The sequence below is a fragment of the Erythrobacter sp. W36 genome, assembly GCF_057364935.1.
Genome location: NZ_CP200281.1, coordinates 2292040 through 2347508, shown reverse-complemented (window position 1 = coordinate 2347508; position 55469 = coordinate 2292040). Strand labels below are relative to the sequence as shown.

Sequence of the window (55469 nt, the reverse complement as noted above, 5' to 3'; positions counted from 1 at the left end):
CGGGCCACCCGCGCCCTCCACCCTTCCACCCGGAGCCTACCGGGAAACTGTCCGGGTGGAAGGGTGGAGGGCGCGGGCGGCCCGGCCCCACAAAAATAGCGCTCTAACAAGCTTTGCGCGCTGCACAAACTTCCCTAAGGCTCTGCCCTATGAGCGAAAAGACAGTATCCTTCGGCTACGAAGAAGTGGCCCCAGAGGAAAAGACCCGCCGCGTCGGCGACGTATTCTCCAATGTCGCGAGCAAGTACGACATCATGAACGATGCAATGTCGGGCGGCATGCACCGTTTGTGGAAGGACCGCTTTGTCAGGCGGGTGAAGCCGCAGGCGGGCGAGACGATCCTCGATATGGCAGGCGGCACGGGCGACATTGCCTTTCGCATGGCGCCCAGCGGCGCAGCAATCACCGTGTGCGACATCAATCAGGATATGCTCGATGTTGGCGTTGAGCGGGCGATGGATCGCGGCCTGAAGGATGATGAGGGCTCGCTGGTCTGGTCTTGCCAAAATGCTGAGGAACTGAACTTCGCCTCCAGCAGTTTTGATGCTTACACAATCGTATTTGGTATTCGCAATGTGACCGATATTCCAAAGGCTCTGCGTGAGGCAAACCGCGTCCTTAGGCCTGGCGGGCGTTTCTTCTGCATGGAGTTTTCGACCACGGAATGGCCGGGCTTCAAAGAGGTCTATGACGTCTACTCGCATAAGGTCATGCCGAAGATGGGTAAGATCATCGCTCAAGATGAAGAGAGCTATCGCTATCTCGCCGAATCCATCCGCCGTTTCCCGAAAATGCCGGAGTTTGAGCAGATGATCCGCGACGCGGGCTTTGCCAACACCAAGGTGGAGCCGATCCTAGGCGGCGCAGTGGCCATTCACTCGGGGTGGAAGATCTAGGGTGACGCAGCCCGCCACGCATCTGTTTCGCCTGCTGAAGTGGGGCATCACACTCGCTCGCCGCCGCGCGCTCGTCGGTATCGAGAATGATCCCAATGCCCCGCCGCCGGTGCGGCGCTTGGTTAAGCTGGCGCGCTGGATATCCTTCACAGGTAAATCTGGTACGCCCGACTATGCAGGAGCCTTTCGCGCGATTGGCCCAGCGGCGATCAAGCTCGGGCAATCTTTGGCCACCCGGCCCGATATTGTCGGCGAGGAAGCGGCGAACAATCTGCTCAGCCTGCAGGACAATCTGCCGCCTGTGCCATTTTCCGAAATCGAAGCTTCGATCGCGGCAAGCTTTGGCGTGCCGCTCGACACTTTGTTTAAAGAGATAGACCCCAATCCTGTGGGCGCAGCGTCTATCGCTCAGGTTCACAAGGGCGTGACCATAGATGGCCGCGAGGTGGCCATCAAAGTCCTGCGGCCCGGCATTCGCGAAAAGTTTGCGCGCGATATTCAGACCTATGAATGGGCAGCAGCGCACCTTGAGGCATTTGGCGGAGAGGCGGAGCGGCTGCGTCCGCGCCTGACGATTGCCAATTTCAAACGTTGGACCAATAGCGAGCTTGATCTTAGGCGCGAGGCGGCCTCTGCATCTGAGCTGGCTGAGGGCATGGCCGGGATCGAGGGATACCGCATTCCGGAGATCGATTGGGACCGCACCAATGGCCGCGTTCTGACGGTGGAGTGGATCAATGCGGTGAAGATCAGCCGGATTGAAGAGCTGAAAGCGCAGGGCCAAGATCTGCCGCATATTGCCGAACGCTTGGTGATATCCTTCCTGACGCAGGCGATCAGCGCAGGTTTCTTCCATGCTGATATGCACCAGGGCAATCTGTTCGTTGAGGAAGACGGCACGATTGTCGCGATTGATTTTGGCATCATGGGCCGGATTGATCGGCGCGCGCGGCAATGGCTCGCAGAGATCCTCTATGGCCTGACAACAGGCAATTATAAGCGCGTGGCCGAGATTCATTTCGAGGCGCAATATGTGCCGAGCTATCACTCGGTTGGCGAGTTTGCGACCGCACTGCGCGCTGTGGGTGAGCCGATGCGCGGCAAGCCTGTGAGCGAGCTGAGCGTGGGACAAATGCTCGACGGGCTGTTTGCGATCACGCGCGATTTCGACATGCAAACGCAGCCGCATCTGCTGCTGCTGCAAAAGACCATGGTGATGGTTGAGGGCATCGCGACCCAGCTCAACCCTCAGATCAATATGTGGGATACATCGGCGCCCTATGTGCGCGGTTGGATCCGCGACGAATTGGGGCCAGAGGCTGCGGTTGCAGAGCGGATCAAGGAAGACACGCAAACCTTCCTGCGCCTGCCCGATCTGATCCGCCGGATAGAAGACCGCTTCCCAGCGAAAGGCGGCGCGCCTGAGCAGCCTCCGCTGCCCGATGTGCCATTGATGACCGACCGCAAACCGCGCGAGGGAGGCAGTGTGCTTGGGTACCTCGTCGCAGGCGCCGCTGGGGCAGGCGCGATGTTCGGCGCGGTGGCGCTGGGTTTGATCGGTTGAATTCTCGCTGATTTTACTCGATTTAACGCCCCATTGATCAAGCTTAATTAACCATTGTATCCCAAGGAACGCGCTTGGGCTTGGCCCAAGGACGCTGTACGTCTAGGTTCTATGACAGCGTTAACGTGATGTGAGGGAGTGAAGCGAGTGTTTGTTTGCTTGCCCGGCCCAAGTGTAAGTCTATGTGTGAGGACGCAAAAATGACCGAAACACGGCCGAAAATCCTGTTGGTCGTGGGCGGCGGAATTGCCGCTTACAAGGCTTGCGAGCTGGTTCGCCTGATCCGCAAAGGCGGCGGCGATGTCACTTGCGTTGTGACCAAAGGCGGTCAGCAATTCGTCACGCCCATGTCGCTCGCGGCGCTCAGCGAAAATCAAGTTTACACCAATCTCTGGGATCTCAAGAACGAGGTCGAGATGGGTCATATCGAGTTGAGCCGCGAGGCCGACCTTGTGGTCGTGTGCCCGGCGACGGCTGATCTTTTGGCCAAAATGTCCTCTGGCATTGCCGATGATCTGGCTACCACTTTGATCCTTGCCACCGACAAGCCAGTGATGGCTGTGCCAGCGATGAATGTGCGCATGTGGGAGCATGAGGCGACCCAGCGCAATATCGAATGGCTGCGCCAGGCTGGCGTCAATGTGCTCGATCCCGATGAAGGGCCAATGGCTTGCGGCGAGTTCGGCTATGGCCGCCTGCCAGAACCGGACGCGATCTGGCGCGAAATTGCCTCTTACTTCGATATCGAAGTTGAAGAGCCCGCCGCGCCTGCGGCAACTCCTGTCGCTGTGCCCGCCAATGATGGGCCGGATGAGGAGTATGAGGTTGAGGCGATTGAGCCGGAGCCAGAATACGAAGAAGAGCCTGAAAGCAAAAGCGGCGGTCTTGGCGGGTTGCTGTCGATGATCATTCCGCGCTCGACCGCGAAACGCACGCATGAAGAGATCGAGACCGAATATGTCGAAGCGGCTGATCTCGATGATGCGGAAGCCGCAGAGCTGGCCGATGAAGGTGAGATCGAAGAAACGCCTGAGTTCAATCCGGACTTTGGCGGGCCTCTGCTCGCCAAGAAGGGCGGAGCTGGCGCTGCGCCGCCGATGGATCCAAGCGCGATCAACCACGAAGTCGACAAGCGCAAAGCTGCGCCTGAGCTGACCGGACAAATGGCATCATTGGAGGACGGCGTTCAGGCCGCGCTGGATGATGCGCTGGGCGGCAGCGGTTTTGATATCGATCCGAACTACCGCCCGCTGGAGGGTCGCCATGTGCTGGTGACCGCCGGACCGACGTGGGAATCGCTCGATCCTGTGCGCTACATCGCCAATCGTTCAAGCGGTAAGCAAGGCTTTGCCATTGCGGCGGCGGCTGCGGCGCTGGGCGCGAAGGTTACTCTGGTGGCTGGCCCTGTCGCATTGCAAACGCCCGCCGGTGTTGACCGGATTGACGTAGAGAGCGCTGCGCAAATGTCTGAGCGGGTGAAAGCGGCTCTTCCGGCGGATGCCGCCGTGATGGTGGCTGCTGTGGCTGATTGGAAGCCGAAGGAATACACCTCTGAGAAGATGAAGAAGCGCGGGTCGGCTCCGCCGGTTCTGATGCTGACTGAAAACCCAGACATTCTCACCAATCTTGCCGCAGGCGCCAACCGCCCAGAACTGGTGGTTGGCTTTGCTGCTGAGACGGAGAACGTGCTCGAAAACGCTAAGAAGAAGCGTAAGCGCAAGGCCGCTGACTGGATCGTGGCAAACGATGTCTCCGGCGATGTGATGGGCGGCAATGAAAACACCGTTCATATCGTCTCAAGCGAAGGGGTGGAGAGCCTCGACAAAATGCCAAAGCGCGCGGTCGCCTTGGCTTTGGTTGAGCGCATCGCAGAGACTTTGACCGCAGAGGCTGCCGAGTGACTTCGCACGTATCGGTAGAGCTCAAACGCCTGCCCCACGGTGAGGGCCTACCCCTGCCAGCATACGCCACAGACGGCGCAGCGGGCATGGACATTGTCGCAGCAGAAGATGTGACGATTGATCCGGGCGCGCGCCATGCCGTTGCGACCGGTCTTGCGGTGGCCATTCCCAAAGGGTTTGAAATTCAGGTGCGCCCGCGCTCTGGCCTCGCGCTGAAGCATGGGATCACTGTTCCCAATACGCCTGGCACAATCGATTCCGATTATCGCGGCGAGCTAAAGGTCATCATGATCAATCACGGCAGCGAGCCCTTTCCCATCGCACGCGGTGACCGGGTGGCTCAGCTGGTGCTGGCCCCGGTTACACAAGGCGCCTGGGTAGAGGTCGAAGAGCTCGATGCGACGGAACGTGGCGCAGGCGGCTTTGGCTCGACCGGCGGCCACGAGAAGCTCTAGCTAGCACACTCCAAACGCAAAAAGGCGGCGCCGTTTCCAGCACCGCCTCTTCAAATCCCGTCCAAGGGAAAAGGGTTGATCAGCCGCCCGATTAGTCGGTGCGGCGGACCTTTTTGCTCTCTGGCTTGATGGTGATGCGCAAAGTCTCGCCCGAATTTCCGGGGAAGTCTGTGAACATCGCATCCACCAGGTTCGGCACCAGATATTGCAATCGGTTCGAGCTGGAGACAGCCTGCGCCTTGCCTTCAAACAGGCGTTCGCCGGTCGCTGTGCTGTCGATCTTCATATCGATGCCGCTGGTGTACACCGTGATGCTGCGCACCTCCGGGCCGCCAAACCATGGGTCATAGAAGCCGAAACCCCACGCACCGCCAAACCGGCTGCGATGGAAGCCGCGGCCGCGGTAAAACCCGCGCTCAGCCAAATCGGCCGTACCATGGGCTGAAATAGGGATCGCCGGCAAAGCCAGCGCCCGTGGTGCGAATTTTCTCGCGGCCATTATCGATGCCGTAGTCGAAACGCACCAGCAGATTGGCGGCTTCAGGCTCGGCTTGCGAATAGCCTAGCCGCTCCATTTCGGCTTCGACGAAATCGGCATATTGCGCGAATTCGAGGCCGCCTGCGAGCTTGGGATCATCCGCGACAACGGCAAAAGTCTGGCCAGTGGGCGCCGGAAGCGCGCTCTGGAAGCGCGAGACATCGGCCTTAAACGGCGTGGCGCAGGCTGCGAGGCTGAGCAGCAGAATTGGCACGCTGGCGCGTCCCAAACGTTTCATCAGCGTGCGACCCGGCGTTTTTGCCGAGGAAGTATCGGAATTGGTCATGGCATTACCTCTTATCACTCACATGGCTTTCAAAGGCTCATGGTTTGCCGCCGCCATTTCCCTTCACTCGCGCCATAAAGTCCGGTGCGAATCCCATCGTTGAGTCGGCAAGCTGTCATCAGCAGGCCTAAGTGTAAAGACGTGGCCTGAATGCATTTTGAACGCGCGATGACTGAATCGCGCGGCTCGCAGCGTGCAGAATGCGATTTGCCGCCTCTGTAGATGCCCTTATCCGCGCACCAGGCCGAGCGCTTCGTAAGCTGCTTTGAGTGTCGGTGCGCTGCGCTCACGCGCTTTCGCTGCGCCTTTGGCCAGGATCGCATCCAGAGCCTCGCGGTCCTGCATCAGCTCTCGGAAACGTGCGGTCACCGGCGCAAAGCTCTCAGTCAGCAGCTCACCGAGGGCTGGCTTGAACGCGCCGAACCCTTGCCCGCCATAGTCGACCAGCACTTGCTCTTTGCTGACGCCTGCCAGCGAGGCAAAGATACTCACCAGGTTCAGCGCCTCTGCGCGGTCTTCGAGCCCCTCAAGCTCGCTAGGCAGCGGCTCTGGATCGGTCTTCGCCTTCTTCACCTTCTTCATAATGGTGTCGGCATCATCGGTCAGATTGATGCGGCTGAGGTCCGATGGATCAGACTTGCTCATCTTGGCCGTACCATCGCGCAGCGACATGATCCGCGCGGCTTCTGGCGGAATATAGGGATCGGGCAGGGTGAAAACTGGCGCGTCTTCAGAGGCGAAATCGGTGTTGAATTTCTGCGCAATGTCGCGCGCGAGCTCCAGATGCTGCTTCTGATCATCGCCAACTGGCACATGGGTCGCTTGATACAGCAAGACGTCCGCGGCCTGCAGGACAGGATAGGTGAACAGGGCAATCGATTGCCCTTCACGGTTCTTGCCCGACTTATCCTTCCACTGGGTCATGCGGTTCAGCCAGCCCATCCGCGCCGTTCCGTTTAGCAGCCATTGCATCTCTGTATGGGCGGGAACCTGCGCTTGGTTAAACAGAACCGAGCGTGATGGATCGACCCCGCAAGCGACCAAAGCCGCCGTCATCTCCAGCGTCGATTGCTTAAGCTGGTCCGGATCATGCGGCAGCGAAATTGCGTGCAGATCGGCCAGAAAGAACAGGCATTCGCCATTCTCACCAATGTCGTCCTGCATCCTCACCCAATTGCGGATCGCCCCCAGGTAATTGCCGAGGTGAAGGTTGCCGGTGGGCTGAATGCCGGAGACGACTTGCATGGAAATAGGCTCTTTCAGTTTAGGTTGATTTGCGGGTGAGCTTAGCGATCCGTTCGCGGTCAAGCGCGCCCAGAGCGAATGCCAGGGTGAAATAGACGATTGCCGCCGCGCCGACCAGCACCGCGAGTGCAAACAGGCGCGCAAAGATACCGGCGGAGTAGTAGTCGCTCAGCATATCGCTGGCAAAATAGAGCGCTGCGCCCATTGCCGCGGCTGCGATGAGTTGCCGCGCGATCCGCCCGACCAGCTGCCAATTGGCGCGGTAATGCCCGCGGATGGCGAGGATCACATAAAGGATGGTGACATTGATCCACGCGCCGGTCGCGCTGGCCAAGGCGACGCCGACAACGCCGTAGGTTTCCAAAAACAGGATGTTGTAAGTGATGAACACGAAGAGCGCGACAAAGGCGGTGTAGACCGGCGTCTTTGTATCGGCGCGGGCGTAAAAGTTCGGGACCAGCACTTTGATCAGCACATAGGCAGGCAGGCCCATCACCAGCGCTGTGAGGACAGCTCCTGTTTGATTGGCGTCTTCAATCGCGAAACGACCGCCTTCGAAAATCATTGTCACAAACGGGACACCGCAAATGGCGAGCGCGACCGTTGCGGGTAGGGTTAGCAGCATCGCAAGTTCGATCGCGTCAGACTGGATTTGCGATGCGCCCTCATGATTGTCGCTGCCAACGAATTTGGACAGGGTCGGCAGGATCGCGGTCGACAGAGCGATGCCAATGATCCCGAGCGGCAATTGATTGAGCCGGTCGGCATAATTCATATAGCTGACCGCGCCGCTTTCCAGCTGATTGAGGAAATAGAGCTGGACCAAAGTGTTGATCTGATACGCGCCGCCGCCAATCGCTGCGGGCAGGGCGATGATCCCGAGCCGTTTCACCTCTGGTGTGAGACGCGGCAGGCGCATTTTCACCTCGAAGCCCTCAACCCTGACCCAGTAATAGAGCCAGGCAAGCTGCATCACGCCCGCCCCTGTGACTGCCCAGGCGATCCCGTAAGCCACCTGCTCAAGGCTGGCCCCGGTCGCCATCCAGCGCTCGCCGATCAACAAAGCGGCGATCAGCACCAGGTTCAAAATGATCGGAAAGCTGGCCCCCGGCGCAAAGCGTGAGACCGAATTGAGCATGCCGGTGAAGAGCGTCACCATGCTGACCAGCACGATATAGGGGAACATGATCCGAGCGAAATCGACCGCTATCGGGAAGGTGGTCTCGTCAACCGGCTTTTCCGCGAGCAACCAGATCACGCCCGGCATGGCGAGCTCAAATATCGCCACCAGCGCAATCAGCACGGGCAGGAATACACTCAGCACATCGGCGCTAAACGAGCGCGCTTCTTCCATGCCGCCTTCGCCGTGCAGTCGCTTGGAAAACATCGGCACAAAGGCGGCCGAGAAGGCTCCCTCGGCAAACAGCCGCAGCGGAACACATTCGGAATGATGAAGGCCTGAAACCAGGCATCGGTGATGTCATTGGCGCCGAGGACACGCGAGAAAATCATCTCGCGCGCCATCCCAGCGACCCGGCTGGCGAGGGTTAGCCCGCCAATGGTTCCGACATTTTTAAGCAGGCTCATGGCTGCACCAGCCCTATCACAGGTCTAGCGGTTTGAAAGCCTGTGAGCCGGGCCAAGCAGAACGCGGCCCTAAGCCTCGCCAGCAGGCGCACCGCCAGCGGCCGCTTCTTCTTGCTGCTTGCGAGCGAGCTGCTGAAGATAGAGGCCGTTGAAATCAATCGGATCCATCAGCAGCGGCGGGAAGCCAGCGTCACGCACGGCATCGGCGACGACGCGGCGAGCGAATGGGAACAGCAGACGCGGTGCTTCGGCAAACAGGAACGCATGGGTCTGATCTTCAGGCAGATTGCGCACACCGATGAGGCCGCAATAGGCCAGCTCTACCAAATAGGCGCTGCCTTGCTCGGTCTTGGCGTCGATGTTCACTTTCAAAGTGATCTCGTGAACATTCTCGTTCACTTGCTCAGCGCCAATGTTGAACTGCACGTCGATCTGCGGTTGATCCTGCCACTGATAGACGTCCGGCGCATTCGGATTTTCGACCGACAAGTCTTTGACATATTGCGTAATCAGGCCCGCTGCGGGCTGATTGTCGGCGCCATTTGCACCGGCTGCTGGATTTTTGAGATCGGTTAGGATGTCGCCTTCTTCGGCCATTTTTAAGCTCTTTCCATCATGGGTAATGTGAAGCCTGCACAGTGCGCAGGGTAATCGGGTGTTCGGTTGGCGGCGCGCCTAGCAGGCGCGAGCCGTGCTCGCAACCGGATGAGATGCACGCAAAAACCTTTAACGGGCACGTGAAAGGTCGTTGTCGATTTGTATTTAGCGCCTATTTAAGGCACTTAAGGTACATAGGAATCGGAGATCGCGTGCCCGCGTGATCCCAAACCAACCGGGTATTACAAACGTGATTGTTGAAATTATCATCCTCGCCATGATCGCCGCATTTTTGGGGCTGCGTCTCTATTCGGTGCTTGGGCGCCGCGCAGAGCATGAAGAGGAATCGGTTCCAAACCGGTTTGATCCGAGCGGCAAACAGCCGCCAGCTGCCCCGCCTAGCGCGGCGGCAGTACCAGTGGCCGCCAATCCTCAGCCAGAGATTACGGGCGTCTTGCCAGCAGTTGAACGCGGCATTCGCGAAATTGCTGCGGCAGACAGCCGGTTTGATCTCACCTCGTTCCTAGAAGGCGGACGGACTGCCTACACCATGGTGCTTGAGGCATTCTGGCAGGGTGACCGTGAGACCCTGCGCGATTTGTGCGATGATGATGTGTACGAAGGCTTTGTCGCCGCTATTGATGAGCGCGAGGCCGCTGGTCACACTCTCGAAAATAAGCTCATCCGCATCGAAGAGACGAAGATTCACTCGGCTCAACTGGATGGCCGGATGGCCCGGATCGCTCTGCTGTTCGTCGCCGATATCGCCGCTGTCACGCGCGATAAGGACGGCAATATGATCGCCGGTTCGCTTGATGATGCGATTGAAAGCCGCGACATCTGGGTGTTCTCACGCAATGTGAGCGACAAAGATCCAAACTGGGTGCTCGACGAGACCGACGAAGGCTAGGCAGCTAGCCCGGCGGGCACTGACCTTAAGGAGAGTACAATGCGCACAGGCCTGGTTCTGGCGATCGCTGTCCTCCTGTCCGGCTGCGTCCGGCTAATCCCAGAAAGCACTGCGCCGAGCGGCCCGGTCGTGACGACACCGCCTCCCCCTGTGACCGCGCCAACCGCTCCGGTTACGCCGCCTGCGCCCACCGGCCCCGCGCCGACCAGCGCGCTGATGGCGGGCGTGAAGGCGGGACCATATGTTTCCGGGCTTGGCTATTCTCAAGCGGATGCTGAGGGCGCGCTTCGCTCTTTTATCGAAAGCTGCCCCAGCCTGCTGCGACGCGAGGACACCACTGGCCTAACCCGGCAAAGCGATTGGGAGCGAGCTTGCGAGGCCGCACCGCGCAATCGCGGCACCGCCGACACTTTCTTTGCGACCTATTTTGAAACCGCGATTATCGGCACGGGCGAGGCTTTTGCGACCGGATATTTCGAGCCTGAAATCCGCGCAAGCCGCACGCGCGCGCCGGGCTTTCAAACGCCGATCTATGCCATGCCGAGCGATCTGAAGCGCGGATGGACGGCGGATATCCCCGAGGCTGAGCGCACTGGGCGGCCCCCGCTGGGACGCACCAATGAAGCGGGCGAGTTCGTGCGCTATTACGAGCGCCGCGAGATTGAAGAAGGCGCGCTTGATGGGAAAGTCCCTGTCATCGCTTGGGCCGCTGATCCGGTTGAGCTCTTCTTTCTGCAGATCCAAGGTTCCGGGCGCCTTCGCACGCCCGAAGGCGAAGTAATCCGTATCGGCTATGCCGGACAGAATGGCCGCGAATATGTCGGTGTTGGCCGGGTCATGCGCGACCGGGGCTTGATCGGCGAGGGGCCGGGCAAATACGCTGGCTCCATGCAAGGCATCATGGCCTATATCCGCGAGAATCCCGAGGAAGGCCGCGAGCTGATGCGCCTCAATAAAAGCTGGATTTTCTTCCGCGAGCTAACCGGTGATGGGCCGCTGGGTTCGCTGGGTATTCCGGTACGGCGGGAAAGCTCTGTGGCGGTTGATCCGCGCTTTGTGCCTTACGGCGCGCCTGTCTGGCTCGACCTCGACCGCGATGTTGCCGATGGCCTGTGGATCGCGCAAGACACTGGCGGGGCCATAAAGGGCCCGAACCGCTTCGACACTTTTTGGGGTGCAGGCGAAGACGCGCGTCAGATCGCCGGCGGCATGAGTGGGCGCGGGCAAGCGCTGATCCTGCTTCCGCGCGGCGTAGTGGAACGCCATACTGGCCAATGAGCATACCGCGCGGCCTCAATGAGCAAGAGGCGGCTGCGTGGGCGCATTTGGCGCAGAGCGTCACCCCGCTAGAGGGGCGTGCGCGCCCTGTGATGCCGCAAGAGCCAGCCGCTGGCGTGCAGACCAAAGCGAAACCCAAAACCGGCTTGAAGACGCCGCAGCCAGTGTCGCCGATGCGCAAACAGTCCAAGAAACTCCCGCGCGCGAGCGCACAGGTAGCCGCTGCGCCGCCGCCCAAACTGGCTCCGTCCAGTCTCGATGGCCATTGGGATCGCAAGCTGAAAACGGGCCGCATTGTGCCCGATTACACACTCGATTTGCACGGTCACACGCTCGACAGTGCCTACGCGCGGCTCTCCAGCGGGCTTGACCAGGCGCGGGCGATGGATGCGCGGGTCGTACTGGTGATTGCCGGGCGCTCGCGCCCCGTGGACCCAGCGGACCGCGGGGAAAAGCGCGGCGCTATCCGGGCCAAACTGCTCGATTGGCTCGCCGCTGGCCCGCATGCTGGCGCGATCTCCGCAGTAAGAGCCGCACACCGCAGCCACGGCGGCGAAGGCGCGCTCTATCTGGTGCTGAAGCGGTCGCGCTAATCAGCCGCGCTCGTCTCCGCTTACCAGCCAAACAACCAGACATTCATCAGCCGACCAGGCAGCGCCATGCTGAAAATGCCTGGGATCATGAGCGCGCCTAGATAGAGGCTCATGATTTCTTTCTTATGGCCTTTCATGTCGCCCCGGCGAGCGGTGGCGATCAGTTTGTAGGATGCCCAGAGAGTCATCGGCACGAAAATATGGATGAAGCTGAACGTACCGCTTGATTGGATGAAGATCGCCGATGTTGCCGTGATCACCATCAGCGCGATCCAGATCTTGCCCAGCAATTTGTGCCACTTGGTCCCTTTGGGTGCGAGCAGCAGATAGCCTCCCAATGGGATCGCAGGCAGCACGGTCGCCACATGCAACATGATCACTAAGTCGCGCGTCGCCGGATGGTCTGGTGCGAAGCCCAGCAAGCCGCGCATCAATGCATAGAATGCGACCAGCGTCATCCCGGTTCCCGCAATCGCTACGATTGCGCGCTGGGTTGGCGTGATATCGAATGCATGTCGCTGTTTCTTTTTGGAGCCGGCATTGGGCTGAGCGGCATTAAGTGTCACAGTGGTCATTGATTTGTATCCCTGTTGCCTTGGTATGACCTGACAATGCCGCGCCCCCATTTGCGGGCAATCACTGCTACGCGAGCGGGTGGGTTCCTTCGCAGGTTGGTCGGATTTGCACATGAAAAACCGCTGAATCGCGGTGCTTTGCCACTTTACGAAGCGCGAATGGGCAGTCAGAACCGGCGGTATGGACAGCGGGGAAAGCAATCAGCGCAATAAGACGGCGCGTAAAATCGTGATCGACCTTTCGATCATGACGGTGATTGGCATAGTCCTGGCATTTGTCGGGCCCTTTGGCAGCTTTGCTGAGCCGCTGGCATACCGCTTGGTCAGCTGGGTGAGTTTCGCGTGGATCGGCTATGCGATTTACAGCCCGATGAGCTGGGTGGTTGATCGGCTTTATGTTGCGCTCGAACTGCCTCGCCCTGGGCTTTGGGTCGCGGCGGTTGCATTGGCGACAATTCCGATGGCCGTCATTGTCTGGTCGATGGGCTTTTTGCCTGGGCCAGTCAGGATGCCGACGCTCGAGCAGGCGCTCACATCCTATTTCTATGTCTTTTTGGTGGGAGGCGGAATCACTGCGTTTTTCTACATGCTTGAAACACGGTCAACTATCGCTGAGGTCCAGCCAGGGCCAAAGCTCGCGGATGTTGAAGGGACGCCGAACGTTGCCATTCCAGAACTAGCGCCGAATGATGCTCCAATGGCACAGGGGACAGTCGAGCCCGCGTCCAGTCCGCGTTTGCTCGGGCGTCTACCAGCTGAGCTTGGCAGCGAGATCATCGCGCTCGAAATGGAGGACCACTATGTCCGCGTCCACACGGCGCTTGGGTCCGAGCTCGTGCTGCTCCGGCTGCGCGATGCAATGACGGAACTGGGCGGAATTGAGGGTCTGCAAACGCACCGCAGCTGGTGGGTGGCGCGCGGCGCGGTGGAAGACGTGCTGCGTGAAGGTCGCAATGTCCGCTTAAAGCTGGCGCGTGATATTGAGGCTCCGGTGAGCCGGGCGAATATCTCCGTTCTGAGGGACGCTGGCTGGATCTAAGTCGATTTCTGATCTGACGCTCCACCAAGCGCCGACCCGTTTCCTAAGCCACAAACCAAAAGCCCCCGACATTTCTGCCGAGGGCTTTCTTGCGACCCGATCAGGCTCGTGCCGGATCAGCCGTGGTATTTCGCATGGGTCAGATCAAAGCGATCTGCGTTCATGACCTTGGTCCAAGCCGCGACAAAGTCAGCGACGAACTTCGCTTCATTGCCCGCCTCGGCATAGACTTCTGCCTGTGCGCGCAGCTGGGAGTTGGAACCAAAGACCAGGTCCGTGCGGGTGGCGCGGAACTTCTCTGCGCCGGTCTTGCGGTCGGTGCCGATGTATTCTTCATCGCCGCTGCCATCGACCGGGGTCCATTTCGTTCCCATGTCGAGCAGGTTGGTGAAGAAGTCCGGGGTCAGCTGGCCTACCCGGTCGGTGAACACGCCGTGGCTGGTATTGCCGGTGTTTGCACCGAGCGCCCGCATGCCGCCAACCAGAACGGTCATTTCCGGAATGGACAGGCCGAGCAGATGCGCACGGTCGATCAGCATTTCCTCGGTCCGCACGCTTGCTTTGGTCTTGAGGTAGTTGCGGAAGCCATCGGCAAACGGCTCCAGCGGCTCAAAGCTCTCCGCATCGGTGTGCTCTTCGCTCGCATCGCCGCGTCCGCCAGCAAATGGAACGCTTACACTGTGGCCCGCATCAGCAGCAGCTTTCTCAACCGCAGCCGTTCCGGCGAGCACGATGGCGTCGGCCATCGAGATATCGCCGCGCAGCTCGTCGATCTTGGCGAGCACTTTGCTAAGCTCATCGGGATCGTTCGCAGCCCAGCCATTTTGTGGGGCGAGCCGCACGCGGGCACCATTGGCGCCGCCGCGGTGGTCCGAATTGCGATAGCTTGAGGCCGAGGCCCATGCCGCTTTGACGAGTTCGCTCACGGTTAGCCCGCTGCCGAGGATGGCCGACTTGAACGCGCTAACCGCGCTGTCAGCAGGTTCGGTGCCAGCAGGTACCGGGTCCATCCAGATCAGTGTTTCTTCCGGAACTTCAGGGCCCATGTAGCGGACCTTCGGACCCATATCGCGGTGGCACAGTTTGAACCATGCACGCGCAAATGCGTCGTCCAGCTGCTCTGGGTTGGCGAGGAAGCGCTCGGAAATCTTGCGATATTCCGGGTCCATCTTCAGCGCCATATCAGCGGTGGTCATCATGGTCGGAACCTTCTTCGAAGGATCGCGGGCATCCGGTGCCATATCGGCTTCTTCCGGATTGATCGGCGTCCATTGCTGCGCGCCAGCCGGTGAGTGCACCAGTTCAAAGTCATATTTGAACAGGATCCGGAAGTAGTCATGTGACCATGAAGTTGGATTGTTAGACCATGAACCCTCGATGCCCGAGGTGGTGATGTGCCCCTTGGCAATCTCTTCCTCGTCGACCAGCCAGCCCATGCCTTGCTGGTGCAGTTCTTCGCTTTCCGGAGCGCCGCCAAAGGTATCGGCTGGCTGCGCGCCATGCGCCTTACCAAAGGCGTGGCCGCCAGCGGTCAGAGCGACGGTTTCCTCGTCATTCATCGCCATGCGAGCGAAAGTTTCGCGCATGTCGCGGGCCGATTGCAGCGGATCAGGATTGCCGCCTGGTCCTTCTGGATTGACGTAGATCAGGCCCATCTGGATCGCGGCCAGCGGGTTTTCGATCTCCGCGCCATCATCGGGACGGATGCGGGTGGCAACGCCTTCGTTCACCCACTGCTCTTCAGTGCCCCAATAGACGCTTTCTGGCTCAAACACGTCGGCGCGGCCGCCGCCAAAGCCGAACACGGGTCCGCCCATCGATTCAATCGCGACATTGCCGGTGAGGATGAACAGGTCAGCCCAGCTGATGTTCTTCCCGTATTTCTGTTTGATCGGCCACAGCAGACGGCGCGCCTTGTCGAGGTTGCCGTTGTCTGGCCAGCTGTTGAGCGGGGCAAAACGTTGCTGCCCGCTGCCTGCGCCGCCGCGGCCATCGCCGGTGCGATAGGTGCCGGCTGCGTGCCACGCCATGCGAATGAAGAACGGGCCATAGTGGCCGTAATCCGCTGGCCACCAATCCTGGCTGTCAGTCATCAGCGCGGTCAGGTCTGCCTTCAGCGCGGTGTAATCGATTGTGTTGAAGGCCTCGGCATAGTCGAAGTCGTCGCCATAAGGGTTGGCGTCGCGGCCTTCTTGAGTGAGGATCTCGAGCTGCGTCGCCTCTGGCCACCAATCGCGATTGGTCCGGCCTAAGAGAGAGCGCATTGAGCCGTCGCCATTGAAGGGACAGCCGTTCATTTCACCAGTTTTAGCATCCATCGGGGTTCTCCTCACCACTTGAGACTCGGGGTTGAGCCAAGGTTATGAGGAGAAGATGACTGTTTGAGTTTGATCTGTCTAATCGATTAATATGCGCTGATTGATTGATAGGATCGATTGAAGCACTTGCTTGGAATGCGCGCAGGAGACAGCAAAAGGGGCAAACGCTCGGCGTTCACCCCATAATGCCATTTCTTGGCTGATTGTCGGTTCAGTGGGACCGCGCGTCGCAAGCGAGCGCGTATCCCGCAAGCTTATGCCGCTTCGGCAACCTCGTCTGCGGGTTCGTTGCGGATCAGATAGTCAAACGCGCCAAGGCCAGCCTTCGCGCCTTCACCCATCGCCACAACGATCTGCTTGTCCGGCACGGTGGTCGCATCGCCCGCGCCGTAAATGCCGGGCAGGTTGGTTGCGCCGTGCTGATCAACCACGATCTCGCCGTGCTGGGACAGCTCAAGGCCAGTGCCCTCCAGCCATTCCGTATTCGGCACCAGGCCGATCTGGACGAACACGCCTTCGAGCTCGATCCGGCGTTCATCGCCGCTGGTGCGATCTTTGACGATCAGGCCGCTGACCTTTGATCCATCGCCGAGCACTTCGGTGGTCTGGCCCGAGGTGATGATTTCGACATTGGAAATGCTGCGCAATTTGCGTTGCAATACATCATCGGCGCGCAGTTTGCTGTCATATTCGATCAGTGTGACGTGGCCGACGATTTTGGCGAGATCGATCGCAGCCTCGACGCCGGAGTTGCCGCCGCCGATCACAGCGATGTTCTTGCCCTTGAACAATGGGCCATCACAGTGCGGGCAATAGGCAACGCCCTTGTTGCGATATTCCGCCTCGCCTGGAACGCCGAGATTGCGCCAGCGCGCACCGGTCGACAGGATCAGCGAGCGCGCCTTCAGAACCGCGCCATTGGCCATGGTCACTTCGTGCATGCCGCCTGCTTCGCCAGCTGGTTTCAGCTGGGTCGCGCGGGCCAGATCCATCACATCGATGTCATAATCACCCGTGTGGCTTCTGAGGTTATCGGCCAGCTTTGGCCCCTCGGTGTAGCTGGTGCCAGGCAGGTTCTCGATCCCGAGCGTATCCATCAGCTGACCGCCGAAGCGCTCCGCTGCGATACCGGTGCGAAAGCCCTTGCGAGCGGTGTAAACGGCAGTGGCTGCGCCAGCAGGGCCGCCGCCGATTACCAACACTTCAAATGGCTCTTTCGCGTCGAGCTTCTCAGCCGCTTTCGCGTCCGCGCCGCTGTCGAGCTTGGAGAGGATCTCTGCCAGCTCCATCTTGCCATTGTAGAAGCTCTCGCCATTGAGGAAGGTCGCGGGCACAGCCATGATCTCGCGCGCGTCTACTTCGCCTTGGAAGGTTCCGCCTTCGATCAGCGTGGCGTTGATGCGCGGGTTTTCGAGCGCCATCAGGGTGAGGGCTTGCACGACGTCCGGGCAATTGTGACAGCTCAATGAGAAGAACATCTCAAAGTCATAGTCGCCTTCCAGCGCGCGGACCTGCTCGATCAGATCAGCATCGACCTTTGGCGGATGGCCACCTGCCCACAGCAGGGCGAGCACCAGAGAGGTGAACTCGTGGCCCATCGGCAGGCCAGCAAAGCGAACCCATTTGGTCGCGTCGCTGGCGCGGCGAATGATGAAGCTGGGCTTGCGATCGTCGGTGCCGTCAAAGCTGGCGCTGACCAGCTCGTGCAGCTCAGCGATCTCGCTCAAAAGCTCCCGGGTCTGCTCGGACTTTTCGCTCTCATCCAAGCTTGCAACGAGCTCAATCGGCTCGCGCAGATTGGCGAAATATTGCTTCAGCTGGGTTTGCATATTGGCATCGAGCATGGAGAAATCCGTGTTGTCTTGAGTGGGTGGCGGCGCGGCCCTCACATGTGAAAGCCGCGCCGCCGAGTATGTGTCAGTGGCCTAAGGCCGCTGCTTAGATCTTGCCGACCAGATCGAGCGATGGGGCCAGCGTGTCGCTGCCTTCTTCCCATGCTGCCGGGCAGACCTGACCGGGGTTGGCGCGCACATATTGAGCGGCCTTGATCTTGCGGGTCAGTTCGTTGGCATTGCGGCCCACGCCTTCGCAGGTTTGCTCCATAATCTGGATCACGCCGTCGGGATCGACCACGAAAGTCGCACGGTCGGCCAGGCCCACGCCTTCACGCAGCACGTCGAAATTGCGCGCGAGCACGTGGTTTTGGTCGCCCAGGAATGGGAATTGCAGCTTGCCGATCTTTTCGGAAGTGTCGTGCCATGCCTTGTGGCTGAAGTGCGTGTCGGTGCTGACGCCGTACACTTCGACGCCCATGTCTTGCAGCATGGCGTACTTCTCGCCGAGGTCTTCGAGCTCGGTTGGGCACACAAAGGTGAAGTCAGCAGGATAGAAGAAGAAGATTGCCCACTTGCCCTTCACGTCTTCGTCGGTGACTTCGTAGAAATCTTCGCCGGCTTTGAAGGCTGTGGCGGTGAATGGTTTGATGGTTGAGCCGATAATGCCCATTGGTAATACCCCTTATTTGGTAATGCGTTACGTGGGGCGCGGTCCGCCCCTGACGTGCGCTCCAGATAGGGAATGCTGCGCTGCACAAAAGCCGATTAGTGCGATCACGATAATCGAATTTTTCAATCGAAGTTTCTGGGAACCTTCTGCGCTCTCGCAAGCAGGTAATTGGTCGCGTTTCGGCTTAGACCGTCAGCCGTTTCGCCTCGCGAAAGCTGACCAGCTTGCGGCGGTCCTCATCCCATAGCGCGAGCCACATTGAGCTCACTGCCTCGCGCGGGCCGACGCGGTTGATCTCTGCCAGCTCCGGGTGTTCCTTCAGCGCGGTGGGCAGGCGGTAAAACGGGATCCGGCTGACCAGATGATGGATGTGATGGATCGCGATATTGCCCGTGAACCAGTTCATCACAGCGGGCAGGTGCAAGTAGGAGCTGCCGCCAATCGCGGACTCGTGATAGGACCAGTTCTCGCGCGTGTCCCAGTGCGCATCTTCAAACTGATGCTGAACATAGAACAGCCACACCCCAACCGATGCGGCGGTCAGCAGCACGGGCAAGAACACGATTGCGGTCACATAGGCTCCGAAGATCAGCCCCAATGTAATGAGCAGCGCGCCTGCAGCCGCGTTGGTGGCCAAGGCGCTGATCCAATAGACCGAGCCATCCTTCATCAGCCCAATCGGCAGGCGGTGCCTGAGCAGGAACAGATAGGCAGGGCCAATGCCCATCAACACGATCGGATGGCGGTAGAGCCGGTATCCAAACCGCCCCAGCCAGCTCTTTGCCCGGTATTCGCGCACGGTCAGCGTGTCGACATCGCCAAACCCGCGCGCATCGAGATTGCCCGTGCTGGCATGGTGCAGCTCGTGGCTGCGCCTCCAGCAGTCGTACGGCGTCAGCGTCAGCACACCGATCGAGCGGCCAAGCCAATTGTTGGCGGTCTTGCTCTTGAAGAACGAGCCATGCCCGCAATCGTGCTGAATGATGAACAGGCGCAGCAGCAGCATTCCCGCAAACGGCGTCAGCGCAAAGGCGATATAGTGCCCGGCCTGAACCGCGAACAGCATCGCGCCCAGCAGCGCTGCGAACGGCACGAAGGTCGAGGCGACTTCCCAGATGCTGCGTGAGACGCGCGGTGTCCGGTACGCAGCCAGCTCGCGGGCGAGGACGCGCGGGTTGATCGCTCAGCTCAGCCTCTTCTGCGGTGGTTGCAGGGGCTTACTCAGAGCTTCCTTCCTCCAGGCCGTAGGCGGCGCTTTCGAGGTGGAGGTCTGATTGCTGAGAAGGGGAAGAACGGATGGGGATACCTGCTTGTTCGTTGAGAGGGGGCAAAGCGTTGTTCTAGCTAGCCAATGGCGGGTGATGTGGCAATCGGCGTTGGTCGAATGGCAGAGCCGCTTGGTAGTGTTCGCGGCGTACGTGAGCCCGCATCCTATGCGCCGCCAACCTGAGCACGGTGCAGCAGCTTGTGGTCCGCCAGCACCAGCGCCATCATCGCCTCCACCACCGGCGTGCCGCGAATACCGACGCACGGGTCGTGCCGTCCCTTGGTGCGGACCTTGGTCGCCTCTCCATCAGAGTTGATCGAGTCCACCGGGGTCAGGATGGAGCTGGTTGGCTTGAACGCCGTGCGGCACACCACCGGCTGTCCGGTTGAGATGCCGCCCGCCGTGCCACCCGCATGGTTGCTCGCATACTCAGGCGTGCCATCTGCGCCCGGGCTCATCGCATCGGCGTTTTGCTCGCCGGTCAGCCGCGCGGCCTCGAACCCATCGCCGATCTCCACGCCCTTGGTCGCGTTGATCGTCATCATCGCGGCGGCCAGATCGCTGTCGAGCTTGGCATAGACCGGCGCGCCCCATCCGGCGGGCACGCCTTCCGCGACGCATTCGACCACCGCGCCCAGTGATGACCCATCCTTGCGCGCTGTATCGACCAGCTCTTCCCAGCGTTTCGCCGCCCAGCTGTCTGGACACCAGAACGGATTGCCCGCAATCTCAGCCAAGTTGATCGCCTCGCGGTCGATCCTGTCCCCGCCCAGCTCGCACACGAAGCCGGTGATGGTGATCTCTGGGATGATGAGCCGCGCCACCGCACCCGCCGCCACGCGCGCTGCGGTTTCGCGCGCGCTGCTGCGCCCGCCACCGCGATAGTCGCGGATGCCGTATTTCGCATCATAGGTGTAGTCCGCATGACCGGGGCGATAGCTCTTGGCGATCTCGCCGTAATCCTTGCTGCGCTGATCGGTGTTCTCGATCATCATGCTGATCGGCGTGCCTGTCGTCTTGCCCTCGAACACGCCAGAGAGGATCCGCACCAGATCGGCCTCTTTGCGCTGAGTGGTGAACTTGCTCGTGCCCGGCTTGCGCGCGTCCATGAACGGCTGAATGTCCGCCTCGCTTAAGCCAATGCCCGGCGGGCACCCGTCGAGCACCACGCCCAGTGCCGGTCCATGGCTCTCGCCCCAAGTGGTGAAGCGCAATGCGCGTCCGAAGGTGTTCCAACTCATAGCCGCCCAATTCGCCAATCTCGCCGCGTTTGTCCACCTTTGGCTGAGTGTGTTTCGCCGCAAAGCGCGATCACTCGGTTCGCCGCACGCCAGCCACGCTTGGAACGGCTGGAACACAGTACAGAGGAAGAAAAGCAATCGATCACAGGTGTCCCGATTGATCGGAATTTCCGATGAAGCGTGAAAGGCGTGAGGAGTAAAGCGGTTGGCATAGGTGAGCTCATAGCGAACGCCCGCGAGGTAGGAAAATTAGGGAGTATTCTTTGTTTGCCCGAAACGCGAGCGTACGCATCGCTATCTTGCTCTGTAACGGCGCGCAGCGCCGCAAGCCCAAGCGGGCGTCCGCAGCGATGCGATCTATGATCGCATGAGCGAGGATTGCGCACGCCGGATGGCGTGCGGGAAAACTAAAGACTCCTCTATGGCCGAACAGCCGGCGCTTGAGGCCAAACAAAAAACCAGCGCTTGCGCAAAACAATCAACTTCCTCTGGTCAAAGCCGCACAGGTAAGGCAGGAACAAACCATGTCCAAGGGAACACGAATATGATCGCAAAATTATCCGGACGGCTCGATGAAACGGGCGAGGATTGGGCCATCGTCGATGTTCAGGGCGTGGGCTATCTGGTCCATTGCTCCACCAAAACGCTCGCCGCCATGGGTGAGGTGGGCGAGGCCTGCACGATCCACACCGATTTGCAGGTCAGCGAGAACGACATGCGTTTGCTCGGCTTTGCCGAAAGCGCAGAGCGCGATTGGTTCCGCCTGCTCACCACCGTTCAAGGGGTGGGCAGCAAAGTGGCCTTGGCAATCCTCTCTGCCCTGTCGACCGGCGAAGTGCGCGATGCCTGCGCTGGCGGCGATGCGGCCACGGTCGCACGGGCCCAGGGCGTGGGGCCAAAACTGGCGAGCCGGATCGTCAATGAGCTGAAGGATAAGGCGGGCGGTCTGCCCGGAGGCGGGATTGCGGGAGCGCCGGTCGGCGCGGTCTCACAAGCAGGCGGCGCAAGCGCGGACGCGGTGAGCGCGCTGGAGAACCTCGGCTTCAAACCAGCGGTCGCGGCGCAAGCGGTCGCCCGCGCGCAAAGCGAATTGGGCCAGGATGCAAAGGAAGGCGATCTGATCCGGGTGGCGCTTAAGAAGGCAGCTGGGTGATGGAGGGTAAGAGTATGACTTCTGAGGGCAGCAGTTCGTTGGAGCAACGATCCACAGAGGAACAGATTTTGCGCACGGCTGCTTTTGAAGAAAAGCGTGCATTAGAAGAAGTTCGCAAAATGCTTCTAGAAGAGCACTCCCACCTCTTCAGATGGCTTAATGGATCACTTCTCGCTGTAAATGGTGGAGCTGCGGCAGCAGTAGTTGCTAGCGAAGGGCTCGATGGAACAACTAAAGCAGTTGCTGGGAGTTTTTTCCTGGCCGGGATTTTAGTTGCGCTCCTAATTGCGGTGTTCGGACAAAGGTCTACGCAAAAAACGCTTCCGAAATTCCAGAATCTCATTGGTTATTGGATCGCGGTTTCAATCGATGGAGAGCGTGACGAAGAGTTAGAGAGTGAACTAAAGTCGGATATTATGGAACCGCTTTGGCTTGCGCACGCGAGCCAAGCATGTGGTTGGATCTCCGCGCTCCTATTTGGATCAGGTGCCATCTCACTAGGGGTTGGCTTGTTTCGGCTTGGCACATAGTTGGTCATGGAAAATTTGTTGTCAGTAGAAGATGGACCCCGGATCAAGTCCGGGGTGACGACAATGGAAGAGTGGCTGCATCAACCCTCCGTCATCCTGAACTTGTTTCAGGATCCATCACCATCGCTAAGCTGCGACCTGCTGGACGGAAGGGGTTCAAAGCCCAGATCAACCGCCAAGTCTCGCCAATGCGGGTTGGTATCCTCGATCAGGTTGATCTTCCATTGGCGCCGCCAGTTTTTGATTTGTTTCTCGCGGGTGATGGCGGCGTCCATCGCGTCAAAGACCTCGAAATGAACCAATCGGTGAACTGCATATTGGCTGGTGAAGCCTCCGGTTGTTCCCTCCCGGTGCTGCCAAAGGCGCGCGGGCAGGTCAGAGGTGACACCCGTGTAAAGCGTGCCTCGGTATCCGCTGGCGAGAATGTAGACACAGGGTTGGATTTCGCGCCTCATAATGTGTCTTGTGACGGGCGATGGATGCTGAAACAAGTTCAGCATGACGAAATAAGGGATCATTGATGCGCCTTCTACTTACCACTGCCGCACTCTTCATCGCCACGCCCGTGACCGCACAGGATATGTCCGCCTTCAAAACCGGTCCGGTGTTCGAGGAATTCGGCCCGCATGCACCTGTCGAGAGCATGACGGACCTACCCGCCGATGTCAGTTTCAGCGTTGCGTTTGATGTCGCCGATGCGGCCAGTGAGGGGCAGCGCCATCGCAGCTTTGAAAGCGTGGCGCGCTTCATCAATATGCATGTCGCCAATGGCGTCGATCCGGCACAAATCCGCGTTGCTCTGGTGGTGCATGGCAAGGCTTCGCTCGACCTGCTGAGCAATGAGGCTTGGGCGGCGCGAGAGCGCGGCGGGGAGGCCAGCCCTGACGTCAATCCCAGCGCGGCGATGCTGCGCACGATGATCGATTACGGTGTCGATCTGGTGCTCTGCGGGCAAAGCGCGGCGGCCAATGGCATTGCGCAGGATGAGCTGATCGAAGGCGTGCGCATGTCGCTCTCCGCGATGACGGCCCATGCGGTGCTCCAGCAAAACGGCTATACGGTGAACCCGTTTTGACGCAGGACAATGAACTTCGGCCCGGATTGAACATCCCGCGCTGGCTCTTGCCAATGCTGGCGGGCGCGGTGGTGGTCGCCTTTATCCTCGGCGCGAGCGGCGCGATTGAAATCGCTGGCAAAAGCGAGTGCGAGGAGGCAGGGGGCACATTGCTTGACGGGCCAGGCGTGCGCGATTGCATCATGCCAGAGGAAGGGGAGGGCGCATGACCGAAGAGACACCGATCCATTCGCCTGACCGGCAGCCTGATGATCCCGATGCCGCGCTGCGCCCGAAATCGCTGAAGGAATTTATCGGCCAAGAGGCCGCGCGCGACAATCTGCGGGTCTTTATCGAAAGCGCGAAATCGCGCGGTGAGGCGATGGATCACACTTTGTTCTTTGGCCCTCCGGGGCTGGGCAAGACGACGCTCGCGCAGATCGTCGCGAATGAGCTCGGCGTGGGGTTCCGCGCGACCTCTGGCCCGGTGATTGCAAAGGCGGGTGATCTCGCCGCGCTGCTCACCAATCTAGAGCCGCATGATGTTCTGTTCATTGACGAAATTCACCGGCTCAACCCGGTCGTCGAGGAAGTGCTGTACCCCGCGATGGAGGACCGAGCGCTCGATCTGATCATTGGCGAGGGGCCATCGGCGCGCAGCGTTCGGATCGATCTGCCGCCCTTCACTTTGATCGGCGCGACCACCCGCCAGGGCCTGCTGACGACGCCATTGCGCGACCGGTTTGGCATTCCGGTGCGGCTCAATTTCTACACCCATGATGAGCTTGATCAGGTGGTGACGCGCGGGGCGCGGCTGCTGGGGCTCAACATCGACAAACAGGGCGCGCGCGAGATCGCTCGCCGCTCGCGCGGGACGCCGCGGGTTGCTGGTCGTTTGCTGCGGCGCGTGCGCGATTTTGCGCATGTCGCGGGCGAGGGCACGGTGACGCGCGCGGGCGCTGACAATGCGCTGACCCGGTTGGAGATTGACCGGCTGGGTCTGGACGCGATGGACCGGCGCTATCTCACCATGATTGCAACGACTTACAAGGGCGGACCGGTCGGCGTGGAGACGCTGGCAGCGGGCCTCGCAGAGCCGCGTGATACGGTGGAGGATGTGGTTGAGCCATATCTCATCCAGCTGGGTCTGCTGGCGCGGACCGCGAGGGGCCGGGTGCTGAATGATGGCGGTTGGGAGCATCTGGAAATGACCCCGCCAGCCCCTGCGGCTGCGAATCGGGCGAGCGGCGATGGCCAGCCCAGCATGTTCGGCGAGGACGATTAGGCGCCGCAGACTAACGCAGCGGCTTACGTAGCCCGCATATTCGGTATCAAACTGGGACAGGCCCTCTGAAAAACCACGCTTTTGGCGGGATTTTCGGCGTTAGCCGCCACGATTCATGGTTAACCGCGTTGTGCGCGGGCCTGCCGAAGCATCATGAGAACGTTGGATTTGGTGAAGGAGCGGATGGGCCGCCCCTGATCCACCAGTAAGCAAACGCAAGGCTCGTATCTCATGTCGATCAAATTGGTTGCAGCAAAGTTGGCCGCCACGGCCGCAGGTCTCGCCATTCTTCAAGGCGGCGCTGTTCGCGTCGCTGAAGATATGAACACGGATGATCCGCAGTTCACGACCAATATCGACGGCAAGCTGGTCGAGACCCGCACCCGCATGGTGAAGGGCGAGCCGCAATTGATCAAAACGCGCACGCGTCAGCTGCCACCACCTGAGCAGCGCCGCCAAGCGTATTGTAGAGCGGACGATTGAGTGCCAGCCAGAACAGCCTGGCTTTGGCGGTCCTGGCTCAATTGCGAACGCTGCACCAGGCGCGGCCGCCGGTGCAGGCGCAGGCCGCATTGTGCAAACCTATTTCGATCCAGCTGAGTGCCCGCCCATCGCTCAAGTTGCCTACGCTCCAGCGCCGCTTCCACCTTTGCCGCCCATTCGCGGCGGCGGCGGCGGCGCGGCTCCTGTCGTAATCGGCGGCAGCGGCGGCTTTGGCGGTTTCGGTGGCGGCTTTGGCGGCGGCTTCTTCGGCGGCGGCGGCTCATCGAGCGGCGATGTCTCCGTGGTCAGCACCACGACGTCAGGCGGCGGCACGACCAGCGACGGGGTTTCATCCTCCGGCGGCATCATCATCGATATCGACAATTCAACTTCGACGACATCGTCTTCGGGCGTGGTCACCTCGACCAGCTCCAGCGGCACGATCACCTCGTCAACGGGCGCGGTTTCGACTTCGACCTCGACGTCTTCGGGTGATGTGTCGAGCTCTACCGGCGCTGTTTCTTCGTCGACCGGCAATGTCTCGTCGTCCTCGGGTAACGTCTCATCGTCTTCGGGCAACGTTTCTAGCTCGTCCGGCAATGTATCTAGCTCTTCGGGCAATGTTTCGAGCTCATCCTCGTCATCGTCCAGCTCATCGAGCTCTTCCAGCTCGTCTTCGTCGTCTTCCAGCAGCTCGTCCGGCGGTAACACCACCACCGGCGGCATGACCTCGACCGGCGGCACGACCGGACATCCTGGCACGACCACCTCAGGTGGCGGTTCTAGCGGCGGCTCCAGCAGCGGTTCTTCCTCTGGTTCGTCTTCGGGCAGCTCTTCGGGCTCGTCATCAGGCGGCTCCAGCGGTGGCAGCAGCTCAGGCAGTTCGTCTGGCTCAAGCAGCGGCTCTTCATCGGGTTCGTCCTCAGGCGGTTCCAGCGGTGGTAGCTCAGGCAGCTCCGGCGGCGGCAGTTCCAGCGGATCAAGCGGCGGCGGTTCTTCGACGACCACGGGCGGCATGACTTCAACCGGCGGCAGCTCGGGTAGCTCATCTGGTTCGTCTTCGGGCGGCAGCAGCTCCGGCGGCGCGTCTTCTAGCTCTTCGTCTTCGGGCAGCAGCTCATCTTCGAGCAGCTCGTCATCCTCGGGCGGCGCAACGTCATCTGGCGTATCGACCAGCGGCGGAAGCACTTCGGGCGATATGACCAGCAGCACCAGCTCGTCTTCGGGCAGCTCGTCGTCTTCATCGAGCTCTTCAGGCTCTAGCTCTGGTTCGTCATCGGGCGGTTCAACCAGCTCAAGCAGCAGCTCTTCAAGCTCATCTTCTTCGTCGAGCTCGGGCGGTTCGTCAGGCGGCACCAGCAGCGGCACGGAAGTCCCTGCACCGCCAATGACCGTGCTGTTCGGCTTGGCCGCAGCAGCGATCCTGGGCCGCAAGAAATTTCGGATCAAGCGCGGCGCATAAACGCCTCGCTTCTCAAACTCCTGGTGAAAGGGCGGTTCCGAGTTGGAGCCGCCCTTTTCGTATCACGGGGTGGTTTGCGGTGTGACGACCCTAAGCTGCGCAAGCTGGCGCTCGCCGGTCCACGGCACCTCTGCAATGTGCGTCACGCCGTCCAGCTCCCAGACATTGGCATAGCCATAGCCGACCAGATTGATGAAGGTCGGAATATTGAGCGCGAGCGGAGCGGCCTTCAGCCGGATCGGTGGGATATCGTCGCGGAAGTTGTTGTTGCAATAGATATAGATCGGGCGGTCCTTATTCTCGCCGATCACTTTGAGTAGCTTGTCCTGCGTGAAGTCCGAAAACGGCAGGTTCACAGCGCCTTCGATATGGCCCATTTCAAACGCTGCGGCAGACCTGGTATCGAGCAGCAGCGCCCCATCGGCGAGCGCTCGCTCCAGAAATTCGTCCTTAGGCAGCAGGCGCTGCTCCCGGAGCTCCGCCACTTCTGCTGTCAGTTCAACAAAAGCGGGATAATCAATTTGCGGTGCCGGGCTTTCCAATAGGTCAGGCTGCGCCTGAGGTGTTTGATCTTGGGCCGAGGCGCCTGTCGCTGTCATCAGCGCAAACATTGGTGCAGTCATTAGAAACAGACGCATAGATCTTTCCCTCCTCAATCAGAGGGAGGTGATGCGTGCCTAAGAATGACACGGCGCTGAACAAGGTTGTTTCGTCAGCGCCGCGCAGTGATCAGCTGCCGTTGGGGCTGAGCCCTTTGCCGCGGCGTTGCATTTCGCTCGGCATTTTCTCTGCTGCGCCGACCTAGCGAGGCCCATTCCTTTTTGGTCGCGCAGACTTTCTTTTTGAATTTGGATCCAGTGATCGCTGTACAGCCAGCAGATAATCTTATCTTCATCATTGACGGCTTCTTCAGGGGCAGCCTCAGCAGCAGGATCGGGCTTCGGCGCTGGCGCCTCGGCTGGCTGTGCTTGCAGTGCCAAGAAAAGGCTTAGCCATCACACCTGTCAGTTCAGTCAACATTTGTACCCCCTAATTGCGTTCGAAGTATCAATCTTAGCATCAAACACATTAATGCGACATTTTGATGATAGATGTTCCTTATCGGAGCGAATGCTTAGTCCGTCGAGTTTGCCTCACGCCAGGCGATGATCCCGCCGCCCAAATGCTTGGCGGGCTCGCCCGTGTGCGCTGCGAGCTTTTCCGCTGCGATGCCGGAGCGCCGACCAGACCGGCAATAAAGCACGACTTCGCGGCCATCGGATAGGTCGAGCGCCGCCGGATCGAAATCATCGAGCATGATGTGCTCTGCGCCCGGGATCATCCCCTCGGCCACTTCATCATCGCGCCGGACATCGATCAGACGGATATTGCCAGCGTCGACTAGTGTCGCCAGTTCATCGACGCTGAGGTCGACAACAGCGGTTTCCCGGGCAGCCTCAGCGACGGCGCTTTCCGTTGCTGCATCCGCCGCCGACTCAGCCGCTTCTGATGTGCAAGCAGCAAGGCACAGGCTCGCAGCCACAATTGAAATCATTGAAGTGCGAGCCTGCATGTGCCTGATCCTATGCTGCCAGATTGCGCAGAACGTATTGGAGGATGCCGCCATTGCGGTAATACTCCATCTCGTTCGCGGTATCGATCCGGCACAATGCGGTGAAGCTGAAGGTGCTGCCATCGCCGCGCGTCACATCAATTGTGATGTCCTGCGCCGGGGTCAGATCGGCAAGGCCGCGAATGCTGAAGCTGTCGTCTGAACCTAGGCCCAGGCTCTTGCGCGTGTCGCCGTCCTTAAATTGCAGCGGCAGAACGCCCATGCCGACAAGGTTGGAACGGTGAATACGCTCAAAGCTCTCAACGATCACAGCGCGCACGCCGAGCAGAATGGTGCCCTTCGCCGCCCAATCGCGTGATGAGCCGGTGCCATATTCCTTGCCGCCTACCACGATCAGCGGGGTGCCGTCCGCCTTGTGCTTCATAGCCGCATCGTAAATCGGCATTTGTTCGCCGTTATACGTGGTCTCGCCGCCTTCGACGCCTGGGACCATTTCGTTCTTGATGCGGATGTTGGCGAAGGTGCCGCGCATCATCACTTCGTGGTTGCCGCGGCGTGAGCCGTAGGAGTTGAAGTCCTTCTTCGCGACCTGATTGCTGTTGAGATAGGAGCCAGCAGGGCTGTCTTCCTTGATCGCGCCAGCGGGCGAAATGTGGTCGGTGGTGACCGAGTCGCCGAGGATTGCGAGCGGCTTTGCGCCTTCGATATCCTGGATTGGCGCTGGCTCCATGCCCATGCCTTCAAAGTATGGCGGGTTGGCAACATAGGTGCTGCCTGCGCGCCATTGATAGGTGTCGGATGGCTCCACGGTGATCGCCTGCCAGTGCTCATCGCCGTCATAAACGTTGGCATAGCGGTTTTCGAACATCGAACGGTCGATATTGGCCGCGCGGTGCTCAGCGATTTCAGCATTGCTTGGCCACAGGTCGGCGAGCATCACGTCGTTGCCGTCCTGATCCTGACCCAGCGGCGTTGTGGTGATGTCTTCGGTGACGGTGCCCTTCAGCGCATAAGCGACGACCAGCGGCGGCGATGCGAGGAAGTTGGCGCGCACGTCTTGCGACACGCGGCCTTCAAAGTTGCGATTGCCCGACAGGACGGACGCCGCGACGATGTCATTGCCGTTGATCGCCTTGCTGATCGGCGCCGCGAGCGGGCCGGAGTTGCCGATACAGGTGGTGCAGCCATAGCCAACGAGATCGAAACCGATCGCATCGAGGTCGTCTTGCAAGCCGGATTTGACCAGATAGTCGGTCACAACTTGGCTGCCCGGCGCGAGGCTGGTTTTCACCCAAGGCTTCGGGAGCATGCCGCGCTCATTCGCTTTTTTCGCGACCAGGCCAGCGGCGATCAGCACGTCCGGGTTGGAGGTGTTGGTGCAGCTGGTGATCGCGGCGATTACAACGTCGCCGTCGCCAATATCATGGTCTTTGCCGTCAACAGCGACGCGAACGGGCGCGTCTTTCTTATATGTGGTCTTGAGGTCGCCATTGAACAGCTCATCAACCTCGGGAAGGATGACCTTATCCTGCGGACGCTTTGGTCCGGCAAGGCTTGGCACAACCGTGCCCATGTCGAGCGAGAGCGTGTTGGTAAACACGGGCTCATTCGCCGGATCGAACCACATGCCTTGCTCTTTCGAATAGGCTTCAACCAGAGCGATGTTTTCTTCGGAGCGGCCAGTGAGGCGCATGTAATCGAGGGTCTTGTCGTCGATCCCGAAGAAGCCGCAGGTTGCGCCATATTCCGGCGCCATATTGGCGATGGTCGCGCGGTCGGCGAGCGTAAGGTTGGCGACGCCCGGACCGTAAAACTCAACAAAGCGGCCAACCACGCCCACTTCGCGCAGCATTTGCACGCAAGTGAGCACCAGGTCAGTGGCGGTGATGCCTTCGGCCATGCGGCCTTCAAGCTTAAAGCCGACAACTTCGGGGATCAGCATCGAGATCGGCTGGCCGAGCATTGCTGCTTCGGCTTCGATCCCGCCAACGCCCCAGCCGAGCACGCCCAGGCCGTTGATCATGGTGGTGTGGCTGTCGGTGCCAACGCAAGTGTCTGGATAGGCGACCATCGCGCCGCTGGTGTCTTTGCTCGACCACACGCCTTGGGCGATGTGCTCCAGGTTCACCTGGTGGCAAATGCCGGTACCGGGAGGAACCGCAGAGAAGTTCTCAAAGCTCTTTGAGCCCCATTTGAGGAAGTCATAACGCTCTGCATTGCGCTCATATTCGAGCGCCATGTTCGCTTCCATCGCTTTCGGATGGCCAAATTCGTCGACCATGACCGAGTGATCGATCACGAGATTGACGGGAACCTGCGGATTGATCTTGGCGGTATCGCCGCCCAGTTCCTTGATCGCATCGCGCATCGCGGCCAGGTCAACCACGCAAGGCACGCCGGTGAAATCCTGCAGCAGCACGCGGGCAGGGCGGTATTGGATCTCATTGCCGGTGACCGGGTTCTTCTGCCAATCGACAATCGCCTGCGCGTGTTCCTTGCCGACGGTGAAACCTGCGTCTTCAAAGCGCAGCATGTTCTCCAGCAGCACTTTCAGCGAAATCGGCAGTTTGGAGACGTCGCCCAATTGCTCGGCCGCTTTCGAAAGCGAATAATAAGCGTATTCTGTGCCGCCAACATTGAGGGTTGAGCGGGTTGCGAGCGTGTCCTTGCCGACCTGTGTCATCGAGGCGTTTCTTCCTTGTCTGTGGTGTGTTCCGGGCGGCGTCCGCTCCGGAGAAATGTCTGCTGGATCACCTGCTAGACCTTGGCCGCTAGGTCAAGTGCGGCGTGGCCCGCGCGGTCCCTCCGCCGCACATTTTACAACAGTTAACTTTCCGAATCTCCGGCCTCGGTGCAAAAGAGTTTTCGCAGCAGGGACGCGGAAAAAATGAATAACAACGCGCAGTCGCACAGGGCGAAAATTAATAGTCTACGCGCCGGAATATTGGGCGCAGTGATGATCGTCATAGCTTGTTTTGGGGCTGCCTTCGCCTTTTCGGGGGAACAGGCGGAGGCACCACAGGGGTACTCGGCGGCGTTGGTCCAAATGGGGGGCAACCAATAGCCCTCGGGTCGCAGCTGGAAACGAACCGTAGAGTTCACACCCGGCTTTACCAAGGGGGTTGGTCGGATCGGCGTTTGCGCGCTGATCCGGCCTTTTTTCTGTCTGCTATAACGGCGCTTGCTCCGCGGCAGGCTCACTGGCCTTGCGCGTCGCGATCCAGCAACCTGCGATAATCAGCGCGGTTCCCGCCAGCGTCGTCAGCGTCACTTGCTCGCGGAAGAATAGCCAGCCGAGCACGCTCGCCCAGAGAAATCCGGAATATTCAATCGGCACCAACGCCTGCGCCTCTGCGCGGGCATAGGCCCAGGCAATCGCCATCGCGCCGGTGACGGTGAAGGCGCTGGCGATTGAAATCGACCCGACCGCGCTCAGATCCGGCGTGGTCCATAGGAATGGCGCGAACAGCAGCAACACCAGCCCGCCAACCCCGCTGTGGAAGGTTGCGACCTCCACTGGCCCGGCCACCTGCGATTGGCGGCGAATGACGATGAAATTATAGGCGTAAAGCAAGGCGGAGAATATCAGCGAGACCAGCCCAAGGATGAGATCATTGCTCATTTCCGCGCGCCCAAACTGCCCAGCGATAATCACAATAGCGCCGATAAAGCCGATGATGCTGGCATAGATTGCTTGCGGCTGGATTTCCTCTCCCAGCAGCGCGCGGGCGAAGTACAGCGCGATCAGCGGCGAGATGAAGCTGATCGCGATAGCCTCGGCCAGCGGCATTTTTGTGAGCGCATAAAAGAAACTGAGCGCCATAAAGGCAGAAATAATCCCGCGCTCCAGATGCAGCTTCATCACCGCGCGCTCTGGCCAGCGGCCTGCGCCCTTCCGCAGCATTGGCACCAGCCAAAACGGCGCGATCATCGCCGCCCCGATTAGGGCGCGCAGCAAGGTTGCCGTGTATGCTCCCGCTGCCAACGCTGCGCCTTTCATAAAAGCATCCATTAGCGACAGCAGCCCGACGCCTGCTAAAGCGGCCAAATACGGCATAAGACGGTGAGAGCTGAGCATTGCGCGCCTGCCCTAATGGCGCATCGGCGGCGCGTCACTTGGAAACTCGCGTGGAGGCGGCGTTCGCGGCGCAGAGTCGCGTCTCTCATTAAAATCCGTAAACCCCAGCGATTCAGCCAAGCGAAAGGGCATATCGCATAAACATCCGCTTGAATCGGGGGCCTTCAGAGCCTTATAACTATGGTTACTGCGCCGTCACCGGGCGGCGCGTATTGGGATGCTAGAGATATTTATGCGCAAACACCTCAGCAAATTTGCCGCTGGAGCAGCACTTTCAGCGATCGCCTTTGGCGGCGCCTCCGCGCAGCAGGCCGAGCCGGCTGACCTGCTCGCAGACGCGCAGGCTGAACCTGCCGCCGAAACGCAAGAGGCCCCTGCAGCGCCGCCGCAGGAGCAATCCGGCAGTTTTGAAGAGGCTTTTCCGGGCAGCGTTTCTGCGCCCGTCGTGCAAGGCGATCTCGATCCCACGCCAAAACCGAATATTCAGGCCTGGTCGGCTGAAAACGCCGCCGCTCTGATCGCGGTGATCGAAGGCATTTCCAGCGAAGGCCTCGACCCGGCGGATTATGATTTGCAAGCGCTCAAGGTCTCGCAGGCCTCCGGTCCATCGGCAGAGCTCGATATGCTGGCGTCCAAAAATTTCCGCTGGCTGGTGGAAGACATGCGCGATGGCCGCACGCCAATGGATGCGCGCAAACAATGGTTTGTGGTTGATCCAGACCGCGACACCTATCGCACCGCAGACCTGCTGGAAAAGGCGGTTCAAACCGGCGATATTGCTGGCACTTTGGCGGAGCTTGCCCCGACCCATCCCGATTATGCGCGGCTGAAGGAAGAGCTGGCCAAGACACCGGCGAGCGAACCGGCCAAGCGCAAGCTGATCCGCGCGAATATGGACCGTTGGCGCTGGCTCGCCCGCGACCTGGGCAAGCAATATCTGATCACCAATGTGCCGGAATATCAGCTGCGCCTGACGGTGAACGACAAGATTATTTCGACCTATCGCACTGTCGTGGGCAAGCCGGGGCGCACCGCAACCCCGCAGCTGGCCGAGATGGTGTCGGGCGTCGTGTTCAACCCGACCTGGACTGTGCCGCAATCGATCGTGAAGGGCGAAGGTCTGGGCAATAAGGTGCTCAATAACCCCGCTTGGGCGCGGCGCAATGGCTATAAGGCGACCAAAAACTCCAACGGCTGGATCACCGTGGTTCAGCAGCCCGGGCCAGGCAATTCGCTGGGCCGGATGAAGCTGGAAATGCCAAACCGGCACGCGATCTTCTTCCACGATACGCCTTCGCGGCACCTGTTTAAGAACGCCAATCGCGCGCTCAGCCATGGCTGTATCCGTACCGAGCGGGCGCTGGAGCTGGCGATCACGATGGCGATCCTGGGCAAGGGCGCGAGCAAGGAAAAGGCGGTCGAGATCGCGACCTCGGGCAAATACACCAAGGTTCCGATCAAGAAGGAAATGCCCGCCTACATCACCTATTTCACGATGGCGTCGGACATCGAGGGCAATATGTCGACCTTCAAAGACATCTATGGCCGGGACAAGCCGGTGCTGGCGAGCCTGGACAAGCCGCGCGTCGACAATCGCACGGATATGATCGACGATGAGGTTATCGTGATTGAGGACGACCCGCGCGTTGGGGGTTAGTCGCTGCTAATCGCTCTCTTACCGACAATTTCGTGATTGTAGAAAACTGCGGCGGGAACAGCATAGGCGAGCACAATTCCAAACCCGATTGCTCCTGTGCTGGCAAATCCGGTAAGGATGCTTGCGAGGACTAGTGAGACGGCGCTTGCGCTTCCCACCGCAATGACGAGCCGACCAGAGCTTTGCATGCCCCCCGACAATCGCCGCGCAAGTGGCTGACCAACAATTAGCAAACATAATGCGGTTAGTGGCCAGCCTATGAAAAACGCGATGACAAATGTGAAGAACGCGACCGCGAGCGCTACGTAAGCACCGTAGAGTGACGCATCATTCAGAAACCCGAACGCGAACACGAAGAAAATCGCTGTAAGTGCTGCACCGATTGCACTCGACTTCCAACTGGCAGGTTTGATTGCTGCCAGCTCCGCCGATGGCAAGGCACTAGCCAATCAGAACGACCCCGGAGCGTAGCGCTGAACATCACTTGGCCGTGCCGGTTGCAGCGGCTCGAGCTGAGGACGCTGCGCGATGCTGCCATCTGCGTTCAGGCCTAGGCTGTCGGCGAACAGCAGACGTCCGCCAGACAGGTTGAGCAGGGCAATGCGAAACTGCTCCTCGCCCAGCGCAAAGCAGCCATTGGAACGGCCCAGCTAGCCCCAGCGATCAATATGCGACGGCTCGGCATATTTGGCACGGTGCATCACGATATAGCGGCGCAACGCGGCATCATTGGTCGGATCGAGCCCGCCCAGCCGCACTGATGTGCCATAGCGCCCGACATACCATTCCCACGTCACATAGGCGCCGCGGCTGGTCGCGTTGGAGCCTTCGACATTGGAATAATCGTTGAGCCAGCCGTCATGCTCTGGATCAGAGCCGGTGCCGTGGCTGACGTGATAGCTTTGCACCTCTTGGCGGTCCAAATTGACGAAGTGGAACCGCCGCTGCGCTGAATGCACGCCGAAATCGGCAATGCCCACGATATCGCGTTTCCAGATCGCCGCGCCTGCCCGGTTCAGCTGGCGCTGAGCGATATCGAACAGTTTGCGGTCGCGCGCAGAGCCTCTGATCGGCTGCGCTGCGAGAGTGGCTGGTAGTGCAGGTGCAGCCAAAGCCGCGCCTGCGATAAGGCCAGTCTTTAGGCCAGTTTTGAGAAGATCGCGCCGTTTCATCATCCCTAAACTACTAGCGCAAAGCTATCCTTTTCGTGAACAAAAATCTTATCAGTTTTGAAGCGGGTTTCGGGCTTACCCTTGAGCTTGGTTTTTCGTGACCGATGTTTCGCGCGGTGCGGCCGCGTTGTGCTCAGCAAAGGCCTTCATCCCCAGCGCCATGATCCCCGGCATGCTTTCTTTCACTACCTGCCCAATATCGGCGATTGCCGCGAGTTTCGGGCTGCCCTCCGCCATCATCTTGGCCACCGCCGGGCCGGTCGGGTGCAAGCGGCTGCGCGCGTTAAACGCATTGGTCTTCTCATTTTGCGACAGCAGGCCGGTGCTGCGCAAATTAGACAGAAACGCGGCTGGATAGGTGCTCGGCGTGTCGGTCAGCGGCGCGGGCGGGGTCAGCGCGTTCTTTTCGTCGTCGGTGTCGAAATTTGCCTCAAGGAAGGCGGCAAGCGACGCGCTGTAAGGCACGAACGGGGCCTGCGCCAATTGCAGGGTGATCGTGTCGCCATCGAAGAACGGGCGGTGATTGTTGCGCGCGTCGAACGGCACAGCCGAGGCGGTGCAATCAATGAACATAGTGCGAGCGGGCACATCGACGCTCTCGCTCGCAAAGTGCATTTTGCCCGGCTCAATCCGCGTGACGCGGCCTTGACGATAGACTTGGCTGATCCTGCGCAGCATCTCGATCTCGCCTTCAGAGATCACTGCAAAGTGGAACATCTCCGGCTTGGTCTGCGGATCAATCCGCAGCATCAGGCCCTCTTCGCCCAGCTTCGCGAACATCTCATCGCCGCTTTCCGACGCGGCGGCGGCGCGCATTTGCCGCCTTTGGAAGTCGACCAAGCGGTCTAGGTGATGTTCGGCGGGTTGCAGGAACTTGCGGTTGAACATCCAGCTGTCACGCGGGCGCACCCAGCCGATCCGATCCGCTGCCACGCCCGCTTCCAGCAGCCAGACGGCGGTGTCCATCGCGGTCTTACCCGCGCCCAGGATCACGAAATGCTCTGGCAGATTGTCCGCATCCTTCCATAGGCTGGGCAGCTCGCCGGGAATGGTGAAGGGCGTGCCATCCGCGATTTCAAACGCGGGCTTATGCGTGGATGGGACCGAGGTCTGGAAATAGGTGCCATCGACCAGCTTGCGCCGGACATTCACCTGCCGGGTCTCACCCGACAAAATGCCTTTGACTGTATGGCCCTCATGATACTCGCTGAGCGGCAGATAGGTAACGCGTCCGCTGGGGAGGAAACGCTCGTTCATCAGTTGCTCGTAATAGGCGAGGATCTCCGCATGTTTGGCGAGCGGATACATGCCTTCATTATGGCCGTGCGTGTCGACCCGGTTGGTGCACAGCTCCATCGAATTCACGCCATAAGTGCTCGAGGGCTGGTGCAGCGTCACAAAGGAATAGGCATCGTTCCAATGCCCGCCGGGCTTTGCATGCTTGTCGACGATTGTGATGTGGCAATCGGGATCTTCATCGAGCAGCGTGTCGGTAAAGGCCATCCCCACTGCGCCAGCGCCAATGACGAGATAATCAGTTTCGAGTTCGGCCATGGCTCTGGTATCCCTTGCGCTGTGATCTATGAGGAGTGCGTGGCTTTTTTTGCTGCGTCGCGCAAGGCCATGCAAGCGGGGATTGAGCAAATGAACATGCGCAGAGAGGCGGTTTTTGCCTTGGTTTCAGGGGGCTTGCTGCTGAGTGGGTGTATTGCTTCGGCTGAGAGCGCCCCGCCAGCGCCGCCGCCGGTGGTGCAGTCGCAATCGGAGTATGAGCGGCCGGTTGAGACTGACAAGGAGATAGCGGAGCCAGTTTCCGCAGGCTCAACGCATCTGACAGCGCTTAGCGACCGTGTCATCGTGCGTAAGAATATTGCGGAAGGCCCATCGATCATCACGGTGGAGACCAACGAAATCCCTGAAACGCCGACCAAGATTACCGATCAGGCCGCAGCGGAGCGGTTGTTCGGCAATTCTGGTGTGACTTTGCAATGGATCGGCTGGGAAAAGCGTGGCCCGGTCTTTATCGCGATCGATGAGGATGGCGTCTGGTGGTTCAATGCCGAACATAAGGGCGAGGGGGACGCGAGGCTAAAGCTGGAAGGGCGCATCAGCGAGATTGGCGCCGACTATTTCTTGTTTCAGGGCGAGATCAAGATCATCGGCTCGCCAGGTGCTGAGCGCTTTTGCCGCGGGAATAAAGAGTGGCGTTTTGGCATAACGCAGAACCGCAAATATTGGCGGCTGCGGGAATTTGAATGGTGCGACCGGCTAACCGATTACATCGACATCTATTTTTGAAGGCGGGCTTAGTGCGAGCTACTGCGCGCTCATCACCATACGATTATCGGCGATTTCGACCGTGCCAACCTTGGAGAGGTAGGACTGGCCGAGCAGCGATATGCCGAGCCCCTCAGGAATGATCACGGCGGGGATATTGCGCCGCATCATCCCGCCAATCTCGACCTCGTTCAGCTGGGTGGGAACGCCGTAAACCGCGCCGCTCGCGCCTGCACCAATATGGCGAATCTCGCTCTCGTCCCATTGCAGGCCGGCGGCCAGCGCATCATCCGCGGTCAGCGCGATCACGCTCGCCCCGGTGTCGACCAACATGCGGATATCCGCGCCATCGACATAGGCGGAGGCGTAAAAGTGCCCATCGGGTTTGCGCTCAAGCACGTGCTCGTCGGCAGACCACGCCGCGTTGGATTGCGATTGGTCGGAGGTCACGCTGCCAAAGCGTGATGCAGACGCGCTCGTCTCGCTCTCAGGTGTATCCTCATCAGCAGAGGGCACAGCGAGATAGGCAAAGCCGCAGGCGGCAAGCGCGAAGAAGAGATAGCGTTCCATCGCCGCGTAGCTTAGCCGGGCGAGATTAAGCCTCTCTAAAGAGTGGCGCGGTGCGCAGAGGCCTGCGCGTTTTCATCCGCCATCGCCAGCATGGAGCGGGCATGGCGGGCGCCAACCTCCGCCTGATCATCGCCGTACCCACCGCCTAGCGCGCTGGCGATAGACAGCCCCCGCGACCGCGCCTCACGCACGACATAGCGATCCCGCATTGTCAGCCCTTCGTCGGACAGAGCCAGCCGCCCGAGCTTATCCTCCGCATGCGGATCAACGCCCGCCTGATAGAACACGAAATCGGGCGCGAATTCAGCGAAGACGCGCGGCAGATGCAGCGTCAGCGCCTCCATATAGCCATCATCATCCACCCCATCGGGCAGCGGCACATCCAGGTTTGAACGCGCTTTTCGCACCGGGAAATTCTTCTCCGCATGAAGCGAGAGCGTGAAGATATCATCGCGCAGCGCGGTGAGGCTGGCGGTGCCATCGCCCTGATGCACGTCCAGATCGACGATCAAAATGCGCGCCGCATCCCCTTCTTCGATCAGGCGGTTGGAGGCGACGGCAAGATCGTTGAACACGCAGTAACCCGCACCAGTGTTCTCCAGCGCATGATGGCTGCCAGCGGCGCTGTTCGCAGCGTAGCCGTGCTCCATCGCCAGCTTCGCCGCGAGCCATGTGCCGCCATTGGTATGAGCGACGCGGCTGGCGATATGCGGTGTGACGGGAAAGCCGATGCGGCGTTCCTTTTCGCGCGGGACGCTGGCGGTGAAAACCTCCTCGACATAGGCCGGATCATGCACCGCCTCCAGCCACTCTCGCGCAATCGGCTCTGGCGCGTGCTCCGTGATCGCCGCGCCGCTATCCCGGAGCGCCTCCATAACCAGGTAATATTTGTCGAACTTAAAGGTGCCGCGCTCTGGGCGAGGGGCCATGTAGTCGGCGTGATGAACAACGTGGAGCATTGGCTTGGCCTTATCCCAAATGCTCGACAAGGATGGCAACACCAAGCGCGATAAGGATTATGCCTCCCAATCGCTCAGCCCATGGACCCAGCAAATCGCCGACCGCGCGGCCTATCGCCGCACCGGCCCCGCTTAATACAAATGTGACGGCCCCAATCAGAGCTGCAGCAGGCAATGGTGCGATACGCATGGCAGGCATGGTAAACCCCACGGCCAATGCATCGATGCTGGTGGCAAAACCTGCAATCAGCAGCGTTAGCCCTGTGAGCCGTTCTGATGCGTCAGCTTCTTTTGCGTAGCCGCCAAGCATTCGAGCGCCAAGGAAGCTCAACAGACCAAAGGCGATCCAGTGATCAATGGCTGCGAGATAGGATAGCGTGGCTTCTCCAAGACCCCAGCCGATGAGAGGCATTCCGGCTTGAAACAGGCCAAAAGTGAGCGCGATCAAGAAGCCGCCTCGCCACGAAGGTCGAAACCGTGCCCCTTGGGTCAGCGCCACGGCAAAGGAGTCCATCGCAAGTGCCACAGCAAGCAGCAGGCTTTCTACCACCAGATGGAATCCCTCTATCTTGGGTTTGTTTCACTCTTTTGTGCGACCGCCGAAAGCTCGCCATAAATCTCATCTTCGCTGCGGCTTGCGGAGTTGCGCCAAGAGGTCGCTGTGTCGGCGTTGAGCAGCTTGCCTTCTGCCGTCACGATCAGCACATTGGGCGTGCCGGGCAGGTCGTCTACGCCGAAGCGCTTAGCGATCTCTAGGTTATGTCCGTCGCCCGATTGCGGCATGCCGACATTGATGAACACCAGCTCGTATTTTTCATCGACCAGCTTGGCGAGGCGCTCGGTCTCGAGCCATCCGGCGAGCGCGCGGCTGTCATGGCACCAGTTTGCGCCCATCACCAGCATCACGAGCTTGCCGTTTGCCGCTGCGCGCTCAAAGGCGGCGTCGACATCGGCGCTCACGCTCTGCGAAACGTCATAGGCCTTGGCCTCGGGATAGTCGTGCGAAGCGGACGCGGACAGGGTGCCTGCCGCCATGACGCCGCCGGCCGCCAGCAAGCCTCCGGCCAATCCCCCAAACAGCTGCTTGATCACTCGGCCGCCTCGGCTGCGTGCGGATCAAAGGCGGTGGCTTCCCCGGCCTCGATCTTCGCTGCCTTTTCCTCGACCAGTCTGACGATGTGTTCGAGCGTGTCCTCATCGTCAATCGCATGCGCTTTCACGCCGGAGAGATAGACCATGTGCTTACCATTGCCGCCGCCGGTTAGGCCAATATCGGTCTCGCGCGCTTCGCCCGGACCGTTGACGACGCAGCCGAGCACGGAGAGCGACATCGGCGTCTTGATATGCTCGAGCCGTTTCTCCAGCGTCTCAACCGTGCGGATCACGTCAAAGCCCTGGCGTGAGCAGCTGGGGCAGGACACGACGCGAACGCCGCGTGTGCGCAGGCCCAGTGATTTGAGCATTTCATAGCCGACTTTGACTTCTTCCTCCGGCTCCGCCGACAGTGAGACGCGGATCGTGTCACCGATTCCGGCCCAGAGGAGCGAACCCATGCCGATCGAGGATTTGACCGTGCCGCCGATCAGACCGCCAGCTTCGGTAATGCCGAGGTGCAGCGGGCAATCGACGGTTTCGGCAAGGCCGTGATAGGCTGCGACCGCCAGGAACACGTCGCTGGCTTTCACCGCGACCTTAAATTCGTGAAAATCATGATCCTGAAGCAGCTTGATATGATCAAGCGCGCTTTCGATCAGCGCCTCTGGGCAGGGCTCACCGTATTTTTCCAGCAGGTGCTTCTCCAGGCTGCCTGCGTTCACGCCAATGCGGATCGCGCAGCCATTGGCCTTGGCCGCGCGAACAACTTCGCCCACGCGCTCGCTGCTGCCGATATTGCCGGGGTTGATGCGCAGGCATGCGGCGCCGCCATCGGCTGCCTCTAGCGCGCGTTTGTAGTGGAAATGAATGTCGGCGACGATCGGAATGCGTGCAGCCTTGGTGATCTTGCTAAAGGCGGCGGTGGCTTCTTCTGTCGGGCAAGACACCCGGATGATATCCGCGCCCACTTCCTCGCAGCGGCGGATCTGATCGAGCGTCGCGACCGCATCTTCGGTGGGGGTGTTGGTCATGGTTTGCACGGTGATCGGCGCATCGCCGCCCACCGGCACATCGCCAACCATGATTTGGCGGCATTGCCGCCGTTCGATATCGCGCCAGGGCCGTATTGAAGACATGCGCGATGATATAGGCGCGTTGATGGGCAGGGGCAATGACGCAGGCGCTTGAGGGGCAGGCCGCGCATACAAAAACGGCGGCCAACTGGATGCTGACCGCCGCTTAAATCTTGTGAGGTTTGGCTGTTACCAGCGGATCAGCGGGGGAACCACGATCCGGCCAATCACAGCCGCGATTGCCACGGGGGTAACATGCCACAGGCCAAGGTGCGCGACGCTGTCGACCGGGCAAGTGATGCCGTAAGCGAACGTGCCAAGCGCGCCCGCCGCCGTGCCTGTCAGCCAGCCGGAACGCTCCAGCGAGACCGGCGCGCCGCGGCGCAGCCACAGGATCGAGGCAAAGCCGACCAGCAATGCCGCAGACAGCGATGCCTTGGTGCACATCCAAGCAACCGGGGTGACCAGCTCGCCATGATCATGGCTGCCAGTCGCCACGCTAAGCGCAACAGTAAGCGGGAGGACGGCGAGCATCGCCGCGCTCCAGCCCGGTGCATTTTCGCGCTGACCAACGCGCGGGGATCCGCCCATGACCAGTGCCAATGCGCTGGCCACGCCAAGCAGCAAGACCAGGCCATTGGTGACCCAGAAGAACGAGGAGGCCTTGCCCTCGAACATGCCGAACCAGAAGTCGAACACGGCGACGGACACGCCGAATGCAACCAGCGTGGCAAAGCCCACCAGCAGCAGGCCGCCTTGAACCGTAATCCGGCGGACCGGTTCCAGATCGTCAGCCAGCCCGGCAATCATGTTTTCGCGTGATGTGTTCATCTTATTCAGCTTTCTCAACCAGCGCGGCCAGCTTCTTCAAGCCGCGATGTATATTCACTTTGACCAGACTTTCGCTCTGGCCTGTTCTTTGGGAGGCTTCGCGGATCGAAAGCCCCTCGATTTTGACCAATTCAATGGCCTCTGCCTGGCTTTCATTGAGGTGGCTAAACAGCCGCTCAAGGCTAACCCGGGCCAGGGTCACTTCTTCTTCGCTATCCTGCACCGCATCATCATCTTCGATCTCTTTGCTCTCGTGCTTGTACACTTTGCGCAAATGATCGACCCAGCGATAGCGGGCAATCGCGGCCATCCAGGGCATAAACGGACGGGTCGGATCGTAGGTCGCCCGTTTATGATGGATCGCCAGCAGCACGTCCTGCACCAGATCATCGAGCTGGGACGGGGGTACGCGCCTGCGAAAATATCTCTCCAGCCACATCCCGGCCTCTGACAGCAGCACATTATAGGCGGCTTTATCGCCGTCTTGTGCCGATGCCATCAGGCGGGCGAGGGTGGCTTCGTCAGCAATCACGGACCCCGGCTCCTATTACTGACCGCGCGCTTTGGCGATCAGAGCGTCGAGGGAAAAGATCCCGCCGCCGCGTGAGATAAGAGCCAGCGCCAGAGCGATGATCGTAACAGCCCAGCCAAAGAAGTGATCAGAGGTTGGGAAGACGAACAGCTGAATGACGATTGCCATGCCCATCAGAGCCAGCGCAGAGAACCGTGTGAACAGGCCCAGCACCAGCAGGATCGGGAACAGAAACTCGGCATAGGTAGCCATCGGCACCGCAAGGTTGGTCGGCAAAGGAAGGCCTGAAAATTCATTCTCAAAGATGAAGTATTGCACTTCACTGATCTGAAGCCAGGTGCCTTCCTCGACCTTGGTTTTGTACGACCGCCAGAACACTCCGGCGAGCGCGATGCGGGTTAAGAGCAGCGCAAGCCCCTCGAAAAATCGGCCAGATAACAGTCCGACCAACCGGTCATATAGTGAGATTACGCTGCTCATTAATTCCTCCTAGAATTCGCCGCGCTGATTAGCGCTTAATTGGCTTTAGCGAACCTTTGCCCTTTGGCGTACTGATTTTAACGCAGCTGCCTTTGTCGACATAGGTCCATGCATTTCCTTGATAATCGCGGGTCGAAGTGCCTGCACAGCTGGTGCCTGGACCGGCGGCGCAATCGTTCTTGCCTGCTTTTGAAACTCCGTAGCACTTCTCTTTTGCACCTTGCGCAGCAACTGGTGTGCTTGCAAGTCCGGCTGCGATACCGGCGGTCATGGCGAGGCCAGCGAAGGTGGCGATTGACTTGGCGTTCATGATGTTTCTCCAAACTTTAAAATCACTGTGTTGGTCCAGCTTTATGCCGGAACTGACCATGAGTTCGCGCCGCTCCGATGATTGGTTACAGCGCCGCATTTTTTTCTGAACTTCGTGAGAGACGCATGTTTGTTTGCACCGAGGTGTAACGCCTGCGCCCTTACGCGCGAACACACTTCATGAAGCCAGCATGGCAAGGCAGCGCATAAATCGCACTGCTCGGCCGCAATGCTTGGCACTGTTTCAAAGATTGGCGATGGAACGTTCAAACCTAGCATGAGCGCTTTTATCGCCAGGCGGCCTGGTGCATCTGCACGTCTTCCCATTAATCGACCCTTCAAATGGACGAGCAATGTGGGCGTACCGGGCCGCTAAATTTCTGCTATGGCGGGAAAAGTTATGCAAACCTCACACGATACAATCGCGCCTTTTGGCGGCTTTGGCCTGGGTCTCAGGCGCACGCATTACGAGGATTTCCTGGAGCGGGGCGACGGGCTGGATGTGCCGGTCGACTTTGTCGAGGTTATCTCGGAAAACTATATGATCGAAGGCGGGCGGCAGCTGCGCATTCTAGAGGCGGTGCGTGAAAAGCACCCCGTGATCATCCACGGCGTGTCGATGTCGATCGGCTCAGCGGGCGGATTGGACGCGGACTATCTCGATAAGCTCAAAGTGCTGGAGCGCCGGATCGATCCGCTATGGGTCTCTGACCATCTGTGCTGGACCCGCACCAGCGCACACAACAGCCATGATCTGCTGCCTCTTCCGCTGACCGGCGAAGCGCTCGATGCGGTCTGCGCCAATATTGACCGCGCGCAGGATCACCTCGGGCGGCCAATGCTGTTCGAAAACCCATCCAGCTATCTCACATTCCCCGAAGATGAACTGACCGAATGGGAATTCCTGTCGGAAATGGCGCGGCGCACGGGCTGCTATCTGCTGCTCGATGTGAACAATATTTACGTCAGCAGTCAGAACCACGGCTTCAGCGCGGATGACTATCTCACTGGCCTGCCATTGGACCGCGTTCGTCAGATCCATCTCGCAGGGCACGACCCAGCGACGGAGCAGCGCGATATCATCATCGACACGCATGACCGCGAGGTCTGCGATGAGGTGTGGGCGCTTTATGCCAAGGCCTTGCGCATGCTGCCCGGACCGGTTGCGACCATGATTGAGCGTGATGACAATATCCCGCCGCTGGGCGAGCTGCTGGCAGAGCTGGAGCGCGCGCGCGGGCTCGCCGATGAAGTGCGTGAGCCTGTTCCCGCATGAACGCCGCTGATCTCGCGCAGCAGCAGGCCGCCTTTATGGCGCAGGTGCTCGATGAAAATGCTCCTTTGCCAGAGGGTTGGGGCAATTCGCAGGCCGCCGGAATGCAGGTTTACCGCGGCAATTACCGCTCTGCCTTGATGGATGCGCTCAGCGATACGTTTGAGCGGGTGAAGCAATATGTCGGTGATGCGCCTTTTGCTCAGGTGGCGGCGCACCATGCGATCGCCAATCCCCCGGCCAGCTGGACGATTGATGATGCGGGCGCGGGCTTTGATGAAAGCTGCGCTCAGCTGTTCGGCAACAATCCAGAAGTGGCCGAGCTGGCTTGGCTCGAATGGACCATGCTTGGGTTGGCTACGGCGCCGGATGCTGAGCCGCTCGATGGCGCGGGCTTTGGCGCGGCCACGGCGGAGTTTGGCGATGAAGACTGGGGCGCGATGAAGCTGGCGCTTGCCCCGCGTGCCGCCGCGCGCGAGGTCGCGCATGATCTCACCGCGATCTGGAACAGCCTCAGCGAAGACGGCGCAGAACTGGGCGAGTTTACGCTCGAAAGCCCCGGCGGATGCTTGGTATGGCGTGAAGGCGAACAGCCGGTTTTCATCATGGTCAATGCCGAGCAAGCACGGGCATTTCGCGCGGTTCAAAGCGGCGCTAGTTACGGCGAGATCTGCATGCTGCTGGCAGGCGACAATGCCGGTGAGCAAGACATCGCCGATGCGGCGATGCGCGCTGGCGCGATGCTGGGCGGCTGGCTCAATGATGGGCTCATCATCGAGCTCGCCTGACCCGGTCTTGGCATTCGCCGATGCGCGCGCCGACTTGACTTCGAGCGCCGCTGCTTCAGTCTCTTACCCAAAGGGAGAGACCATGCTTAGCGAAACATCGATTGAACTGCGCAGCGCCAAGGCCAGCCTTACCATGCGGCTGGTCAAATGGATCATGTCGCGCAAAACCCCTGTTTTTCCGCATGATGCGGGCGATTTTGCCGCCTATATGGCCTCGCGCAAACTCCCCAACGACGCGCCTATGCCTAGCCAAGTTTGAGCAGCAATTTCGCGTCGAACATTGGGAGGCGGAAGGGCAGAAGCTTGTCACACTGCACCCCAAATCCGGCCCGGCGGACTGGCATATGCTCTATTTCCACGGCGGGGGTTTTGTCCTGCCGATGTTCAAGGAGCACTGGCCGCTCGCTGCCGAACTGGTCGGTCAGGCGGGCGTCAGCATCACCTTACCGATGTATGAGGTCGTGCCGGAAAGCCATTATTCGCGCGCTGACAAACTGGCGGATGCGGCGTTCGCTAAGCTCGCCGAGGCGCATGATCCGCAGCGTATTGTGATCTGCGGCGACAGCGCTGGCGGTCATATGGCGCTCAGCCTCGCCTTGCGGCTGGCGAAGGCAGGCGGACCGCAGGCGGGTAAGCTTGCTCTATTCGCGCCGTGGCTTGATATGACTATGGCCGATCCGGCGATGCAGGCGGTGGAGCCGCATGACATCATGCTGAAGATCGGCACTTTGCGCGGCTGCGGCGCGATGTTCGCCGATGAGCGCGATCCAGCCACCGCTGAGTGCAGCCCGCTATACACAGCGCCAGAGGCGCTGGCGCAATTGCCGCTGCGGCGCGCATTTTCACTGGGCGGCACGATCTGTTCATCATCGACAGCCGCACCTTTACGCATAAGCTGCGCGATGCGGGCGTTGATGCAAAGCTCTATGAATATGAGGGCGCGCCGCATGTGTTCATGGCGGTCACGCCAACGCGCGAGGCGAAGGATGTGTTCGCGCTGGTCCGGCAGTTTTTGGCTGAGGCTTAGCGCAGCTCCGGCGCGGGATCAGGCGCTAAAGCTCTCGCCCACCATCTGCTCGCTCAGCGCCCACAGGCGGTCCGCATTGCCCTTGTCGAGCGCATAGCTGCGCACCCCGCCTTTGGTGGATTGGTCATCAATTTCCGCGACGTGGCAATCCTCGCAATAAAGCCCGCCCTTGCCATCCAGCTCCGGCGTGGTCGCGGCCCAGGTCTGCGTCGCCGCGCCTTGAGGGATGCTTTTGAAAGCAAAGTTCGGATCGCTGCTGGTCACTCGCTCAATGAGCGCCTGCTCCTGCTCTTCGCTCAAGTGCCGGCTGAGATTGGTGTTTATCCCGCCCGGATGCACGGCAAAGGCATGGACCCCGCGCCCAGCAAAGCGGTCCTCCAGACCCACGGTGAACAGCACATTTGCGGATTTGGATTGGCCGTAGCTTAGCCATTCATTGTAATCGCGGCTTTCAAAATTGGGGTCGTCCAGATCAACCGGGCCAATGTGATGACCGCGGCTGGATAGGTTGACGATGCGCTTGTTTGCGCCCGCCTCAACCAGCGGCATTAGGCCCTTGGTCAGCAGGAAATGGCCCAGGTGATTGGTGCCGAATTGCCGCTCAAACCCGTCCGCTGTCGCTTCCTTGGGGCAGGCCATCACGCCGGCATTGTTGATCAGCAAGTCGATCTTGGCAAAGCGCTCATTTGCCTCTGCGCTGCACGCGCGCACGCTATCCAGCGAGCCGAGATCGCAAATGATCGTCTCCAACAGAGCGCTGGGCGTTTCCGCCGCAATGCTGCGCTTGGCCTCATCGAGCTTTGTCTGAGATCGGCCAGCCAGCACAATATGCGCGCCCTTGGCCGCCATCGCCCGCGCGGTCTCCAGACCTAGCCCTGAATTGCCGCCAGTGATGAACACGGTTTTGCCCGATAGATCCACGCCCGACAGCACTTCGTCCGTGGTCGATTGCGCGCCAAATTTGCTCATGTCCGATCTATCCCTTCGTCACATACAAGAGGGGCGCGGTAACATAGCCACCGCGCCCCGTCATGTGCATAGCCGCTCAATCAAGCAGCTATGGGGAGAGTTTATTTGTCGAATTGCTCCAGCTTCTTGGCGGCCCATTCGCGCCCACCAAGACCGAAGGCCAGCGATGCAGCGACTGCGCCGCCGATCACCAATGCGCCAAACGCCATTTCGACGATTTCATTGCCGACACCCATGAAGCGCAGGCCCATGAAGGTGAACAGCAGCATAGCGGCATAGCGAACCACAGTGCCTGCTGTTTCACTGCCCCCGGTGCCGCCAACCAGCTTGCCGATCAAATTGGCGATCATGAAGCCAGCGGCGATTACGATACCGCCAAACACGACCTTTCCGCCGAGCGCGAGCACTTCGCTGAGGATTTCATTCACCTCTGGGAAGTTCAGCAGGCGGGTCGCCATGATGGCAACGAACAGCATGATGGCAACTTGCGCAACGCGCGCAATAACCGCGCTGGCGCTGGTGCCTTCTGGCAGCAGGCCAATCGCTGCAACCGGACGATCAATGCCCAGTCCTGACAACACTTCGGACAGGATGCCGACCACAAACTTGCTGATCATAAAGCCGATGCCGAGCAAGATGCAGGCGCCAAGAATGTTCGGAATAGCGCCCAGGAACATCGCCAGCATATCAGTGGCCGGGCCAGAGATCGATTGAATGTCGAGCACGCCGAGAGCGCCGATAACAACCGGGATGGCGATCAATGCATAGATAATCGTGCCCAGCGTCTTGCTGATCGCATTGTTGCCGGTGACCTCGTCGACGCCGCCTTTGTTGGCCCATTTGTCGAGGTTGAGCGTTTGCATCGCGGTGATCGCAATATCGCGGACAATACCGGCAATCATCAGGCCGATGAACAGCAGCAAGCCAGCGCCGACCAAGTTCGGGATATAGCCCATAACAGTGTTGAGCAGCTCGTTGATCGGGCCTGCGACCCCATCGAGCTCAAGCACTTGCAAGATGCCGAGCAGGCCAAACAGCCAGATCAGCAAAGAGACAATTTTACCGAGCGAAGCGCCGATGCTCTCGCCGCTACCGGCGGTGCGCTGAAAAATGCCGACTCTATCGACGAGCGCCGCGAAAGCCCATTTGGCTGCTTTCGCGAGCAGCCATGTGACGACCAAGATTGCGACTGCGAAAGCTGCCTTTTCAAGCAGCTCCATCGCCAGTGCTTGGTCAAATTGATAGTTGCCAATTTGCATGAGAAATCCCCTAGTTTGCTGGCGCAAGACTATAGGTTCCTGCGGCAAGCGAACAGCGGCGAGATGTAAACTCTCGTTACGCGGGGCCTGTTATTTGGCTCTGGTCTAATCAGATCAGCGGGTTATGGTTCGGCCATGCAAAACACGCTCCCACGATCCGTTTTTGGTCTGCTTTCAGCGATGCTGCTGGCGGGCTCCCTTCATACAACCGCCGCGGCGCAGGACCCGAATGAGCCGCGCTGGTCGCTCGCGATCCACGGCGGGGCGGGCACGCTTGATCCAGAGCGGATCACGCCGGAGCTGCGCGCTGAGTATGAGGCGGCGCTGCAAGATGCGCTTGATCGCGGCACGCAGATTTTGAAAGACGGCGGCAGCGCGGTTGATGCGGTGAAGGCGGCGATTGTTCCGCTGGAGGACAATCCGCTGTTCAACGCTGGGCGCGGCGCGGTGTTCACCTGGGAGGGCGAAAACGAGCTCGATGCCTCGATCATGGTCGGTAATGACCGCAGCGCAGGCGCTGTCACCGGGGTCAAAGCGATCAAGAACCCGATTTTGCTCGCCGATAAAGTGCGCACCGAGAGCCGCCATGTGTTCCTGAGCGGGGCGGGCGCGGAAGAATTCGCAGCTGACAAGGGCCTTGAGACCGCTGGGCCAGAATGGTTCGCGACCGAGCGGCGGCGTGAGGCGCTGGAGCGGATGAAAGCGCGTCAGCTTTCTGCGATTGATGTTGACCACAAATTCGGCACCGTGGGCGCAGTGGCGCTCGATCTCAGCGGCAATTTGGCCGCAGGCACATCGACCGGCGGGATGACCGGCAAGCGTTGGGGCCGCATTGGGGATTCTCCCATGATTGGCGCTGGCAATTATGCCGACAATCGCTCCTGCGCGGTCTCGGCCACGGGCTCAGGCGAATATTTCATCCGGGTGGGCGTCGCGAAAGAGATTTGTTCGCGGCTGCGCTTCCGCTTCGACAAGGAAATTGACGCGGCGCAAGCGACCGTGCCGGTCGATGCCCAAGGAAACCCCGCATACATCGTGCACGCTTCTGAATTTATGTTCGACGAGGCAATCGTGCAGGAGGAGGCCGATGCGGTCATGGCCGAGGTCAAGGATTTGGGCGGCAGCGGCGGCGTGATCCTGGTGACAGCCGGCTGGCTATGCGCTCTACAGCTTCAACACCACCGGCATGTACCGGGGCCGGGCGACCAGCGACGGCGTCAATGAAGTGGCGATCTTTGCGGGCGAATAGCGCTAAGTTGCAAACGGCTTAGCCGCGCGCAAAATCGACCAGCACTTTGCCGATCTCAGCTAGCAATGCTTCTGCGGCTGGCTCCACCCGCTGATGCGTGCCCTTCGCGCGGAAATATGCAGCAAAGACGATTGGCGCTCTGCCCGGCGGCTCGGCAAAGCCAATATCGACATACAGGCTGCCCATACCCGGCCAGAACGATGTACCGGTCTTGTCGCCAGAGGACCAATTCTCAGGCAGGCCCGCTCGCACGCGTTTGAGCCCGGTCTGCGTCTCCGCCATCCATCTGCGCAATTGCCCGCGTTCCTGCCGTGGTAGAACATCGCCATAAGTCAGCTTGGCAAGGGTGCGGGCCATGGCGAGCGGGGTGGAGGTGTCGCGAACCTCGCCCAGCGGCACATGGTTGAGTGCAGGCTCGATCCGGTCCAGTCGGCTGTTATCATCGCCAATTTCGCGCCAGAACTGGTTGAGCGCCTCCGGTCCACCAAACTCTCTCAGCAGGACATTGGCCGCCGTGTTGTCAGAGGTCTTTTGTGTCGCCTCGGCGAGTTCACGCAGGGTCGCCCCTTGCTGAAGGCGAGGCGTGGTGAAGGGGGCGTAGGATAGCAACTCCTCTTCGCTCCAGCGCACGTTGCGGTCGGCATCGATTGCGCCAGAGGCGTGGCGAGCCAGCACCAGCGCAGCAAGTGAGGTCTTGAAGGATGAGCAATGGCCAAACCGCACGGCGCCATTGTGGCTGATCGATTGCCCGGTTCCAGTATCTATGATGGCCGCGCCCAATGCGCCGCCAGCGCTTGCCGCCTCAAGAATACGCAGCCGGGCCGAAAGCCGCCCGAGCGCGCTTTGATCAATCGGTACGCAGGCCGCCGCCGCGCTTGCCAGCATTCCGGATAGAACCGCGCGCCGCTGAGCCGTGGACGTTCCCTTAGGATCGCCGGACGTGCTCATGCGAACTTGTTCTGTTTGCGTTTGCCAAAGCGCATATCGTTTTCCAGCTTCGCTCTCAGCTGCGCATAAAACGCCTCTAGGAAAGCCCGCTCATCACCGGCGCCCGGATCCCATCCGATCTTGCCGCAAATGGTCGCGTGGACCGCCGAAATCGCCTCGCCCCGCCCGTCGCGTAGCACCTGCTCCAGCGTTTGCAATTCATGCTCCCCGTAAACCGACAGCTCTTCATCACCAAAGTCATAGCGCGCGCCGGTAACGCCGCTCTGCCCGCGCGCGGCGCCCTGCGTGGACAGCGCCTCGGCCAGCTTCGTGCGCGGAGCCTCGACCACCCAAGTGCCCGCGATTACATCGCCAGCGCGCAAAGCATCTTTGTTGAAGAATGGGAAGGCCATGAACACCATGAACCAGGCTAGCCCGGCTAGCCCAGCATTGCCCATCTCGCCCGTGGGGGCGAAGATCAGGAAGACGAGCGGCATGAACAGCTCAATATCGCGCAGCAGATTGCGCGCCAGCACGGCTTCTGCGGTGAGGCGTCCGCCATCGCGCGCGGCGATGCGTATCCCGGTTGCGCGTTTGCCCAAGGTCGCCCCGCGCGGGCCGAGCTCAAAGGCGAGGAAATAGCCATAGCGCGCCAGGAACAGGATCAGGATGAAGACGATGACGATGAACTCTCCAGCGCCCGAGACGCTTTCTTCCATACCGTCCGCGATTTGATCAAAAAGCCCCGATGCGAGCCAGCTCATCAACAGGACGAAGATCGTCAGACCGACATAGAGCAGCACGAAATCGAGCACCAATGCGCCCACCCGCGACCCGCGTGATGCGACCACGATCGGCACACTGATACCCTCTGGCGTGACCAGAGTGCGCTGTCTCTTGTTGACATATTGGTAGCTGCTGGCCGCCGCGCTCATGCGGTGTCCTCAATATTCTTGGGCCGATAGGCAAAGAAATAGGCGAGCCACAGCGCGAGCATAGTGCCGCCGATCAAGAAGCGGTCTTCCATGCCGCCGACCAATTGGCGCGGGAAAGCCTCCAGGATCGCGGCAACCACCATCATCAGCACCACGCCCGCCATCACGGCTGCGCCGCGCCGCCCGCTTTCCGCCGCTGCGGTTAGGACAGAGCGTTGGCCGGGGAATGCCATAGAGCGTCCGATGTGGAGACCCGCTGCGCCCGATAGCAGGATCGCGAACAGCTCCGTCGTGCCGTGGACGCTCAGCCATGCGGCGAATTCCACCATCAACCCTTGGCCCGCAAACAGCCACATCATCGCGCCCAGCACCGCCATATTGTGCACTAGCAGCATCAGCGAGGGGATGCCGAACGCGAAGCCAAGCGCGAAGGCGAGGATCGCGACCCCGGCATTGTTGCTGAACAGGCTGGCGGCGAACACGGATAGGCCGCTCGCATCCTGTTCCACAGCGAGCGATTCTTGCAAAACTTCGCGGCTTGCGCCCGGCACGCGGGTGTCGAGGAATTGGGTGGGCACGAGGCGGAAATACCATTCGCGGTCTTGCACCACGAGCAGCCAGCCGACCACTGTGCCTGCGACCATCACGGCCAAGGCGATGCAAATCTCTAGCGAGATCTCGCGCACCGCGCGGCTCCACCCGCCAAACAGAAAGGAACGCAGCCAGCCGCCAAATCCCTGGCGCGGCCCGTAAACCTGGAACCAGGCGCGCTGAACCAGGCTCTCCAAATAGCGTAAGGTTGACGCATCGAGCGAGGTCTCGCGCGCAACCGAAAGGCTGGAGGCCGCCGTGCGGTAAAGGGTGGGCAGGGCGAGCAAATCCTCATCGCTCACCCGCCGCAATCCGCCGCGCTCCATGCGTTTCAGGATCTCTTCAAGCCGCCGCCAATCGCCTTCGCGCTCCAGACGGAAACGGTCGGAACGCAGCGCCGCGCTCTCAATATCGGCGGGCGCTTCGATCTGGGTTTTGCCAAACCAGCTGGAGATAACAGGGGCCTTCATCCTATCGCCTCGCTGTTCTTGATCATGAAATAACGGTCGATCAGCTGATAGCCGATCTGATCCCACGGGGCCTCAATCACATCGACACCCATGCGGCGCAGGCGTTGCAGCACGACGCGGCGCTGATTGGCCAGCGTATCGGCGGTGACGCTGCGCGCGAGCACGGCGATGTCTGAGGGCTCCTCGGCGATGAATTCCTCCAGCTCGCTATCCGCGATGGTGACGAACAGGACGAGATGCTTGTCAACGAGCCTGCCAAGGCTTTCGATCATCAGTTCCGCTGCGGTGGGGTCGGTGAAATCGGAAAACAGAATGATCAAAGAGCGGCGCTGAAGCTTGGCGGTCAGGGTCGCGAGCGCGAGAGTAAAGTTCGGCTCTGTGCTGGTGTAATCGAGCGAGGCCGCGGCGCTTTGCAGGCGGTGGAATGCGCGCGCATCGCCAACGAAGGGGGTCATCACTTGCGGGCGCTGATCAAAGCCAAAGAGTGAAACGCGGTCCCCGCTTTTGAGCGCGACATAGGATGCGGTGAGGGCGGCGGAGACGGCCCGGTCAATGCGCGGCATGCCGTCCACCGGCTCGCACATCGCCTGTCCGCAATCGAACGCGAAGACGATCTGATTGTTACGCTCACTTTCGTTCTCGCGGGCGTAAAGCTTGGTATGGCGGGCGCTGGCTTTCCAGTCGATCCGGCGGCGGTCCATGCCGGGCTCGTATTCTGACAAAGCCTCAAATTGCGTGCCTTCGCCGCGAATGCGCCGGGCGATCAGGCCGGTTTGGGCATCGCGCAGAAAGGTCTGAAGCTCGCGGCTGCGCACGGGTGAGAGGTCGGGCCAGATCCTGAGTTCGGTATCGAGCTCGCGGCTTTGTTGGCGCGCGCCAAGACCCAGCGGCCCGGCCCAGCGCAGCCATGCGCGCGGAACCTGCGCGGTGCCGCGCCGCTCCGGCTTGGTCTGATAGGTGCCGGCGTAGTAATTTTCGGTGGAATGCGGGGTTAGGCTCAGCTCTGCGCGGCCGCCGCCGCCAAGGCGCGGATCAAACTCCAGCGCGCCTTCGACCCGCGAAATCTGCCCGCCGGTAAATTCGGCCAACATGGTGAGCGCAGCAGGCTGACCCACCTCGGCATCGCGCGGCGCGCGTACGTCCCACTCCCCAGCGCGCCCAGCGAGCCCTGCATCGAGCACGATCAGTAGGAGCAGGACAACCGCCGCCGCCGGGGCCGCGATCCATGTGCCCGGCGCCATCGCCGCGATCACCAGCGCGACGGGCGCAAAACCAGCCGCCAGCCACGCCGCGCGCTCTGTCGGCACGATCGGCAGGCTGGGCAAATTGGCCAGTTTGGGCAAAGCGAGAGCCATGGGTTTAGCGCGGCGCCTCGGTGCTTTCGATCAGCTCAGCGACCAGCGCCTCGACATCGCGGCCCTCGATTTCCGCCGCAGGGCTGAGCGTTAAACGGTGGCGCAGCACGGGCACGGCGAGCGCCTTCACATCGTCGGGAATGGCATAGGCGCGGCCATGCAGAGCGGCGCGGGCACGGGCGGCATTGGCCAGCATCACGGCGGCGCGCGGAGAGGCGCCAACGGATAGCTCAGCGTGTTCGCGCGTTGCCCGCACCAGCCGCACGACATAGCCGGTTACCTCTTCGGCAACCGTTACATGGTCCAGCGCGCCGCTGGCTGCGACCAGTTTCGCCGCATCAGCCACCGCCGTTACGCCCAGTGTGGCGGGCCGGATTGGCCCCTGTTTCTGGCCATAGCTGGTGACGATCTTGGTCTCTTCCGCCTCATTGGGATATTGCACCAAGAGCTTGAACAGAAACCGGTCAAGCTGCGCCTCTGGCAGAGGATAGACCCCTTGGTTCTCAATCGGGTTCTGGGTCGCGACCACCATGAAGCGTTCCGCCAGCTGGTGGGTTTCCCCGTCCAGAGTGACGCGGCGCTCCTGCATCGCCTCTAGCAAAGCAGCCTGCGTTTTGGGCGGCGTACGGTTGATCTCATCCGCGAGCAGCAGTTCGCAGAAAATCGGCCCGCGTGTCAGGGTGAACTCGCTGGTTTGGAAGTTGAACAGGTTGGAGCCCAGAATATCGCCCGGCAGCAGGTCCGGCGTGAACTGGATGCGGCCAAAATCAAGACCTAGCGCGGTGGCAAAGCTCTGCGCCAGGAAGGTTTTGGCTGTGCCCGGAGGCCCTTCCAAGAGGACGTGACCCTCGCTGATCATCGCGATCAGCAATTGGTCGATCATCTCGTCTTGGCCGACGATGGCTTTCGCCACTTCGGCGCGGATCGCGTCCGCCAATTCGCGCAGTTCTTCGAGGCTCATGCTCATTTCTCGAGTTTCCTTGTCAGCTCGTTGAGCGCGCGCGCGGCGCGCAGAATATCGGATGGTGATTGGGCGGCGCGCAATTGCTGCGCCCTTACAGAAAATGGTGCGTCTTCGGGCAATATGCGGCGGACCGCGTCGTCAATCGCCTCTTCGTCCGGCTTGGTCAGGCCCAGCCTGCTCGCCAGCCGCCGGGCGGACAGCGCGACATAAGGGTCTGCAAGCAAGCGCAGACGGCGCGCCTTAACGATCAGCCCAGCGCCATTGGCGACCAAGCGGCGCTTGCCAAAGGCGATGTCCGGCCCGCTTGCCGCCGCC

56 protein-coding genes and 2 pseudogenes (1 of these 58 running past the window's edge) are annotated in these 55469 nt (G+C 60.3%); 21 read left to right on the top strand and 37 right to left on the bottom strand.

What is annotated here, in order from left to right:
* Positions 1-149: 149 nt before the first annotated feature.
* From AC0V6U_RS11375 to dut, 4 genes are all read left to right on the top strand, one after another.
* The gene (locus AC0V6U_RS11375; protein ID WP_472643282.1) at positions 150-896 is read left to right on the top strand and encodes a class I SAM-dependent methyltransferase; all 747 of its coding nucleotides are present in this window, start codon (positions 150-152) and stop codon (positions 894-896) included.
* 1 nt (position 897) lies between these two features.
* A complete protein-coding gene (gene ubiB / locus AC0V6U_RS11370) occupies positions 898-2460 on the top strand; it encodes a 2-polyprenylphenol 6-hydroxylase (RefSeq protein WP_472643281.1) in 1563 nt (520 codons plus the stop codon).
* A 200-nt stretch (positions 2461-2660) separates the two neighbouring features.
* On the top strand, positions 2661-4361 hold the full coding sequence (locus AC0V6U_RS11365) for a bifunctional phosphopantothenoylcysteine decarboxylase/phosphopantothenate synthase (RefSeq protein ID WP_472643280.1): 1701 nt from the start codon (positions 2661-2663) through the stop codon (positions 4359-4361).
* Complete coding sequence (dut, locus tag AC0V6U_RS11360; RefSeq protein WP_472643279.1) at positions 4358-4816, top strand: dUTP diphosphatase; 459 nt, start codon at positions 4358-4360, stop codon at positions 4814-4816. Before AC0V6U_RS11365 ends, dut begins: the two co-directional genes overlap by 4 nt.
* 91 nt (positions 4817-4907) lie before the next feature.
* Here dut and AC0V6U_RS11355 read toward each other — a convergent pair.
* The 5 genes and pseudogenes from AC0V6U_RS11355 to secB all read right to left on the bottom strand — a co-directional run bounded on the left by AC0V6U_RS11355 (position 4908) and on the right by secB (position 9069).
* A pseudogene (locus AC0V6U_RS11355) lies at positions 4908-5592 on the bottom strand (DUF4136 domain-containing protein).
* Between the two features lie 276 nt (positions 5593-5868).
* On the bottom strand, positions 5869-6885 hold the full coding sequence (trpS, locus tag AC0V6U_RS11350; protein WP_472643278.1) for a tryptophan--tRNA ligase: 1017 nt from the start codon (positions 6883-6885) through the stop codon (positions 5869-5871).
* Between the two features lie 19 nt (positions 6886-6904).
* On the bottom strand, positions 6905-8272 hold the full coding sequence (murJ, locus tag AC0V6U_RS11345) for a murein biosynthesis integral membrane protein MurJ (protein ID WP_472643277.1): 1368 nt from the start codon (positions 8270-8272) through the stop codon (positions 6905-6907).
* The gene (locus AC0V6U_RS11340) at positions 8203-8472 is read right to left on the bottom strand and encodes a hypothetical protein (protein WP_472643276.1); all 270 of its coding nucleotides are present in this window, start codon (positions 8470-8472) and stop codon (positions 8203-8205) included. Before AC0V6U_RS11340 ends, murJ begins: the two co-directional genes overlap by 70 nt.
* 69 nt (positions 8473-8541) lie before the next feature.
* Positions 8542-9069, bottom strand: coding sequence for a protein-export chaperone SecB (gene secB / locus AC0V6U_RS11335; protein ID WP_472643275.1), 528 nt, complete (start codon positions 9067-9069; stop codon positions 8542-8544).
* A gap of 250 nt (positions 9070-9319) precedes the next feature.
* On the opposite strand from secB, the gene AC0V6U_RS11330 reads away from it, so the two are divergent.
* From AC0V6U_RS11330 to AC0V6U_RS11320, 3 genes are read left to right on the top strand one after another with little or no spacing between them, the layout of a single operon-like run.
* Positions 9320-9979 carry a Tim44/TimA family putative adaptor protein gene (locus AC0V6U_RS11330; protein WP_472643274.1) on the top strand — a complete coding sequence of 220 codons (660 nt, stop codon included), beginning with the start codon at positions 9320-9322 and terminating at the stop codon, positions 9977-9979.
* 39 nt (positions 9980-10018) lie between these two features.
* On the top strand, positions 10019-11257 hold the full coding sequence (gene mltA / locus AC0V6U_RS11325; RefSeq protein ID WP_472643273.1) for a murein transglycosylase A: 1239 nt from the start codon (positions 10019-10021) through the stop codon (positions 11255-11257).
* Positions 11254-11850: a Smr/MutS family protein gene (locus AC0V6U_RS11320; protein WP_472643272.1), complete on the top strand. Its 597-nt coding sequence runs from the start codon at positions 11254-11256 to the stop codon at positions 11848-11850. Before mltA ends, AC0V6U_RS11320 begins: the two co-directional genes overlap by 4 nt.
* 20 nt (positions 11851-11870) lie before the next feature.
* Here AC0V6U_RS11320 and AC0V6U_RS11315 read toward each other — a convergent pair whose 3' ends face one another.
* A complete protein-coding gene (locus AC0V6U_RS11315; protein ID WP_472643271.1) occupies positions 11871-12425 on the bottom strand; it encodes a DUF2306 domain-containing protein in 555 nt (184 codons plus the stop codon).
* Between the two features lie 181 nt (positions 12426-12606).
* Between AC0V6U_RS11315 and AC0V6U_RS11310 the strand changes: the two genes are divergently transcribed.
* Positions 12607-13464 carry a LytTR family DNA-binding domain-containing protein gene (locus AC0V6U_RS11310; protein ID WP_472643270.1) on the top strand — a complete coding sequence of 286 codons (858 nt, stop codon included), beginning with the start codon at positions 12607-12609 and terminating at the stop codon, positions 13462-13464.
* A gap of 116 nt (positions 13465-13580) precedes the next feature.
* On the opposite strand, the gene katG is transcribed toward AC0V6U_RS11310, so the two are convergent.
* From katG to aroC, 5 genes are all read right to left on the bottom strand, one after another.
* A complete protein-coding gene (katG, locus tag AC0V6U_RS11305; RefSeq protein ID WP_472643269.1) occupies positions 13581-15782 on the bottom strand; it encodes a catalase/peroxidase HPI in 2202 nt (733 codons plus the stop codon).
* Between the two features lie 254 nt (positions 15783-16036).
* Entirely contained in the window at positions 16037-17626 is a 1590-nt protein-coding gene (gene ahpF, locus AC0V6U_RS11300) for an alkyl hydroperoxide reductase subunit F (protein ID WP_472643268.1), read from the bottom strand.
* Between the two features lie 94 nt (positions 17627-17720).
* On the bottom strand, positions 17721-18287 hold the full coding sequence (ahpC, locus tag AC0V6U_RS11295) for an alkyl hydroperoxide reductase subunit C (RefSeq protein WP_472643267.1): 567 nt from the start codon (positions 18285-18287) through the stop codon (positions 17721-17723).
* A gap of 184 nt (positions 18288-18471) precedes the next feature.
* On the bottom strand, positions 18472-19380 hold the full coding sequence (locus AC0V6U_RS11290) for a fatty acid desaturase (protein WP_472643266.1): 909 nt from the start codon (positions 19378-19380) through the stop codon (positions 18472-18474).
* Between the two features lie 338 nt (positions 19381-19718).
* Positions 19719-20795 carry a chorismate synthase gene (gene aroC, locus AC0V6U_RS11285; RefSeq protein ID WP_472643265.1) on the bottom strand — a complete coding sequence of 359 codons (1077 nt, stop codon included), beginning with the start codon at positions 20793-20795 and terminating at the stop codon, positions 19719-19721.
* A gap of 544 nt (positions 20796-21339) precedes the next feature.
* Between aroC and ruvA the strand changes: the two genes are divergently transcribed.
* Together ruvA and AC0V6U_RS11275 are read left to right on the top strand one after the other, a co-directional pair.
* The gene (gene ruvA / locus AC0V6U_RS11280; protein ID WP_472643264.1) at positions 21340-21948 is read left to right on the top strand and encodes a Holliday junction branch migration protein RuvA; all 609 of its coding nucleotides are present in this window, start codon (positions 21340-21342) and stop codon (positions 21946-21948) included.
* A gap of 14 nt (positions 21949-21962) precedes the next feature.
* On the top strand, positions 21963-22478 hold the full coding sequence (locus tag AC0V6U_RS11275; protein ID WP_472643263.1) for a hypothetical protein: 516 nt from the start codon (positions 21963-21965) through the stop codon (positions 22476-22478).
* 107 nt (positions 22479-22585) lie between these two features.
* Here AC0V6U_RS11275 and AC0V6U_RS11270 read toward each other — a convergent pair whose 3' ends face one another.
* A complete protein-coding gene (locus AC0V6U_RS11270) occupies positions 22586-22933 on the bottom strand; it encodes a GIY-YIG nuclease family protein (protein ID WP_472643262.1) in 348 nt (115 codons plus the stop codon).
* Between the two features lie 65 nt (positions 22934-22998).
* Here AC0V6U_RS11270 and AC0V6U_RS11265 point away from each other — a divergent pair, with 65 nt between their 5' ends.
* The 4 genes from AC0V6U_RS11265 (at position 22999) to AC0V6U_RS11250 (ending at position 25300) form a co-directional block, all read left to right on the top strand.
* Positions 22999-23553: a DsrE family protein gene (locus tag AC0V6U_RS11265; RefSeq protein ID WP_472643261.1), complete on the top strand. Its 555-nt coding sequence runs from the start codon at positions 22999-23001 to the stop codon at positions 23551-23553.
* Positions 23550-23762, top strand: coding sequence for a hypothetical protein (locus tag AC0V6U_RS11260; protein WP_472643260.1), 213 nt, complete (start codon positions 23550-23552; stop codon positions 23760-23762). The genes AC0V6U_RS11265 and AC0V6U_RS11260 overlap by 4 nt, the downstream gene beginning before the upstream one ends.
* On the top strand, positions 23759-24817 hold the full coding sequence (gene ruvB, locus AC0V6U_RS11255; RefSeq protein ID WP_472643259.1) for a Holliday junction branch migration DNA helicase RuvB: 1059 nt from the start codon (positions 23759-23761) through the stop codon (positions 24815-24817). Before AC0V6U_RS11260 ends, ruvB begins: the two co-directional genes overlap by 4 nt.
* 231 nt (positions 24818-25048) lie before the next feature.
* Positions 25049-25300 (top strand): hypothetical protein, encoded by a 252-nt coding sequence (locus AC0V6U_RS11250; protein WP_472643258.1) that lies wholly within the window; start codon positions 25049-25051, stop codon positions 25298-25300.
* Between the two features lie 141 nt (positions 25301-25441).
* On the opposite strand, the gene AC0V6U_RS11245 is transcribed toward AC0V6U_RS11250, so the two are convergent.
* The 5 genes from AC0V6U_RS11245 to AC0V6U_RS11225 form a co-directional block, all read right to left on the bottom strand.
* On the bottom strand, positions 25442-26749 hold the full coding sequence (locus tag AC0V6U_RS11245; protein WP_472643257.1) for a hypothetical protein: 1308 nt from the start codon (positions 26747-26749) through the stop codon (positions 25442-25444).
* A gap of 75 nt (positions 26750-26824) precedes the next feature.
* On the bottom strand, positions 26825-27400 hold the full coding sequence (locus AC0V6U_RS11240) for a rhodanese-like domain-containing protein (protein ID WP_486169466.1): 576 nt from the start codon (positions 27398-27400) through the stop codon (positions 26825-26827).
* 476 nt (positions 27401-27876) lie between these two features.
* Positions 27877-28314, bottom strand: coding sequence for a rhodanese-like domain-containing protein (locus AC0V6U_RS11235; protein WP_472643254.1), 438 nt, complete (start codon positions 28312-28314; stop codon positions 27877-27879).
* A gap of 10 nt (positions 28315-28324) precedes the next feature.
* Positions 28325-30997 (bottom strand): aconitate hydratase AcnA, encoded by a 2673-nt coding sequence (gene acnA, locus AC0V6U_RS11230; protein ID WP_472643253.1) that lies wholly within the window; start codon positions 30995-30997, stop codon positions 28325-28327.
* A 486-nt stretch (positions 30998-31483) separates the two neighbouring features.
* Positions 31484-32371 carry a DMT family transporter gene (locus AC0V6U_RS11225; RefSeq protein WP_486169540.1) on the bottom strand — a complete coding sequence of 296 codons (888 nt, stop codon included), beginning with the start codon at positions 32369-32371 and terminating at the stop codon, positions 31484-31486.
* A 253-nt stretch (positions 32372-32624) separates the two neighbouring features.
* Here AC0V6U_RS11225 and AC0V6U_RS11220 point away from each other — a divergent pair, with 253 nt between their 5' ends.
* Positions 32625-34049 (top strand): L,D-transpeptidase family protein, encoded by a 1425-nt coding sequence (locus tag AC0V6U_RS11220; protein WP_472643251.1) that lies wholly within the window; start codon positions 32625-32627, stop codon positions 34047-34049.
* Here the strand turns inward: AC0V6U_RS11220 and AC0V6U_RS11215 are convergent.
* The 3 genes from AC0V6U_RS11215 to AC0V6U_RS11205 form a co-directional block, all read right to left on the bottom strand.
* Positions 34046-34237, bottom strand: a complete 192-nt coding sequence (locus AC0V6U_RS11215) for a hypothetical protein (protein WP_472643250.1) — start codon at positions 34235-34237, stop codon at positions 34046-34048. The genes AC0V6U_RS11220 and AC0V6U_RS11215 overlap by 4 nt on opposite strands.
* 462 nt (positions 34238-34699) lie before the next feature.
* Entirely contained in the window at positions 34700-35224 is a 525-nt protein-coding gene (locus AC0V6U_RS11210; protein ID WP_472643249.1) for a murein L,D-transpeptidase catalytic domain-containing protein, read from the bottom strand.
* 72 nt (positions 35225-35296) lie between these two features.
* The gene (locus AC0V6U_RS11205) at positions 35297-36775 is read right to left on the bottom strand and encodes an NAD(P)-binding protein (RefSeq protein ID WP_472643248.1); all 1479 of its coding nucleotides are present in this window, start codon (positions 36773-36775) and stop codon (positions 35297-35299) included.
* Positions 36776-36814: 39 nt separating this feature from the next.
* Between AC0V6U_RS11205 and AC0V6U_RS11200 the strand changes: the two genes are divergently transcribed.
* Positions 36815-37519, top strand: coding sequence for a hypothetical protein (locus tag AC0V6U_RS11200; RefSeq protein ID WP_472643247.1), 705 nt, complete (start codon positions 36815-36817; stop codon positions 37517-37519).
* A gap of 18 nt (positions 37520-37537) precedes the next feature.
* On the opposite strand, the gene AC0V6U_RS11195 is transcribed toward AC0V6U_RS11200, so the two are convergent.
* From AC0V6U_RS11195 to AC0V6U_RS11155, 9 genes are all read right to left on the bottom strand, one after another.
* Complete coding sequence (locus AC0V6U_RS11195; RefSeq protein ID WP_472643246.1) at positions 37538-38068, bottom strand: retropepsin-like aspartic protease family protein; 531 nt, start codon at positions 38066-38068, stop codon at positions 37538-37540.
* 35 nt (positions 38069-38103) lie between these two features.
* Complete coding sequence (locus AC0V6U_RS11190) at positions 38104-39027, bottom strand: histone deacetylase family protein (protein ID WP_472643245.1); 924 nt, start codon at positions 39025-39027, stop codon at positions 38104-38106.
* 10 nt (positions 39028-39037) lie between these two features.
* Positions 39038-39541, bottom strand: a complete 504-nt coding sequence (locus AC0V6U_RS11185; protein WP_472643244.1) for a manganese efflux pump MntP — start codon at positions 39539-39541, stop codon at positions 39038-39040.
* Positions 39542-39591: 50 nt separating this feature from the next.
* A complete protein-coding gene (locus AC0V6U_RS11180; protein ID WP_472643243.1) occupies positions 39592-40119 on the bottom strand; it encodes a thioredoxin family protein in 528 nt (175 codons plus the stop codon).
* A complete protein-coding gene (gene ispG / locus AC0V6U_RS11175) occupies positions 40116-41258 on the bottom strand; it encodes a flavodoxin-dependent (E)-4-hydroxy-3-methylbut-2-enyl-diphosphate synthase (protein WP_472643242.1) in 1143 nt (380 codons plus the stop codon). The genes AC0V6U_RS11180 and ispG overlap by 4 nt, the downstream gene beginning before the upstream one ends.
* 126 nt (positions 41259-41384) lie before the next feature.
* Positions 41385-42026, bottom strand: coding sequence for an NrsF family protein (locus AC0V6U_RS11170; protein WP_472643241.1), 642 nt, complete (start codon positions 42024-42026; stop codon positions 41385-41387).
* A 1-nt stretch (position 42027) separates the two neighbouring features.
* Positions 42028-42558 (bottom strand): sigma-70 family RNA polymerase sigma factor, encoded by a 531-nt coding sequence (locus AC0V6U_RS11165; protein WP_472643240.1) that lies wholly within the window; start codon positions 42556-42558, stop codon positions 42028-42030.
* 15 nt (positions 42559-42573) lie between these two features.
* Entirely contained in the window at positions 42574-43038 is a 465-nt protein-coding gene (locus tag AC0V6U_RS11160) for a DoxX family protein (RefSeq protein ID WP_472643239.1), read from the bottom strand.
* A gap of 28 nt (positions 43039-43066) precedes the next feature.
* Positions 43067-43348 carry a BufA1 family periplasmic bufferin-type metallophore gene (locus AC0V6U_RS11155; RefSeq protein WP_472645756.1) on the bottom strand — a complete coding sequence of 94 codons (282 nt, stop codon included), beginning with the start codon at positions 43346-43348 and terminating at the stop codon, positions 43067-43069.
* Between the two features lie 399 nt (positions 43349-43747).
* Here AC0V6U_RS11155 and bufB point away from each other — a divergent pair, with 399 nt between their 5' ends.
* The 4 genes from bufB to AC0V6U_RS11135 all read left to right on the top strand — a co-directional run bounded on the left by bufB (position 43748) and on the right by AC0V6U_RS11135 (position 46532).
* On the top strand, positions 43748-44623 hold the full coding sequence (bufB, locus tag AC0V6U_RS11150) for an MNIO family bufferin maturase (protein ID WP_472643238.1): 876 nt from the start codon (positions 43748-43750) through the stop codon (positions 44621-44623).
* Entirely contained in the window at positions 44620-45408 is a 789-nt protein-coding gene (locus AC0V6U_RS11145) for an HvfC/BufC family peptide modification chaperone (protein WP_472643237.1), read from the top strand. The genes bufB and AC0V6U_RS11145 overlap by 4 nt, the downstream gene beginning before the upstream one ends.
* Before the next feature lie 82 nt (positions 45409-45490).
* Positions 45491-45667: a hypothetical protein gene (locus tag AC0V6U_RS11140; protein WP_472643236.1), complete on the top strand. Its 177-nt coding sequence runs from the start codon at positions 45491-45493 to the stop codon at positions 45665-45667.
* Between the two features lie 85 nt (positions 45668-45752).
* Positions 45753-46532: an alpha/beta hydrolase fold domain-containing protein gene (locus tag AC0V6U_RS11135; protein ID WP_472643235.1), complete on the top strand. Its 780-nt coding sequence runs from the start codon at positions 45753-45755 to the stop codon at positions 46530-46532.
* Here the strand turns inward: AC0V6U_RS11135 and AC0V6U_RS11130 are convergent.
* Both AC0V6U_RS11130 and AC0V6U_RS11125 read right to left on the bottom strand, forming a co-directional pair.
* The gene (locus AC0V6U_RS11130) at positions 46454-47404 is read right to left on the bottom strand and encodes an SDR family NAD(P)-dependent oxidoreductase (protein WP_472643234.1); all 951 of its coding nucleotides are present in this window, start codon (positions 47402-47404) and stop codon (positions 46454-46456) included. The genes AC0V6U_RS11135 and AC0V6U_RS11130 overlap by 79 nt on opposite strands.
* Positions 47405-47505: 101 nt before the next feature.
* Positions 47506-48663: a mechanosensitive ion channel gene (locus AC0V6U_RS11125; protein WP_472643233.1), complete on the bottom strand. Its 1158-nt coding sequence runs from the start codon at positions 48661-48663 to the stop codon at positions 47506-47508.
* Positions 48664-48843: 180 nt separating this feature from the next.
* Here AC0V6U_RS11125 and AC0V6U_RS11120 point away from each other — a divergent pair.
* Positions 48844-49912: pseudogene (locus AC0V6U_RS11120) on the top strand (isoaspartyl peptidase/L-asparaginase family protein).
* 18 nt (positions 49913-49930) lie between these two features.
* Here AC0V6U_RS11120 and bla read toward each other — a convergent pair.
* The 6 genes in view from bla to AC0V6U_RS11090 are tightly spaced (at most 4 nt apart) and all read right to left on the bottom strand, a layout consistent with a single transcriptional unit that may run on beyond the window.
* A complete protein-coding gene (gene bla, locus AC0V6U_RS11115) occupies positions 49931-50860 on the bottom strand; it encodes a class A beta-lactamase (RefSeq protein WP_472643232.1) in 930 nt (309 codons plus the stop codon).
* Complete coding sequence (locus tag AC0V6U_RS11110) at positions 50857-51774, bottom strand: RDD family protein (RefSeq protein ID WP_472643231.1); 918 nt, start codon at positions 51772-51774, stop codon at positions 50857-50859. The genes bla and AC0V6U_RS11110 overlap by 4 nt, the downstream gene beginning before the upstream one ends.
* A complete protein-coding gene (locus AC0V6U_RS11105) occupies positions 51771-52835 on the bottom strand; it encodes a stage II sporulation protein M (protein ID WP_472643230.1) in 1065 nt (354 codons plus the stop codon). Before AC0V6U_RS11105 ends, AC0V6U_RS11110 begins: the two co-directional genes overlap by 4 nt.
* Positions 52832-54190: a DUF58 domain-containing protein gene (locus tag AC0V6U_RS11100; protein WP_472643229.1), complete on the bottom strand. Its 1359-nt coding sequence runs from the start codon at positions 54188-54190 to the stop codon at positions 52832-52834. The genes AC0V6U_RS11105 and AC0V6U_RS11100 overlap by 4 nt, the downstream gene beginning before the upstream one ends.
* A 4-nt stretch (positions 54191-54194) precedes the next feature.
* Positions 54195-55151, bottom strand: a complete 957-nt coding sequence (locus tag AC0V6U_RS11095; RefSeq protein ID WP_472645755.1) for an AAA family ATPase — start codon at positions 55149-55151, stop codon at positions 54195-54197.
* 2 nt (positions 55152-55153) lie between these two features.
* Positions 55154-55469 carry the end of a DUF4350 domain-containing protein gene (locus AC0V6U_RS11090; RefSeq protein WP_472643228.1) on the bottom strand. 965 nt of this gene lie beyond the right edge of the window, so only the last 316 of its 1281 coding nucleotides appear in the window; its start codon lies off the right edge, out of view — the gene reads right to left on this strand; the stop codon is at positions 55154-55156.

Bases quoted from the DNA above. Each gene is read 5' to 3' on its own strand.
- aroC (WP_472643265.1), bottom strand. From the start codon at position 20,795: ATGAGTTGGAACACCTTCGGACGCGCATTGCGCTTCACCACTTGGGGC.
- AC0V6U_RS11160 (WP_472643239.1), bottom strand. From the start codon at position 43,038: ATGAGCAGCGTAATCTCACTATATGACCGGTTGGTCGGACTGTTATCT.
- AC0V6U_RS11095 (WP_472645755.1), bottom strand. From the start codon at position 55,151: ATGAGCCTCGAAGAACTGCGCGAATTGGCGGACGCGATCCGCGCCGAA.
- AC0V6U_RS11130 (WP_472643234.1), bottom strand. From the start codon at position 47,404: ATGAGCAAATTTGGCGCGCAATCGACCACGGACGAAGTGCTGTCGGGC.
- AC0V6U_RS11170 (WP_472643241.1), bottom strand. From the start codon at position 42,026: ATGAACACATCACGCGAAAACATGATTGCCGGGCTGGCTGACGATCTG.
- bufB (WP_472643238.1), top strand. From the start codon at position 43,748: ATGCAAACCTCACACGATACAATCGCGCCTTTTGGCGGCTTTGGCCTG.
- AC0V6U_RS11190 (WP_472643245.1), bottom strand. From the start codon at position 39,027: ATGCTCCACGTTGTTCATCACGCCGACTACATGGCCCCTCGCCCAGAG.
- trpS (WP_472643278.1), bottom strand. From the start codon at position 6,885: ATGCAAGTCGTCTCCGGCATTCAGCCCACCGGCAACCTTCACCTCGGC.
- AC0V6U_RS11375 (WP_472643282.1), top strand. From the start codon at position 150: ATGAGCGAAAAGACAGTATCCTTCGGCTACGAAGAAGTGGCCCCAGAG.
- AC0V6U_RS11265 (WP_472643261.1), top strand. From the start codon at position 22,999: ATGCGCCTTCTACTTACCACTGCCGCACTCTTCATCGCCACGCCCGTG.
- AC0V6U_RS11155 (WP_472645756.1), bottom strand. From the start codon at position 43,348: ATGAACGCCAAGTCAATCGCCACCTTCGCTGGCCTCGCCATGACCGCC.
- AC0V6U_RS11250 (WP_472643258.1), top strand. From the start codon at position 25,049: ATGTCGATCAAATTGGTTGCAGCAAAGTTGGCCGCCACGGCCGCAGGT.
- AC0V6U_RS11105 (WP_472643230.1), bottom strand. From the start codon at position 52,835: ATGAAGGCCCCTGTTATCTCCAGCTGGTTTGGCAAAACCCAGATCGAA.
- AC0V6U_RS11210 (WP_472643249.1), bottom strand. From the start codon at position 35,224: ATGATGAAACGGCGCGATCTTCTCAAAACTGGCCTAAAGACTGGCCTT.
- AC0V6U_RS11215 (WP_472643250.1), bottom strand. From the start codon at position 34,237: ATGCAAAGCTCTGGTCGGCTCGTCATTGCGGTGGGAAGCGCAAGCGCC.
- ruvB (WP_472643259.1), top strand. From the start codon at position 23,759: ATGACCGAAGAGACACCGATCCATTCGCCTGACCGGCAGCCTGATGAT.
- AC0V6U_RS11365 (WP_472643280.1), top strand. From the start codon at position 2,661: ATGACCGAAACACGGCCGAAAATCCTGTTGGTCGTGGGCGGCGGAATT.
- AC0V6U_RS11235 (WP_472643254.1), bottom strand. From the start codon at position 28,314: ATGCAGGCTCGCACTTCAATGATTTCAATTGTGGCTGCGAGCCTGTGC.
- ruvA (WP_472643264.1), top strand. From the start codon at position 21,340: ATGATCGCAAAATTATCCGGACGGCTCGATGAAACGGGCGAGGATTGG.
- AC0V6U_RS11310 (WP_472643270.1), top strand. From the start codon at position 12,607: ATGGACAGCGGGGAAAGCAATCAGCGCAATAAGACGGCGCGTAAAATC.
- AC0V6U_RS11315 (WP_472643271.1), bottom strand. From the start codon at position 12,425: ATGACCACTGTGACACTTAATGCCGCTCAGCCCAATGCCGGCTCCAAA.
- AC0V6U_RS11100 (WP_472643229.1), bottom strand. From the start codon at position 54,190: ATGGCTCTCGCTTTGCCCAAACTGGCCAATTTGCCCAGCCTGCCGATC.
- AC0V6U_RS11195 (WP_472643246.1), bottom strand. From the start codon at position 38,068: ATGGAACGCTATCTCTTCTTCGCGCTTGCCGCCTGCGGCTTTGCCTAT.
- AC0V6U_RS11125 (WP_472643233.1), bottom strand. From the start codon at position 48,663: ATGCAAATTGGCAACTATCAATTTGACCAAGCACTGGCGATGGAGCTG.
- AC0V6U_RS11205 (WP_472643248.1), bottom strand. From the start codon at position 36,775: ATGGCCGAACTCGAAACTGATTATCTCGTCATTGGCGCTGGCGCAGTG.
- bla (WP_472643232.1), bottom strand. From the start codon at position 50,860: ATGAGCACGTCCGGCGATCCTAAGGGAACGTCCACGGCTCAGCGGCGC.
- AC0V6U_RS11135 (WP_472643235.1), top strand. From the start codon at position 45,753: ATGCTCTATTTCCACGGCGGGGGTTTTGTCCTGCCGATGTTCAAGGAG.
- AC0V6U_RS11220 (WP_472643251.1), top strand. From the start codon at position 32,625: ATGCGCAAACACCTCAGCAAATTTGCCGCTGGAGCAGCACTTTCAGCG.
- AC0V6U_RS11140 (WP_472643236.1), top strand. From the start codon at position 45,491: ATGCTTAGCGAAACATCGATTGAACTGCGCAGCGCCAAGGCCAGCCTT.
- AC0V6U_RS11110 (WP_472643231.1), bottom strand. From the start codon at position 51,774: ATGAGCGCGGCGGCCAGCAGCTACCAATATGTCAACAAGAGACAGCGC.
- ahpC (WP_472643267.1), bottom strand. From the start codon at position 18,287: ATGGGCATTATCGGCTCAACCATCAAACCATTCACCGCCACAGCCTTC.
- mltA (WP_472643273.1), top strand. From the start codon at position 10,019: ATGCGCACAGGCCTGGTTCTGGCGATCGCTGTCCTCCTGTCCGGCTGC.
- murJ (WP_472643277.1), bottom strand. From the start codon at position 8,272: ATGTTTTCCAAGCGACTGCACGGCGAAGGCGGCATGGAAGAAGCGCGC.
- AC0V6U_RS11320 (WP_472643272.1), top strand. From the start codon at position 11,254: ATGAGCATACCGCGCGGCCTCAATGAGCAAGAGGCGGCTGCGTGGGCG.
- AC0V6U_RS11240 (WP_486169466.1), bottom strand. From the start codon at position 27,400: ATGCGTCTGTTTCTAATGACTGCACCAATGTTTGCGCTGATGACAGCG.
- AC0V6U_RS11340 (WP_472643276.1), bottom strand. From the start codon at position 8,472: ATGAGCCTGCTTAAAAATGTCGGAACCATTGGCGGGCTAACCCTCGCC.
- AC0V6U_RS11185 (WP_472643244.1), bottom strand. From the start codon at position 39,541: ATGGACTCCTTTGCCGTGGCGCTGACCCAAGGGGCACGGTTTCGACCT.
- ahpF (WP_472643268.1), bottom strand. From the start codon at position 17,626: ATGCTCGATGCCAATATGCAAACCCAGCTGAAGCAATATTTCGCCAAT.
- ispG (WP_472643242.1), bottom strand. From the start codon at position 41,258: ATGTCTTCAATACGGCCCTGGCGCGATATCGAACGGCGGCAATGCCGC.
- secB (WP_472643275.1), bottom strand. From the start codon at position 9,069: ATGGCCGAAGAAGGCGACATCCTAACCGATCTCAAAAATCCAGCAGCC.
- AC0V6U_RS11275 (WP_472643263.1), top strand. From the start codon at position 21,963: ATGACTTCTGAGGGCAGCAGTTCGTTGGAGCAACGATCCACAGAGGAA.
- katG (WP_472643269.1), bottom strand. From the start codon at position 15,782: ATGGATGCTAAAACTGGTGAAATGAACGGCTGTCCCTTCAATGGCGAC.
- acnA (WP_472643253.1), bottom strand. From the start codon at position 30,997: ATGACACAGGTCGGCAAGGACACGCTCGCAACCCGCTCAACCCTCAAT.
- AC0V6U_RS11225 (WP_486169540.1), bottom strand. From the start codon at position 32,371: ATGCCGTATTTGGCCGCTTTAGCAGGCGTCGGGCTGCTGTCGCTAATG.
- AC0V6U_RS11270 (WP_472643262.1), bottom strand. From the start codon at position 22,933: ATGAGGCGCGAAATCCAACCCTGTGTCTACATTCTCGCCAGCGGATAC.
- AC0V6U_RS11145 (WP_472643237.1), top strand. From the start codon at position 44,620: ATGAACGCCGCTGATCTCGCGCAGCAGCAGGCCGCCTTTATGGCGCAG.